This window comes from Corynebacterium lemuris, from assembly GCF_024919295.1.
GTDB lineage: Bacteria > Actinomycetota > Actinomycetes > Mycobacteriales > Mycobacteriaceae > Corynebacterium > Corynebacterium lemuris.
In genome coordinates, this window is record NZ_JANWTC010000003.1 from 55,347 (window position 1) to 112,786 (window position 57,440).

51 protein-coding genes (2 of these 51 cut by a window edge) are annotated in these 57,440 nt (G+C 66.2%); 28 read left to right on the forward strand and 23 right to left on the reverse strand.

The features are described from left to right. Positions 1–695, forward strand: the end of a protein-coding gene (locus NYP18_RS05550; RefSeq protein ID WP_259427182.1) for an MMPL family transporter. Its footprint begins 1,645 nt before the window's first position; the window shows 695 of its 2,340 coding nt (coding positions 1,646–2,340); its start codon lies beyond the left edge, outside the window; it ends in the stop codon at positions 693–695. 12 nt (positions 696–707) lie between these two features. Further along, the gene (locus tag NYP18_RS05555) at positions 708–1,325 is read left to right on the forward strand and encodes a TetR/AcrR family transcriptional regulator (RefSeq protein WP_259427183.1); all 618 of its coding nucleotides are present in this window, start codon (positions 708–710) and stop codon (positions 1,323–1,325) included. Here NYP18_RS05555 and NYP18_RS05560 read toward each other — a convergent pair. The 5 genes from NYP18_RS05560 to NYP18_RS05580 all read right to left on the reverse strand — a co-directional run bounded on the left by NYP18_RS05560 (position 1,301) and on the right by NYP18_RS05580 (position 4,815). Then, the gene (locus tag NYP18_RS05560) at positions 1,301–1,480 is read right to left on the reverse strand and encodes a hypothetical protein (protein ID WP_259427184.1); all 180 of its coding nucleotides are present in this window, start codon (positions 1,478–1,480) and stop codon (positions 1,301–1,303) included. The genes NYP18_RS05555 and NYP18_RS05560 overlap by 25 nt on opposite strands. A gap of 141 nt (positions 1,481–1,621) precedes the next feature. Next, positions 1,622–2,194, reverse strand: a complete 573-nt coding sequence (locus tag NYP18_RS05565; protein WP_259427185.1) for a DUF418 domain-containing protein — start codon at positions 2,192–2,194, stop codon at positions 1,622–1,624. A 6-nt stretch (positions 2,195–2,200) separates the two neighbouring features. Then, a complete protein-coding gene (locus NYP18_RS05570) occupies positions 2,201–2,713 on the reverse strand; it encodes a DUF4190 domain-containing protein (protein WP_259427186.1) in 513 nt (170 codons plus the stop codon). Positions 2,714–2,848: 135 nt separating this feature from the next. Then, the gene (locus NYP18_RS05575) at positions 2,849–4,579 is read right to left on the reverse strand and encodes a DEAD/DEAH box helicase (protein ID WP_259427187.1); all 1,731 of its coding nucleotides are present in this window, start codon (positions 4,577–4,579) and stop codon (positions 2,849–2,851) included. Beyond that, positions 4,576–4,815, reverse strand: coding sequence for a DUF3039 domain-containing protein (locus NYP18_RS05580; RefSeq protein ID WP_206436413.1), 240 nt, complete (start codon positions 4,813–4,815; stop codon positions 4,576–4,578). The genes NYP18_RS05575 and NYP18_RS05580 overlap by 4 nt, the downstream gene beginning before the upstream one ends. Before the next feature lie 57 nt (positions 4,816–4,872). Between NYP18_RS05580 and NYP18_RS05585 the strand changes: the two genes are divergently transcribed. The 7 genes from NYP18_RS05585 (at position 4,873) to galE (ending at position 10,921) form a co-directional block, all read left to right on the forward strand. Continuing rightward, complete coding sequence (locus tag NYP18_RS05585) at positions 4,873–5,403, forward strand: DUF3099 domain-containing protein (RefSeq protein WP_259427188.1); 531 nt, start codon at positions 4,873–4,875, stop codon at positions 5,401–5,403. Beyond that, a complete protein-coding gene (locus NYP18_RS05590) occupies positions 5,400–6,923 on the forward strand; it encodes a DUF7782 domain-containing protein (RefSeq protein ID WP_259427189.1) in 1,524 nt (507 codons plus the stop codon). Before NYP18_RS05585 ends, NYP18_RS05590 begins: the two co-directional genes overlap by 4 nt. Next, the gene (gene dtd / locus NYP18_RS05595; RefSeq protein WP_259427190.1) at positions 6,920–7,354 is read left to right on the forward strand and encodes a D-aminoacyl-tRNA deacylase; all 435 of its coding nucleotides are present in this window, start codon (positions 6,920–6,922) and stop codon (positions 7,352–7,354) included. Before NYP18_RS05590 ends, dtd begins: the two co-directional genes overlap by 4 nt. A 95-nt stretch (positions 7,355–7,449) precedes the next feature. After that, positions 7,450–8,019 (forward strand): NADPH-dependent FMN reductase, encoded by a 570-nt coding sequence (locus NYP18_RS05600; protein WP_259427191.1) that lies wholly within the window; start codon positions 7,450–7,452, stop codon positions 8,017–8,019. Between the two features lie 105 nt (positions 8,020–8,124). Next, entirely contained in the window at positions 8,125–9,114 is a 990-nt protein-coding gene (locus NYP18_RS05605; protein WP_259427192.1) for a sigma-70 family RNA polymerase sigma factor, read from the forward strand. Between the two features lie 133 nt (positions 9,115–9,247). Next, entirely contained in the window at positions 9,248–9,925 is a 678-nt protein-coding gene (locus NYP18_RS05610) for a metal-dependent transcriptional regulator (RefSeq protein WP_259427193.1), read from the forward strand. A gap of 9 nt (positions 9,926–9,934) precedes the next feature. After that, a complete protein-coding gene (galE, locus tag NYP18_RS05615) occupies positions 9,935–10,921 on the forward strand; it encodes a UDP-glucose 4-epimerase GalE (RefSeq protein WP_259427194.1) in 987 nt (328 codons plus the stop codon). Positions 10,922–10,939: 18 nt separating this feature from the next. Here galE and NYP18_RS05620 read toward each other — a convergent pair whose 3' ends face one another. Beyond that, a complete protein-coding gene (locus NYP18_RS05620; protein WP_259427195.1) occupies positions 10,940–12,034 on the reverse strand; it encodes a DUF4192 domain-containing protein in 1,095 nt (364 codons plus the stop codon). 254 nt (positions 12,035–12,288) lie between these two features. On the opposite strand from NYP18_RS05620, the gene NYP18_RS05625 reads away from it, so the two are divergent. Next, positions 12,289–13,398 (forward strand): PAC2 family protein, encoded by a 1,110-nt coding sequence (locus NYP18_RS05625; protein ID WP_259427196.1) that lies wholly within the window; start codon positions 12,289–12,291, stop codon positions 13,396–13,398. A 38-nt stretch (positions 13,399–13,436) separates the two neighbouring features. Beyond that, a complete protein-coding gene (locus NYP18_RS05630) occupies positions 13,437–15,968 on the forward strand; it encodes a DEAD/DEAH box helicase (RefSeq protein WP_259427436.1) in 2,532 nt (843 codons plus the stop codon). On the opposite strand, the gene NYP18_RS05635 is transcribed toward NYP18_RS05630, so the two are convergent. Beyond that, positions 15,965–16,816: a MerR family transcriptional regulator gene (locus NYP18_RS05635; RefSeq protein WP_259427197.1), complete on the reverse strand. Its 852-nt coding sequence runs from the start codon at positions 16,814–16,816 to the stop codon at positions 15,965–15,967. The two genes, NYP18_RS05630 and NYP18_RS05635, sit on opposite strands and share 4 nt — an antisense overlap. Continuing rightward, positions 16,816–17,481: a HEAT repeat domain-containing protein gene (locus tag NYP18_RS05640; RefSeq protein WP_259427198.1), complete on the reverse strand. Its 666-nt coding sequence runs from the start codon at positions 17,479–17,481 to the stop codon at positions 16,816–16,818. The genes NYP18_RS05635 and NYP18_RS05640 overlap by 1 nt, the downstream gene beginning before the upstream one ends. A gap of 232 nt (positions 17,482–17,713) precedes the next feature. Here NYP18_RS05640 and NYP18_RS05645 point away from each other — a divergent pair, with 232 nt between their 5' ends. Next, a complete protein-coding gene (locus tag NYP18_RS05645; protein WP_439648055.1) occupies positions 17,714–18,862 on the forward strand; it encodes an RNA-guided endonuclease InsQ/TnpB family protein in 1,149 nt (382 codons plus the stop codon). A 172-nt stretch (positions 18,863–19,034) separates the two neighbouring features. Here NYP18_RS05645 and NYP18_RS05650 read toward each other — a convergent pair whose 3' ends face one another. Continuing rightward, positions 19,035–22,277: an AAA family ATPase gene (locus NYP18_RS05650; RefSeq protein ID WP_259427199.1), complete on the reverse strand. Its 3,243-nt coding sequence runs from the start codon at positions 22,275–22,277 to the stop codon at positions 19,035–19,037. Between the two features lie 124 nt (positions 22,278–22,401). Here NYP18_RS05650 and NYP18_RS05655 point away from each other — a divergent pair, with 124 nt between their 5' ends. After that, complete coding sequence (locus NYP18_RS05655) at positions 22,402–27,354, forward strand: DEAD/DEAH box helicase (protein WP_259427200.1); 4,953 nt, start codon at positions 22,402–22,404, stop codon at positions 27,352–27,354. 115 nt (positions 27,355–27,469) lie between these two features. Then, positions 27,470–28,036, forward strand: coding sequence for a PepSY domain-containing protein (locus tag NYP18_RS05660; RefSeq protein ID WP_259427201.1), 567 nt, complete (start codon positions 27,470–27,472; stop codon positions 28,034–28,036). Between the two features lie 98 nt (positions 28,037–28,134). On the opposite strand, the gene NYP18_RS05665 is transcribed toward NYP18_RS05660, so the two are convergent. Together NYP18_RS05665 and NYP18_RS05670 are read right to left on the reverse strand one after the other, a co-directional pair. Further along, positions 28,135–28,680, reverse strand: a complete 546-nt coding sequence (locus NYP18_RS05665; RefSeq protein WP_259427202.1) for a hypothetical protein — start codon at positions 28,678–28,680, stop codon at positions 28,135–28,137. Between the two features lie 40 nt (positions 28,681–28,720). Further along, positions 28,721–29,308 (reverse strand): PadR family transcriptional regulator, encoded by a 588-nt coding sequence (locus NYP18_RS05670; protein ID WP_259427203.1) that lies wholly within the window; start codon positions 29,306–29,308, stop codon positions 28,721–28,723. A gap of 197 nt (positions 29,309–29,505) precedes the next feature. On the opposite strand from NYP18_RS05670, the gene NYP18_RS05675 reads away from it, so the two are divergent. The 5 genes from NYP18_RS05675 (at position 29,506) to NYP18_RS05695 (ending at position 34,170) form a co-directional block, all read left to right on the forward strand. Then, positions 29,506–30,639, forward strand: coding sequence for an aromatic ring-hydroxylating dioxygenase subunit alpha (locus NYP18_RS05675; protein ID WP_259427204.1), 1,134 nt, complete (start codon positions 29,506–29,508; stop codon positions 30,637–30,639). Positions 30,640–30,641: 2 nt separating this feature from the next. Next, positions 30,642–31,643, forward strand: a complete 1,002-nt coding sequence (locus tag NYP18_RS05680) for a PDR/VanB family oxidoreductase (RefSeq protein WP_439648056.1) — start codon at positions 30,642–30,644, stop codon at positions 31,641–31,643. Between the two features lie 11 nt (positions 31,644–31,654). Beyond that, positions 31,655–33,013 (forward strand): MFS transporter, encoded by a 1,359-nt coding sequence (locus NYP18_RS05685; RefSeq protein ID WP_259427205.1) that lies wholly within the window; start codon positions 31,655–31,657, stop codon positions 33,011–33,013. A gap of 138 nt (positions 33,014–33,151) precedes the next feature. Next, the gene (locus NYP18_RS05690) at positions 33,152–33,706 is read left to right on the forward strand and encodes a PepSY domain-containing protein (RefSeq protein WP_259427206.1); all 555 of its coding nucleotides are present in this window, start codon (positions 33,152–33,154) and stop codon (positions 33,704–33,706) included. An 80-nt stretch (positions 33,707–33,786) separates the two neighbouring features. Beyond that, a complete protein-coding gene (locus NYP18_RS05695) occupies positions 33,787–34,170 on the forward strand; it encodes a DUF5655 domain-containing protein (RefSeq protein ID WP_259427207.1) in 384 nt (127 codons plus the stop codon). Between the two features lie 170 nt (positions 34,171–34,340). Here NYP18_RS05695 and NYP18_RS05700 read toward each other — a convergent pair whose 3' ends face one another. Next, on the reverse strand, positions 34,341–35,276 hold the full coding sequence (locus NYP18_RS05700; protein ID WP_259427208.1) for an aldo/keto reductase: 936 nt from the start codon (positions 35,274–35,276) through the stop codon (positions 34,341–34,343). A 123-nt stretch (positions 35,277–35,399) separates the two neighbouring features. On the opposite strand from NYP18_RS05700, the gene NYP18_RS05705 reads away from it, so the two are divergent. After that, positions 35,400–35,873: a MarR family winged helix-turn-helix transcriptional regulator gene (locus tag NYP18_RS05705; RefSeq protein WP_259427209.1), complete on the forward strand. Its 474-nt coding sequence runs from the start codon at positions 35,400–35,402 to the stop codon at positions 35,871–35,873. Here NYP18_RS05705 and sucD read toward each other — a convergent pair. The 4 genes from sucD to NYP18_RS05725 all read right to left on the reverse strand — a co-directional run bounded on the left by sucD (position 35,870) and on the right by NYP18_RS05725 (position 39,311). Continuing rightward, positions 35,870–36,769 (reverse strand): succinate--CoA ligase subunit alpha, encoded by a 900-nt coding sequence (sucD, locus tag NYP18_RS05710; RefSeq protein WP_259427210.1) that lies wholly within the window; start codon positions 36,767–36,769, stop codon positions 35,870–35,872. The genes NYP18_RS05705 and sucD overlap by 4 nt on opposite strands. A 3-nt stretch (positions 36,770–36,772) precedes the next feature. Then, complete coding sequence (gene sucC / locus NYP18_RS05715) at positions 36,773–37,969, reverse strand: ADP-forming succinate--CoA ligase subunit beta (protein WP_259427211.1); 1,197 nt, start codon at positions 37,967–37,969, stop codon at positions 36,773–36,775. A 218-nt stretch (positions 37,970–38,187) separates the two neighbouring features. Next, positions 38,188–38,712 carry an alkylhydroperoxidase, AhpD family gene (gene ahpD, locus NYP18_RS05720; RefSeq protein WP_126121484.1) on the reverse strand — a complete coding sequence of 175 codons (525 nt, stop codon included), beginning with the start codon at positions 38,710–38,712 and terminating at the stop codon, positions 38,188–38,190. Positions 38,713–38,714: 2 nt separating this feature from the next. After that, positions 38,715–39,311, reverse strand: coding sequence for a peroxiredoxin (locus tag NYP18_RS05725; protein WP_126121485.1), 597 nt, complete (start codon positions 39,309–39,311; stop codon positions 38,715–38,717). 143 nt (positions 39,312–39,454) lie between these two features. On the opposite strand from NYP18_RS05725, the gene NYP18_RS05730 reads away from it, so the two are divergent. Continuing rightward, positions 39,455–40,402, forward strand: a complete 948-nt coding sequence (locus NYP18_RS05730) for a hydrogen peroxide-inducible genes activator (protein ID WP_259427212.1) — start codon at positions 39,455–39,457, stop codon at positions 40,400–40,402. Here NYP18_RS05730 and NYP18_RS05735 read toward each other — a convergent pair. After that, positions 40,392–41,342, reverse strand: coding sequence for a hypothetical protein (locus NYP18_RS05735; RefSeq protein WP_259427213.1), 951 nt, complete (start codon positions 41,340–41,342; stop codon positions 40,392–40,394). The two genes, NYP18_RS05730 and NYP18_RS05735, sit on opposite strands and share 11 nt — an antisense overlap. Positions 41,343–41,427: 85 nt before the next feature. On the opposite strand from NYP18_RS05735, the gene hrpA reads away from it, so the two are divergent. Next, the gene (gene hrpA, locus NYP18_RS05740; RefSeq protein WP_259427214.1) at positions 41,428–45,336 is read left to right on the forward strand and encodes an ATP-dependent RNA helicase HrpA; all 3,909 of its coding nucleotides are present in this window, start codon (positions 41,428–41,430) and stop codon (positions 45,334–45,336) included. Positions 45,337–45,339: 3 nt separating this feature from the next. On the opposite strand, the gene nrdR is transcribed toward hrpA, so the two are convergent. Further along, positions 45,340–45,822, reverse strand: a complete 483-nt coding sequence (gene nrdR / locus NYP18_RS05745) for a transcriptional regulator NrdR (protein ID WP_259427215.1) — start codon at positions 45,820–45,822, stop codon at positions 45,340–45,342. 78 nt (positions 45,823–45,900) lie between these two features. Continuing rightward, positions 45,901–46,266, reverse strand: coding sequence for a hypothetical protein (locus tag NYP18_RS05750; RefSeq protein WP_259427216.1), 366 nt, complete (start codon positions 46,264–46,266; stop codon positions 45,901–45,903). Positions 46,267–46,531: 265 nt separating this feature from the next. Here NYP18_RS05750 and lexA point away from each other — a divergent pair, with 265 nt between their 5' ends. Both lexA and sugR read left to right on the forward strand, forming a co-directional pair. Further along, entirely contained in the window at positions 46,532–47,245 is a 714-nt protein-coding gene (gene lexA, locus NYP18_RS05755) for a transcriptional repressor LexA (RefSeq protein ID WP_259427217.1), read from the forward strand. 238 nt (positions 47,246–47,483) lie between these two features. Then, complete coding sequence (sugR, locus tag NYP18_RS05760; protein ID WP_259427218.1) at positions 47,484–48,266, forward strand: transcriptional regulator SugR; 783 nt, start codon at positions 47,484–47,486, stop codon at positions 48,264–48,266. Positions 48,267–48,289: 23 nt separating this feature from the next. Here sugR and ptsP read toward each other — a convergent pair whose 3' ends face one another. Beyond that, entirely contained in the window at positions 48,290–49,984 is a 1,695-nt protein-coding gene (gene ptsP, locus NYP18_RS05765) for a phosphoenolpyruvate--protein phosphotransferase (RefSeq protein ID WP_259427219.1), read from the reverse strand. A 339-nt stretch (positions 49,985–50,323) separates the two neighbouring features. On the opposite strand from ptsP, the gene NYP18_RS05770 reads away from it, so the two are divergent. From NYP18_RS05770 to NYP18_RS05780, 3 genes are read left to right on the forward strand one after another with little or no spacing between them, the layout of a single operon-like run. Beyond that, complete coding sequence (locus NYP18_RS05770) at positions 50,324–51,286, forward strand: 1-phosphofructokinase family hexose kinase (RefSeq protein ID WP_259427220.1); 963 nt, start codon at positions 50,324–50,326, stop codon at positions 51,284–51,286. Between the two features lie 16 nt (positions 51,287–51,302). Next, the gene (locus tag NYP18_RS05775; protein ID WP_259427221.1) at positions 51,303–53,339 is read left to right on the forward strand and encodes a PTS fructose transporter subunit IIABC; all 2,037 of its coding nucleotides are present in this window, start codon (positions 51,303–51,305) and stop codon (positions 53,337–53,339) included. 43 nt (positions 53,340–53,382) lie between these two features. Continuing rightward, positions 53,383–53,652 carry an HPr family phosphocarrier protein gene (locus tag NYP18_RS05780; protein WP_126121496.1) on the forward strand — a complete coding sequence of 90 codons (270 nt, stop codon included), beginning with the start codon at positions 53,383–53,385 and terminating at the stop codon, positions 53,650–53,652. An 82-nt stretch (positions 53,653–53,734) separates the two neighbouring features. Here the strand turns inward: NYP18_RS05780 and NYP18_RS05785 are convergent, their stop codons facing one another. From NYP18_RS05785 to hflX, 3 genes are read right to left on the reverse strand one after another with little or no spacing between them, the layout of a single operon-like run. After that, a complete protein-coding gene (locus NYP18_RS05785; protein ID WP_259427222.1) occupies positions 53,735–54,205 on the reverse strand; it encodes a GyrI-like domain-containing protein in 471 nt (156 codons plus the stop codon). A 23-nt stretch (positions 54,206–54,228) separates the two neighbouring features. After that, complete coding sequence (locus NYP18_RS05790) at positions 54,229–55,536, reverse strand: uracil-xanthine permease family protein (protein WP_259427223.1); 1,308 nt, start codon at positions 55,534–55,536, stop codon at positions 54,229–54,231. Between the two features lie 43 nt (positions 55,537–55,579). After that, the gene (gene hflX / locus NYP18_RS05795; protein WP_259427224.1) at positions 55,580–57,124 is read right to left on the reverse strand and encodes a GTPase HflX; all 1,545 of its coding nucleotides are present in this window, start codon (positions 57,122–57,124) and stop codon (positions 55,580–55,582) included. A gap of 96 nt (positions 57,125–57,220) precedes the next feature. Between hflX and NYP18_RS05800 the strand changes: the two genes are divergently transcribed. Then, positions 57,221–57,440 carry the beginning of a hypothetical protein gene (locus tag NYP18_RS05800; RefSeq protein WP_259427225.1) on the forward strand. It continues 527 nt past the right edge of the window, so 220 of the gene's 747 nt are visible here — the first part of the coding sequence; its start codon is at positions 57,221–57,223; its stop codon lies beyond the right edge, outside the window.

Genomic DNA, 57,440 nt, shown 5'->3' on the forward strand with positions numbered 1-57,440 from the left:
AGGCGGCCGTCGACTTCGAGGCGGAGACCGGCGCCACCTACGGCATCACCGGTGCCACCCCGATCTTCGACGACATCTCCGACCGCCTCGGCGATGTGCTCATCCCCTATATCGGCATCGTCCTGCTGCTGGCCTTCCTCGTCCTGCTGCTGGTCTTCCGTTCGATCTGGGTGCCGCTGATCGCCGCCCTCGGTTTCGGCCTGTCCGTCGCCGCGACCTTCGGCGTCACCGTGGCCATCTTCCAGGAGGGCTGGCTCGGCCTGATCTCTGATCCGCAGCCGCTGCTGAGCTTCCTGCCGATCATCCTCATCGGGCTCGTCTTCGGCCTGGCCATGGACTACCAGGTTTTCCTGGTCACCCGCATGCGCGAGGGCTGGACACACGGCAAGACCGCCGGCAACGCCACCGCCAACGGCTTCAAGCACGGCGCCCGCGTGGTCACCGCCGCCGCCCTGATCATGATCTCCGTGTTCGCGGCCTTCATGATGCAGGACATGGCCTTCATCAAGACCATGGGCTTCGCCCTGGCCGCGGCCGTGTTCTTCGATGCCTTCATCGTCCGCATGCTCATCATCCCGGCGACGATGTTCCTTCTCGACGAGCGCGCCTGGTGGCTGCCGCGCTGGCTGGACCGGATCCTGCCGAAGGTCGACGTCGAGGGCGAGGGCATCCGGGACCTGGAACCCGCCCGATAGACTCAGGCCATCATGTCCGGACTCCGAGAAACCAAGAAGGCCGCCACCCGCGCCCAGATCGCGCGGGCGGCGGCCCGTCTCGCCCTCGATCAGGGGGCGGAGGGGTTGACCGTGGCGGCCGTCTCCGAGGCAGCCGGGGTCTCCGCCCGTACCTTCCACAACTACTTCGCCGCCATGGACGAGGCACTGCGGGAATTCCTGGTCACCCGCGTCGCCGACCTCATCGGCCGGCTCCGTCAGGCACCGGCGGAGGCCACCTTATTCGAGGCGGTGGAGTGGGTGCTGATCACCGGGCTGTGGGAGACCGGGGACGACGACAACGCACTCGACTCCTTCGCGACGCTGTTCCGGCTCTCCGATGTGCTGCACACCCTCCAGGGGGCGGCAGCCTGGGGACAGCTGGATGAACAGCTGCGCCCCCTCTTCGAGAAGCTGGCCAACCGCACCTCCCACCTCTCCCCCTTCGAATCCCGGGTGGCGGTGAAGGTGGCGGTCACCATCGCCCAGACCGCCCTCGAGAGCTACTACGCCCTGCCCGCACCCCGCGATCCCGGAGAGGCCGAGCAGCTGATCCGCCGGGCCTTCGATATGGTGCGCCTGTCAGATCAGGGCAGTGCCGAACGGCCGTAGGCCAGGCGCCGGTGGACCCGTTCGACGGGCCCCGGCCAGCCCCGCAGGTCCCACACCAGCGTGGGAAACCAGACGCCCACCCCCAGTGCCATCTGCCCCGGGATCCCCGGCCCGGTGAGCATGCCGAAACCGGTGTTGAGACTGTCCAGCGGCACCTCCAACCCCGATGGCCGCCAACCCCCAGGGCAGGCCGAGACGCAGCACCACCAGCCCCGCGACCACCACCCAGGTGCGTAGCAGCGCGCGGCGGGCCCACACCAGGCCGAAGATCATCAGCGGCAGGAGCACGAGCACCGTCACGGGTTCGGCGACCAGGTTCCCGCCGCGGATGGCGAGGTTGGTGGCGATGTAACCGAGGTAGGTCTCCGCTTGCCCGACTGGAGCACGGCAACTACGGCCGTGAAGCTGAAGAAGCTGATGCTCAGGCCGAGAAGCAGCCAGGCGATGACCATGAGAACACGGTCGTACAGCGGAATCAGGGCGATCAGGAGCAGCGCGGTGACCGCGTACTGCGCGATAATGTCGCCGGAGAAGAGCAGGACCAGGTGCAGCACACTGATCACCCCGAGCAGGAGATAACGCCGCCACAGCAGCCGTTGCACCCACCGCCGGGGCAGACCGCGGCGCAGCAGACTCTGCGCGAGCAGGCCGATCCCGAAGCCGAGGAGCATGGTGAACATGGCGTGCAGGACCACCGCCAGGTTATCCACCCGGCTGCCCGGATCCCGGACTTCTCCGAAATCAGCGGCATAACCGGCCCCGCCGGAGATGATCCAACCGGTGGTGATGTTGGCCAGGGCGATGCCCGGCAGGGCCACACCCCGGGCGATGTCCGGCGCAAGATACCGCGTGGATAGCGCGGTGCTCATCGACGGCTAGTTCGCCCCACCGGACCACTCGTTGAGGGCGTCCTCGATGCACTGCTGCTGCGCGCCCGGATCTGTCAGCGTCACACAGTCGCCGATGCCTGACTCAGTGACCAGCATGCTCATGAGCACCCAGAAGACCACAGAGAGAAGGATGCCGATGATGGACATGACCAGACCGGCGACCGACATGCCGGTCCGGCGGGCCGGCCCGCTGAGGCTCCGACCCCGGACGATGGCGATCACGCCGAGGATCAGGCCGATGATGCCGGGGATGAAGGCGAAGGCGGTCAGGACGATACTGACGCCCATGAGCAGGGCGAGGATACCCACGCCCAGAGCCCACGGGGCGACGCGGTTGGGTGTCTCCGCCATCGCCCAGGTGGAGCCGGAGACAGGGCCGGAACCGTATCCCGGGGTGGAACCGTAGGCGGGTGGCTGCCCCGACGCCTGTTCCGGGTTGCCGGAGGGGTACTGGTAGGCGCCGAAATTGGGCTGCTGCGGGTCGTTCGGGTTGGTCATGGAGATGTCCCTCTCAGTGCCGGTGGGTCAGAGATCTTGCTCCCCACCACACTAACCGTCCCTGGCTCCCGAAGCTGCCCGGTTCGCCCGGAATCCGGGCAGAATGCGGGTAATCCCCGAGGACTCCCTGACCGGCTACCAGCGACGCAGATAGGCGATGCGGTCGCGCAGCTGCTCGGCGGTGCACAGCGCGGTGGGCGGCCCGCCGCAGGCGTTGCGCGCCTCGGTGTGGATCGCACCGTGTGGCCGACCGGTGCGTCCGGCAGTGATGGAGACGATGGCGTTGAGTTCCTTGCGCAGCTGTGGGATCTCATCACTGGCCACCCGCTCCGCGGCGGCCACATTGCCGGCCGAGCGGCGGGCCTCCGCATCGGCACGGGCGATCTCCTCCCGGCGGCGTTCCTGCTCATCGCGGGCGTCGAGCTGCTCCTCCTGCCGCTTGCGCAGCAGGGCCTTCATCTGGTCGGCGTCGAGAAGCCCGGGCAGGCCGAGGTAGTCGGCCTCCTCGTCGGAGCCGGCGAAGGTGGCGGTGCCGTAGGTGGAACCGTCGTAGATCAACGAATCGAGTTCCGCTTCAGCGCCGAGGGATTCGTAGGCGGGTTCCTCGTCCTGCTCGTTCTCCTCCCGGTTGGCCTCCGCGAGGGCCTCGTCATCCCAGCCCTGCTCGGGGCGGTCGGGCTTGCCCAGGACGTGGTCGCGCGAGGTCTCCAGCTTCTCGGCCAGCTCCAGCAGGACCGGCACGGAGGGCAGGAAGACCGAGGCCGTCTCCCCCGGCATGCGGGAACGCACGAAACGGCCGATGGCCTGCGCGAAGAACAGTGGTGTGGCCGCGGAGGTGGCGTAGACGCCGACGGCCAGACGCGGGACGTCCACACCCTCAGAGACCATGCGCACCGCGACCATCCACTCGTCGGTGGAGTTGGAGAACTCCTCGATGCGTTCCGAGGAGCCGGGCTCATCGGAGAGGATGACCGCCACGGGGGTCGAGGACATCTCCGTCAGGATCTTCGCGTAGGCGCGCGCGGTCTTCGTGTCCGTGGCGATGACCAGTCCGCCGGCGTCGGGCATGTTCCTGCGCAGCTGCTGCAGGCGGGTGTGGGCGGCCTGCAGCACAGCCGGGATCCAGTCACCCCGCGGGTCCAGGGCCGTCTTCCAGGCCCGTGCCGTCTGCTCGGCGTTGAGCGGTTCACCCAGGCGGGCGGCGTACTCCTCGCCGGCGGAGGTGCGCCAGCGGGCCTCTCCGGAATAGGCGAGGAAGACGACCGGACGCACAACACCGTCGGCGAGCGCATCCGAGTAGCCGTAGGTGTGGTCCGCCCGGGAGACGAGGTGCCCCTCGCCGTCCTCCTCGTAGCGCACGAAGGGGATCTGGGAATCATCCGAACGGAAGGGGGTGCCCGTCAGGGACAGGCGGTGCTCCGCATCGGAGTAGGCCTCCCGGATGCCGTCGCCCCAGCTCTTGGCGTCACCGCCGTGGTGGATCTCGTCGAGGACCACCAGGGAACGTTTCGCCGAGGTCACGGCATGATGCTTATAGGGGTGCATCGACACCTGGGCGTAGGTCACCACCACACCGTCGTAGGCGGGGTTGACCGCCGAGGCATTGGTGAAATACGGGTCCAGCGCCAGGCCCACGCGGGCGGCCGCCTGGGACCACTGGATCTTCAGGTGCTCGGTGGGCACGACGACGATGATCCGCTCGACCAGCCGCGTGGACTTCAGTTCCATCGCCACACGCAGCGCAAACGTGGTCTTGCCAGCTCCCGGGGTCGCCACCGCCAGGAAATCCTTCGGTTTGTGGAGCAGGAACTTCGTCAGCGCCGTCCGCTGCCAGGCGCGGAGCTGCCCCTTGCCGCCACCACTCACTTCTTACGCAGGCCCTTGTAGATCCGTTCGCAGTCGGGGCAGACCGGCGACCCCGGCTTGGCCTGCTTGGTCACGGGGAAGGTCTCACCGCACAGGGCGACAACCATGTTGCCGCTCACCGCGGAATCGACGATCTGGTTCTTCTTGACATAGTGGAAGAACTTCGGGGTGCCGTCGTCGAGGTCGGTGTCTTCCCTGATGTCTGGACGTTCGATGGTCTTCGTACTCGTTCTCACCTGACCCATCATGCCCCACTCTGCCCGGAAAAGGCACACAGGGCTATCTTGATAGCCATGGATCAGGACCGTTTCGACACAGTCGACGACCCCGGCGCCGGAGAAGGTGGGAAGGCGGGGCGCAGATTCCGGCTGACCAGACGTCGCGCGGAGCTGATCACCGACGCCCGCCGTTCCCCCGCCGAGGATCTGCGCCGCCGGGAGCGCATGTACTCGTGGTTGCAGGGCGCCCGGCTGCCCGCCCTGCTGATCAGTGCCGGCAGTTACATCTGGCTGGGTGACTGGCTCCTCTCCGGCCTGCTGTTCATCATCTCCGTGCCGTTGCCCTGGATCGCCGTGGTCATCGCCAACGGCAAGGGCGAGCCCCGCGACAAGCGCACCCGCTCGGTGTACAAACCGCAGGCCACCCGCGAGTACAACGCCCACCTGGCTGCAGAAGCCGCCCGGCACGCCGAACTGGAGGCCGGGGAACGTCCCTCGCTGCCGCCCGGCGAAGACGGGGAGGAGCACGAGGTGATCGACAACATGCCCGACGCCGCGCCTGACACTGAATCAGACCCCGATGAGAATCCGAAGGACGACAAGTGACCCGTACCCCCCTGTCCGCTCTCGCGCCGGAGCTCACGGCGCTGTTCCGTGCCGCAGGCTTCACCTCCGGTGGCGTCGCCGGACATCTCGGCCCCAGCTACACCGAGGCGATGCACCGCGGGGAACCTGCCGCGGTGCGCTACGCCACCTCCGACGGCTCGACCCTCTCCCGGCTGATCCGGGTGTTCATCCTGCGTGACCCGGTCCCGGCCACCGAACTGGCCGATCTGGTGGGTGCCACGCTGGCGACGCGTCTGCTGGATGCCGGTGCCGCCGTGGCCGACCATAACGGCACGGTGCAGATGGTCCTGGATATCCGGCCGCACGTGATCGTCGGGGACAACCGGTGGGTCTTCTCCGATGCTGACGCCGCCATGACGGAGCATGTCCCGGGCCCGGAGCATGTGCTGGGTGTGGGGGCGGCAAGTCTGTCGCTGCTGCAGTCCACTCCGGTGACACCGGTGGGTTCAGTGCTGGACCTGGGCACCGGTTCGGGTGTCCAGGCCCTCGGGCAGGTCGGTGTCGCGGAGTCCGTGACCGCGACTGATGTCCACCCGCGGGCACTGGATCTGGCGGAGGCCACCTTCGCCGGGGCAGGTGCACAGGTGGAGCTGCTGGAGGGGCCGTGGTTCGAGCCCGTTGCGGGGCGCCGTTTCGACCGGATCGTGGCCAACCCGCCCTTCGTCGTCGGCCTGCCTGAGGTCGGCCACGTCTACCGGGATTCAGGGCTGAACCTCGACGGGGCCTCTGAGCTGGTGGTCTCGCAGGCCCCGGAGCATCTGGCGGAGGGCGGTACCGCGCATCTGCTGGCTGCCTGGGTGCACACCCACACACAGTCCTGGGCGGCGCGGGTTGCCTCATGGCTGCCGGACCGCGGGGTGGCCGCGTGGATCATTGAGCGCGATGTGGCGGATCCGGCCCATTATGTGGGCACCTGGCTGCGCGACGAATCCCTCGACCCCCGCTCCCCCGGGGCCGACGCCCGCACCGGGTCGTGGCTGGCGCATTTCGCCGAGCACGGGGTGACCGGCATCGGCTTCGGTTTCGTGGCCATCCGCGAGATCGGTGACCAGCCCTCCGACATCATGGCCGAGGCCATGCCGCAGGCCTTCACTGATCCGCTGGGTCCGGAGATCGAGGAGTACTTCCTGCGCACCGCCTGGCTGCGGGAGCGCGACGCACAGGAACTTGCCGACGCCACCTTCCTCACCCGTCCCGGCCTGGCCCGGGAGAACATCGCCGTCGCCGACCTGGACGCCGGTGTCGGTTTCAGCCCGGCCACCCTGCGTCTGACGCGTACCGACGGCCCGCGCTGGTCCCACGAGGTGGACGAGCACCTGGCCGCCATCGTTGCGGGTCTGCACCCCCAGGGTCTCTCCCTGGCGGAGACGGCCGGGCTCTACGCCATGGCGAACGGACTCGATGAGGAGGAGCTGGTCCGGGCGGCCATCCCTGCAGTCGTCGACCTGGTCCGCCACGGTCTGGTGTTGCCGGCGGATCTGGCAGAGGTGGTCGCTTGAAGGCCGTCCTGACCCGGGTGAGCTCCGCCTCCGTGACGGTGGACGGGGAGGTCGTCGGCGCCATCGACTGCCCGGAGACCGGTGGTCTGCTCGCGCTGGTGGGTGTGGGCCGGGAGGACACACCCGATGCCTGGGAGACGATGGTGCGCAAGATCGCGGAGCTGCGCATTCTCGACGGGGAACGCGGCGTGGAGGAGGCCGGCGCCCCGGTCCTGCTGGTCAGCCAGTTCACCCTGCACGGGCGCACCGTCAAGGGTCGGCGCCCTAGCTGGTCGGATGCCGCTCCGGGGGAACAGGCGGAACCGGTGATCGCGAAGATCGCGGCGGGGCTGCGCGGGCGCGGGATCCATGTGGAGGAGGGTGTATTCGGGGCGATGATGCAGGTCGCCTCGGTCAACGAGGGACCTTTCACGGTGCTGGTGGAGTGCTGACCGGCTTCCTCGCGCGCGCGTGGGCCCCTTGAAAATTTTGTGGTCATGTCATATAATTGAAATATAATAATATCTTTTCGAGTACGGAGGAACACATGCCCAAGATCGCCGTCGTCACCAGCAGCGCCCGCCGTGGTCGCCAGAGCCTCAATGTGGCCAGGTGGGTGAAGGAGGAGGCTGACAGGCGGGGCGACGCAGACTACGAGATCATCAACATCTCCGAGCTCGAGCTGCCGGTCTGGGATGAGGCCACCCCGCCGGCGATGAAACGGTACGGGGAGAAGATCACGAAACGTTGGTCCACCACCATCGGCCGCTACGACGGTTTCGTGTTCATCGCCTCGGAGCGCCACCCCTCCATCCCGGGTGCCCTGAAGAACGCCCTGAACCACCTCTCCCCCGAGTTCCACGACAAGGCCGCCGGCTTCGTCTCCTACGGATCGGCCGGCGGCGCCGAAGCTGTCGAGCACCTGCGCGCCACCCTCTCCGGGATGCAGATGGCGTATGTCCACGAGCCAGTGGCCATGTCCCTGTTCACGGACTTCCGCAACGACGGCGACTTCGCCCCCACCCGTTCCTCCGGCAACAGGCTCCACGGAATGCTGGATGAGCTCCTGCCCCGGACCCGGGCCCTGGAGAGTGCCCGCGAGAAGGTCAGCGCCTGAGCCGGCCGGTGACAGCGCCCCTGCAACCGGAATTCCGGGAACGGGAACAAAATTGGACGTTGGAGCGTTGAACCTTTAAGACCAGCGATAATAGGAGGCCTCCTTATGACAAACCCTTCCCTGCAGGAATCAGGCATAGAGACCACCGACCGCGGCAGCCGACGAGGTCAGACCAATGACAACCCGTCGGCCGACCTGGTGCGTGTCTATCTCAACGGCATCGGCCGCACGGCCCTGCTGAACGCTGAGGAGGAGGTGGACCTCGCCCAGCGGATCGAGGTGGGGCTCTATGCCACCCACCTGCTCCAGCAGTCCGAGAGGCCGCTGACGCGTGCCATGAAACGCGACCTGAAGGTGCTGGCCAAGGACGGCAACAAGGCCCGCGCCCACCTGTTGGAGGCCAACCTGCGCCTCGTGGTCTCCCTGGCCAAGCGCTACACCGGCCGCGGCATGCCGCTGCTGGATCTGATCCAGGAGGGCAACCTCGGACTCATCCGCGCAATGGAGAAGTTCGACTACGCCAAGGGCTTCAAGTTCTCCACCTACGCCACATGGTGGATCCGTCAGGCCATCACCCGCGGCATGGCGGACCAGTCGCGCACCATCCGGCTGCCCGTCCACCTCGTGGAGCAGGTGAACAAGCTCTCACGCATCAAGCGGGAGCTCTACCAGCACCTGGGCCGCGAGGCGACGAATGAGGAACTGGCCGAGGAGTCCGGCATCGAGGAATCACGCATCGAGATGCTCCTGCGCCAGTCGCGTGATCCCGTGAGCCTGGACATGCCCGTCGGTGCTGACGAGGAAGCACCCCTGGGTGACTTCATTGAGGACGCCGAGGCCACCGATGCGGAATCGGCGGTCGTGGCCACCATGCGCCACTCCGACATCCGTGCGGTCCTGGGCACCCTCGAGGACCGCGAGCAGGACGTCATCCGTCTGCGTTACGGCCTGGACGACGGTGTTCCGCGCACCCTCGACCAGATCGGCCGCCGCTTCGGTCTGTCGCGTGAGCGTGTGCGCCAGATCGAGCGAGAGGTGATGAGCAAGCTGCGGGACGGCCACCGCGCCGAACGTCTACGGGAGTACGCTCTCTAGGACCCTGCCCCGTCGGGCCCTTCCGACACATCAGCCACACGCCACACCGCCCTCCCGCTGACCCGGGAGGGCAAATTTTTTCGGGTAAGCTACTACCTATCACCGGGACATACTGCAGAAAGGTTCTCCTAACGTGAGAGACTTGGTCGATACCACAGAGATGTATCTGCGGACCATCTACGAGCTCGAGGAAGAGGGAATTGTACCGCTGCGCGCCCGTATCGCAGAGCGACTCGAGCAGTCAGGCCCGACAGTCAGCCAGACGGTCGCCCGCATGGAGCGGGACAACCTCGTCATCGTCCGACCTGACCGCAGCCTCGAGATGACCCCGGAGGGCCGCGAGCTGGCCACCGCCGTCATGCGCAAGCACCGGCTCGCCGAACGTCTGCTCACCGACATCCTCGGCCTGGACATCCACCAGGTCCACGACGAGGCCTGCCGCTGGGAGCACGTGATGAGCGAGGCCGTTGAACAGCGCGTTGTCGCCGTACTGGAGGACGCCACCCGCTCCCCCTTCGGCAACCCGATCCCGGGTCTGGACGAGCTCGGTGTCCCCGCCACCACCCTCGACCACGGCATCCGCGCCGTGGACCTGCCCGAGGGCCGGCCGGTGGAGGCCCGGATCGTGCAGATCAACGAGATCCTGCAGGTGGACCTGCCGCAGTTCTCCGCCCTCCATGACGCCGGCATCATCGTCGGCACCACCGTCACCGTCACCAACAACAACGGCACCGTCACCCTCAGCACCGGGGCCGCTGAGGTGGAGATCCACCCTGACCTGGCCCATGCGATCCGCGTCGAGATGGTCTAGGCACTCACGATGAAACTTCTGGTCACCGGCGGAGCCGGATATGTGGGCAGCGTGTGTGCACAGGTACTCACGGAGGCCGGCCACGAGGTCGTGATCGTGGACAACTTCTCCACCGGTAACCCGGAGGCCGTCCCCGCCCGGGCCCGCCTGGTCGAGGGCGATGTCGGGGACGTGGCGGCCCAGGTGCTCGCCGAAGGGGGCTTTGACGGGGTCATCCACTTCGCCGCCCGCTCCCTGGTCGGTGAGTCCATGGAGAAGCCGGAGGAGTACTGGCAGCACAACGTGGTGACCACGTTGACGCTGCTGGACGCCATGCGTGAGCACGGGGTGGCCAACCTGGTCTTCTCCTCCACCGCGGCCACCTACGGCGAGCCGGAGCAGGTCCCCATCACCGAGGACATGCCCACCGCACCAACCAACCCCTACGGCGCGACGAAGCTGGCGATCGACCACGCCATCACCTCCTACGCACAGGCCCACGGTCTGGGGGCGACGAGTCTGCGCTACTTCAACGTGGCCGGGGCCTACGGTGCCATCGGCGAGAACCGGGAGATCGAGACCCATCTCATCCCCCTGGTCCTGCAGGTCGCGCTTGGTCACCGCGAGAAGATCTTCATGTTCGGTGATGACTGGCCCACCCCGGACGGCACCGCCGTGCGCGACTACATCCATATCCGCGACCTGGCCGACGCCCATGTCCTGGCCCTGGAGTCCAATGAACCGGGCACGCACCGGATCTACAACCTGGGCTCCGGCGACGGCTATTCAGTGAAGCAGGTGGTGGAGATGTGCCGAAAGGTCACCGGGCATCCCATCTCCGCCGAGGTGGCCCCGCGCCGCGCCGGCGATCCGGCGGTGCTCATCGCCTCCTCCGCGAAGATCGGGGAGGAGCTCGGGTGGAACCCCACCCGCACCGACCTGGAGACCATCGTCACCGACGCCTGGGCCTTCACCAGCCAGCTCGGCGAGAAGGCCTGGTCAGCGAAGAAACGCTGAGCAGGACAGGTCAACACCTCAGGCGGCCTCCACCCCCAGCTGCGGGGTGATGCCGTGTGCGGTGCGCACGATGACGGAACCCTGCCGGACCGCCGCCAGGAGTTCGTCGAAGGCGCCGGCGCGGCAGGCGTCGAGAAGCAGCCGCGTCAGTGAGTGCCGCGGATCCTCGGCCAGGACCGCGGACAGGGCCGGAATTGCACGCATGGAGAGCTTCAGCTCCAGGGCGCACAGGGCGTGGAGCGCGAGCGCATTGAAACGCACCGGTCCGCCGAAGGTGCGGGCGACGGCCAGCAGGAGGTCTGCCGCCGGGGAAGGCCGGCGCAGGACGTCTTCGACGACGATGTCGCGCATGGTGGCGTTGCCGAGCACCGCCCCCATGGTCAACAGGGTCTCCTCGTCCGCCATGAGTTCGGCGACGGTGAGGTCCTGCTCCTCAATCTCCGTGAGCAGGAGCGCGATATCGCCGGAGAGCGCCGCGAAGCTGCCCCACGTGCGCTCCTCCCCCTGTTCCAGCGCGCGCAGCAGTTCCCGGGAATAACGGTGGGCGAATTCGGTGAGCTGCTCGCATTCGGCCGGGTTGAAGGAGGGGTTGAAGCGGGCGAACTGCTCGAAGGTCTCCTCCCGGTTCAGGTCAGGGAGCAGGCCGTTGTCCAGCAGCGCCCCCATCGACTGGGCCTGGGCGACCGGGGCGATGACATCGTCGAGCCACGCCTCTGACCATCCCTCCCCGCCCGGCTCCGGGACCGGCCCGAAGGCCAGCTGCACGGGTTCACCGGTGAGGATCTCCCCGGCGATCCAGCAGGCGTGGATGTCCATGATCCCGGTGCGTACCATCGTCAGTAGCGTGTCCACGACCTCCCCCACCTCTTCCTCGTCCCGGTCGGTGACCACGAAGGCGAAGACCAGTTCCCCGCCGGATTCGTCAATGGTGCGGGCGATGTCGGGCAGGTGGCGCATGTCGTCGATGTCCAGCCGGATGACGGGGCCGAGCCGGAAGCGGCCGGCGGTGCCGGTGGAGTCGAAGGCGGCGAAGATGACGGAGTCGTGGGGGTAGAAGCCGAGGATGCCCGGCAGGTTGGCGGCCAATTGTCCTGGTGAGGTGAGCGCTGTCATGACTCCGACCATCCCGCACACCCGGCGCAGTCGCGAGCGTGCACCGCGCGGCGCGCACTCGTGCCTGTGAGTGGCCGGGGGTTGTCCACAGCCGCGCACGGTCCCGGTGGCGGTTCCCTGGAGGAACCGGAAAGATGGTGCGGTTAGACTGGTGGGAATGATCCGCACCGGCGACCGGGATTAATGTCCGGGTCGGCGGTGTTGCACAATGTGTTACCCGAATCTGTGAAGATCAGCGAAGGAGGATGGTGGGTATGCCGGACAATGAGCGCCGCATGTACGACCTTGAATACCCGGCCCCGGAGGTGGCCTCGGGCTCAACCGACGGGCCGACTCTCATCGTCGCCCTGCAGGGTTACGCGGATGCCGGACACGCGGTGGAATCCAGCGCCGACCACCTGCTGGCGGCACTCGACTCCCGCCCGGTGGCGTCCTTCAACAACGACGAGTTGATCGACTACCGCTCGCGCCGCCCTGCAGTGACCATGGACAACCACCGCATCACCGGAATGGAGCACATCAACCTGGGTATCCGGGTGCTGCGGGATACGGAGGGGCGTTCCTTCCTGTTGCTCTCCGGCCCGGAGCCGGATCTGCGGTGGGAGGCCTTCACCGAGGCGGTGGCCGACCTGGCGGAGAAATTCGGTGTGGAAAACACCATCTGTCTCTACTCCGCCCCGATGGCAGTGCCGCACACCCGTCCGCTGATGATCTCCGCGCACAGCAACACCGCCGCGCTGATCAACTCGATGTTCACCTATGACTCGAAGGTGGTGCTGCCGGGTTCGGCCTCCATGATGGTCGAGCGGGTGCTGCACAAACGCGGCAGCAACGTCGCCGGCTTCACCGCGCACGTACCGCACTACCTGGCCTCCTCCCCCTACCCGGCCGCCACCCACGAGCTCCTTGATGCCGTGGCGCGCGCCACCGGCCTCGCCTTCCCGCTGCGCGCTCTCGAGCACGACATGACGCGGGTCGCGGGTCAGCTGGCTGAGCAGGTCAACGACTCCGCCGAGATCCAGCAGGTGGTCCACCACCTGGAGAACCAGTACGACGAGGAGCTGGAGCGCTACCGCGCCAACCATCCGAAGGCGATGCTGCCCGGGGAGCACGACATGCCCTCCGGCGAGGAGATCGGCGAGGAGTTCGAGCGTTTCCTCGCGGCCCTGGACTCCACCGAGCAGGACAACGCCACCGAGGAGGTCGGTGGACCGCAGGAACTGCCGACGGAGGATGAGCAGGACGACGTCTACCCGGAGGATCTCCCGGACTCCGACTCCGCCGGCCATGAGGACGACCCCGAGGACATCCACCCGGAGGATCTCCCGGATGCCGAGGGCAAGGATCTCGACGACGACCAGTAAGCAGCAGGCTAGGGTGGGTAAGTGTGAATCTCGCCCAGATGCTGCCCGACCTGTCCGACGTCCCCGAGTCGCTGCTCGATGAATCCATCTTCGACAGCTTCCTGGCCTGGACCCGATCGCGTGGGATCGAGCTCTACCCCGCGCAGGAGGAGGCCGCCCTGGGGATCCTGGCCGGGGACAACGTCATCCTGGCCACCCCGACAGGTTCAGGCAAGTCGATGGTGGCCAATGCTGCGCACTTCATCGCCATGGCCCGTGGGCAGCGTTCCTTCTACACCGCCCCCATCAAGGCGCTGGTGAGCGAGAAATTCTTCGCCCTGTGCGAGATCTTCGGCCCCGAGAACGTCGGGATGATGACCGGTGACGCCACCGTCAACGGCAAGGCCCCCATCATCGCCGCCACCGCGGAGATCGTGGCCAACATCGCGTTGCGCGACGGGGCGGCCGCCGCCATCGACCAGGTGGTCATGGACGAGTTCCACTACTACTCCGATCCGGAGCGCGGTTGGGCCTGGCAGGTGCCGCTGCTGGAGCTGCCGAAGGCGCAGTTCCTGCTCATGTCCGCCACCCTCGGTGACACCGCCTCCCTGGAGCAGGACCTCACGGAGCGCACGGGACGCACCACCAACCTGGTCGCCGGTACCACCCGTCCGGTGCCGCTGGACTTCTCCTACGTCTACACCCCGGTCCACGAGACGATCGAGGAGCTGCTCGAGGGCGGTAAGGCCCCGATCTACGTGGTGCACTTCTCCCAGCGGGAGGCCACCGAACGTGCCCAGGCGCTGACCAGCCTGAAGATCATCGACGACGAAACCAAGGAGAAGATCGTCGCCGAGATCGGTGCCTTCCGCTTCACCACCGCCTACGGTAAACAGCTCTCCCGGCTGCTGCGCCGGGGCATCGGTGTGCACCACGCGGGCATGCTGCCCAAATACCGCCGTCTGGTCGAGCGTCTCTCCCAGACCGGCCTGCTCAAGGTCATCTGCGGCACCGACACACTCGGTGTGGGTATCAACGTGCCCATCCGCACGGTGCTCCTGACCGGTCTGGCGAAATTCGACGGCACCCGTCAGCGCATCCTGAAGTCCCGCGAGTTCCACCAGATCGCCGGCCGCGCGGGCCGTGCGGGTTATGACACGGAGGGCACCGTCGTGGTGGAGGCCCCCGAGCACGAGATCGAGAACTGGCGGCTGCGCGAGCGTGCCGGCACCGACCCGAAGAAGCTGAAGAAGCTGCGCCTGAAGTCCGTGCGTGAGGGCGAGGTCACCTGGTCGGAGAGGACCTACGAACGGTTGACCGTGGCGGAGCCGGAGCCGATGAGCTCCCAGTTCCGCATGACCAACTCCATGCTGCTCAACGTCATCGCCCGACCGGGCAACGGTTATGAGCACCTGAAGCACCTGCTGCGCACCAACCATGACACCCGGGCCAAGCAGAACCGTGACATCCTCCACACCCTGGAGCTGTTCAAGGGACTGCTCAACGCCGAGATCGTGGTCAAGGCCGCGGACGGCACCGACCAGGAGGGTCGCCCCTACCACCTCACGCAGGAGCTGCAGCGCGACTTCGCGCTCAACCAGCCGCTGTCGCCTTTTGCGCTGGCCGCCCTGACGCTCCTGGACAAGGAATCCGACTCCTACACCCTCGACGTGATCTCCACCTTCGAGGCGATCCTGGATGATCCCCGGCCGCTGCTGCAGGCCCAGCAGAAGCAGGCCCGCGGCGAGGAGATCGCGGCACTCAAGGCCGAGGGGGTGGACTACACCGAGCGCATGGCCATCGTGGAGGACATCACCTGGCCCAAACCGCTGGAGGAGGAGCTCGAGGATGCCTACGACACCTTCGCCGAGGGGCATCCCTGGGCCAAGGAGTTCGAGCTCTCCCCGAAGTCGGTGGTGCGCGACATGATCGAGCACGCCATGACCTTCTCGGATCTGATCGCCACCTACGGGCTGGCGCGTTCCGAGGGGGTGGTGCTGCGCTACCTCACCGATGCCTGGCGTACGTTGCGCCAGTCCGTGCCTCTGGAGGCCCTCACCGATGAGCTGGAGGACGTCATCGAGTGGCTCGGTGAGCTCATCCGTCAGGTGGACAGCTCACTGATCGACGAATGGGCCCAGATGGGTGATGAGGACACCCCCATCTCCAAGGAGGATCTGGAGCGCGAGCTCGCCTTCGGCCTGGAGGACCCCACCGCGCTCACCGCGAACAAGCGGGCCTTCACCATCATGGTGCGCAACCTCATGTTCCGTATCGTGGAGCTCTTCGCCTGGGAGAAGGAGGACCGTCTCGCCGAGCTGCTCGACTACCTCGAGCGCGACGAGAAGCCGGACTGGGGCGCCGAGCTCGACTCCTATTTTGACGAGTACGCCGACCTGGACACGGGTGCCGATGCCCGCAGCAACGAGTACTTCTCCCTCAAGCAGGAGGGCCGGGAGTGGACCGCCCGTCAGCTGATCAAGGACCCGGAGGGCGACAACTCCTTCCAGCTGCTGGCGGTCGTGGACCTCAATGCCTCCGATGAAGCCGGCGAGGTGCGACTGAAATCGCTGGAGATAGTGCGGAACTAACCGTTGCCGCGCTGCCTGAGGATGTAGCGCGCGGTCCCCGCGACCACACGGTCTTCGTCGTCGATGAGCGCGGCCAGGAGCTGTTCCGCCCCCGGGCCGGGGATCTCCGCGAGCGCCTGAACCAGGCGCAGGCGCGCCGCCGGGGTGGTGCCCGCTGCTGCGAGCAGCTCCTCCAGCTCGTCGACGACCTTCTCGTCCGCGGGGGCCAGCTCACCCAGCAGCTCTGCGGCCTCCACGTCCTTCAGCCCCTCGACGATCATCCCCAGCAGCCGGGGCACCATCCCTGCCCTCCCCCGCCGGCTGAGAGCCAGAATGGCACGGCTGCGGATGAGGTCATCGGCGTCGTCGGCAAGCGTCTCCAGGAGCTTGTCGACGCCCGCTCCCGCCATCCCCGTCAGCAGGCTCACCGCGGGCTGGCGCACCCGGGGGTTCTTCGCCGCCAGCGCCGCCCGTTGCCGGACCGCGGGGTCACCGGAACGCAGCTGCCGGAGTACGTCGATGACCTCCAGCAGTTCCGCTGTTTCCTCCGGTTGTTCATGCCGGACCAGCTGCAGGCGGCGCAGCAACTCCCGGTCCCGGTTGATCCGCTGCCTGGTCTCCGCGATGAGCCGGTCGATCATGGTGGGCAGGCCCCCGACCCCCTCGGCCAGGAGTTGCGCGATATGGGCCAGTGGCAACCCGAGGGAGCGCAGAGCCTCCACCTGCAGGAGCTGGCGGAGGTCCTCCTCCGAGTAGTCGCGGTAGCCGCCGGAGGTGCGCGCATGAGGGCTGACCAGCCCCAGCTCCTCGTAGTGGCGGAGCATGCGCGCGCTGATCCCGGTGCGACGGGAGACCTCCCCGATGAGCATCAGGCCTCCGCCGGCAGGTAGTAACCGCCGTTGTGGATGCGGCGGGCCTGTTTCATGGAACCGGTGAAGTCGGCGTCGGGGTCATCCAGCAGCGCGCGGGTGGCCCGGGCGTGGACCGCTGTCTCTTCGTCGGCGAAGCTGCGCTCCAGGAGGGGGCGGCTCACCTCCCCGAGTGTCACCAGCACGCGGCTGAGGCTGCGGCGGGATTCGTGGTCGCGCCGACCGAGTTCGGTGGCCAGCTCCTCGGCGAGCCCCGAGGCCTGATCCGCGTCCACCAGTCCGGCGGCGGTGCGCCAGGCGGTGCGGGCGACCTCATCGTCGGCGTCGTGCAGCAGCTCTCGCGTGATGGCCGCTGCGGTCGAGGGCTCACCGATCTTGGAGAGGGTGTGCAGTACCTGGCTGCGCATCCGGGGATTCTCCGAGTGCAGCTGCGGCAACAGCACCGGCAGGCTCTCCTCTTTCGGGCGCCGGATGAGCGCCCAGGTGAGCATGTCCCGGACGAAGAAGTCCGGCTCTGCACCGAAGCGCTCCACGAGTATCTCGGTGGAGACGAGATCCGGGGAGGTACCTGCCTGCATGGCGGCGCGCAGTCGGACCGAGGGGTCGGCGGCGGACAGGGCCTGGTGGAGTCGTCCGGTGTCCGGGGTCGGGTTGTCAGTGGTCATCTAAGATCACCCCTGGAAACCCCTGCCTTCAGGCATGGGGAGGAAAGGGGTGCGCTGGACGTTGCGTTGATTTTCGACATTCTGCTTAACAACTTCCCAGGAGTGAGCCGCCGACTATGGCGACGACATACGCGTTGGCCCAGAACGCGAGAACCCCAGGTACACGACGTTGTTGCCCGACCTGATGTGGCACCTCTGGACAGCCCATCAGTGGTGGGGTATAGCTGGCGGTGTGGACGAGATCGTGCGCTACACCTACCGCCTGCGCCCCGGTGCCCAAGCGCAGCGATCGTTGTCCCAGGAATGGGGTCGGTGCCGGTTCCTGTGGAATGAAGCCGTCCACCAACACACGACCGGTAACAGGCCGACTCTTGCGAAGCTGGGGAAGCTGCTCACCGAGCTGCGGGGGAAGAACGCGTGGATGCGGGAGGGATCCCAGGTCGCCCAACAGGCCACGCTCCGCGCTTATGCGCAGGCACTCCAGCAGTCCTACACCGTCAAGGGCCGGGGTCGACCCAGGTACAAGGCGAAGAAACGCACGTGGGCGTCGCTGGAGTACTCCACCCGGGGTTTCTCCCTCCGGGACGGCCGACTGAAACTTCCCAAGGGGGTGTCGATTCCGGTGGTGTGGTCCCGGGAACTGCCCTCCGTCCCGACGAGTGTGCGCGTCTATCAGGACAGTCTCGGTGACTGGTATGCCTCGTTCGTAGTCCGCCGCGAGGCGAAGCCAGCACCCGAGGCTGAGGGACGTATCGGTATCGACTGGGGTGTGTCCACTACCGCGACGACCACCGACGAACACTATGACCTGCCGTATCTGGGGCACCGCAGGCGCTGCGCTGCCGAGCTTGCGAAAGCCCAGCGCACAATGGCGCGGCGTCACCGCAAGGGCGGCAAGCAGTCGAACGGGTATCAACGGGCCCGCCGTCAGACCGCCAGGCTGCACAAGAAAGCAGCCCGGCAGACTGAGCATGACTCCCGGGTGTGGGCCAAAAGGGTCACCGACCATCATGATCTGATCGCGGTGGAAGACTTCCACCCGATGTTTCTCACCAGGTCCACGATGGCGCGGAAGGCCGCGGATGCCGCCATCGGTGCGGCCAAGCGGGAACTTGTCACCAGTGCCGCGCGGGCTGGCCGGAAGGTGGTGCTGGTCACGCCCGCCTACACGACCATGACGTGTTCGGGGTGTTTCGCGAGAGCCAAGCAACCACCCGGACTCGGAGAACGCACCTTCCGGTGCCAGGCGTGCGGATACACCGCGGGTCGGGACCGGAACGCTGCCAGGGTGATCCTGGCTGTGGCAGAACGGGGCCACACCAGTGTTGAGGACATAAGACATGTGCAGCCGCCCTCCGGGGAGGTTGTGGATGCGGTCTGAGCTGGAAATCCCCCGGCTTTAGCCGTGGGGAACCGTTAAGTCTGTCTCCTTTCCCCTCTCACCCAACACCCTGCCACTGTGTGAAGGTCAAGGAAACATACGCGGATGCGCTGGTGACGGATGGATGACCGCTCATCCATTCGCGGGTCTCCTGCCGCAGCCCGCACCGCAGTCAACGACGCAGATTCCGCCCGAGCGCCACCAACCCCTGGATGCTCACAACCAGGGCGCAGACCATCCACAGCAGGAGAATAATCCCGCTGACAGCCACAGGTGCCCCAGCAAAAGCAGTGACCACGAAAGCAAGCGAGAGCGCCCCGAAGACCGCGAGGGACCTCCGGAAACGACTCCCAGCACGCTCGGCCTCCATCTGCCGCTTCTCCCTGAGTCCGAGTACCTCATGCGGCACGGCAAAAGGCTGCGGAGCGAAAGGCGGTGGGAGGTGGGGCGGCGGAGACGCCGCCATCGCGGGTTCCACGTAGGGGGTCTGCGGCGCACTGAACTCGCGGTCCCACGGTGCTTCAGGTTCGGTGTCAAAGACGGGAACCGCCGGTGGCGGCGTGTTCGGGATCTCCTCAGGCACCGGATTAAGCGGAGCCACCTCCGGCACTACATCGTCGACGGTGGTTGACGCGACTCCGGCATCCACCGGAATCTCATCCGCAGCCTCCTCCACTTCCCCGGATTCCACTTCTGTGACGTCCTGGTCCAGTTCGGCCAGCCGTTGCTCCGCCCAGGCGGCGAAGTCCGTGGTGGCGATCATGGGTGTGCCGAACCGGCGGGCGAGGGCAGATTTCCCGTCCCGGGCGCCGGGATCATCGGTGACCAGCACATCACACCGGGTCTTGGTCACCGCCTGCTTGTATTCCAGCCCCAGGTTGTCGCAGAGGGAGGCCATCGGCTCACCGTGGGCGTACCGTTCGTTGTTGAGGAAGAGGGACCCTCGGAAAGCCACACGTGTGCCCTCCTGCAGCAGCTCATGGGTATCCGTCCCCAGAAGAGCAACAGCAGTCTCAACAGGTGCCGGAGATGGTGCCATCGGTTCAACCTGAAGTTCCACTGATGCAGGCACAACCGGTGCTGCCGGAGACCCAGAAACCACCGGGGCCGGCGCTGCCTCGTACCAGGTCTCAAAATCCTCCTGGGAGATGATCGGTTTACCGTACTCCCGGGCATTCTGGGCCTTGCGCGACATGGAACCGACATCACCGGCGACCAGTACGTCGCACCGGCTCTTGGAGACACCCGTCTTGTACTCAAGATCCCGGTCTGCGCACAGCTGTGTCAGGCGTTCATCATCCGCCGGGCCTCCGAGAAGGTAGTTACGGCCGGTGAAGGCCACCCGGGTTCCGGGTGCCAACAGCCGGGTGAGGTCACGCGCCATGTCGAGGGGTGCGGGCAGATCACCGGGTATCACCCCCAGGGCGACTACCTGGTCCAGAAGCTCCTGGTGCATCACCGCAGTCCAGAAACCGCGGGAGATCGCCCACGAAGACATGAGTTCAGCACACTCCCGTACCTCATCAGCATCGAGATCCTCCCTGGCGCCACCGGACATCGCTGCCCACGCTGCATCAGAGTCCGTGGCCTGCCGCGGGTCGAGGACCATCGGTGATTCCGGGGCCCAGGAAGGGAGGAGGACCGCGCCCTCCCGGTCCCGGTCCGGAACCGGGACCACCTGGCCGCGCCGGGGCCGGAATCCGCCGGACCGGAACTGCTCCACCATGTTCCCGCAACGGGTGGCCACATCGTCGCCGGTGGGAGTGAGGTCGAACTCCATGATGTCGTAGCCGACACCGAGGCCGATGTTCATGCCTTTCTCCTGGTGGCGGACAGCTCGTTCCAGCATCGCCAGGCGGTCGCCGATGACCACTCCCCCGGCCGCCTGGCGCAGCAGCAGCGGCCAGAAATCACCCAGGGTCGGGGCCATGGCCAGTCCACCGGCAGGCACCCGGTGGGTCTGTCCGAAGGCGCCCAGGTCGGCCATGGGGTTGATCCAGGAGCCGAAGTCGGCCACCTTGCGGTCTCCCTCGAAAATGATGACGTGGATGCGGGCGATGTGTTCGCTGACGCCGAAGTTCACCCCGTCGAAGGAGAGGAAGACCTGGCGGCTGGTGTCCAGTTCATTGGACACCTCGCGGCGCACCTTGCGGACGAGGGCATTATTGGCCCGGATGTGGCGCTGCTCGACCGGGGTGCTGAAACGCAGACGCTCGAGATCCACCGCACGCGAGAGGGCGACGTAGAACTGTCCGTCGGTGGCGGTTCCGCCCTTGAGGTCGATGAACAGCCGGGGAATGGTCTTGCCCTGGCTCTTGTGGATGGTCAGTGCCCAGGCGAGGATCACCGGGAGCTGCGTGATGGATCCGATGTCCTCGCTGGCCAGCCGGCCCGCAGTGACGGTGGGTCGTTGGATCTGCCAGACGTGGGGCCGCAGGGTGACCACCTCACCGCTGTGGTCGAGCCGGACGCTGATGGTCTCCGCGGAGGCGTCGATGATGGTGGCGAAGCTGCCGTTGACGAATCGATCCACCGGGTCGTTGATCACCGTCATCACCCGAGCACCGACGGCGTAGTGCAGTTCCTCGGTACCGCTGAAAGTAAATCCGGAGGTCTCCCCCTCTTTCACCGCGTGGGAGACAAACTTCTCTGTCGGCAGTTCCGCCAGTTTCCGCGCGTTGATCCGCTCAACATTGCGACGGAACGCGGTGAGTGTCACCCAGCCATCAGGGGCATTGAACTCCGGGTCGACGTTCTCGTTGAGCCGGTCCAGGGTCTCCTTGGTCACCGAGCCCTCGCGGACGTCATTGAGGATGTCGACGAACTCCGGGTCCGTCTGGCGCCACACCGTGGTCAGGTGCACCTCGGTGAGACGGACGTCAGGGAAACAGTGGGCGGAGAAGAAGTACGGGGTCTCCCAGCGTTCGTTGAACAGCTCCCGCTCATTGTCGGGCAGGACCGGCGGCAGCTGCAGCAGATCACCCACCAGGATGAGCTGCACCCCGCCGAAGGGTTCCTCGCTGCGGCGGATCAGACGCAGCGCCTTGTCCATCATGTCGAACAGGTCCGCCCGCACCATCGAGATCTCATCCACGACGAGGACCTCCACCTTGCGGAGCACCTCGGTGACCCGGTTCGAAGGCGACCACTTCCCACCCTCCCCCAGGTCATCGGGGTACATTCCCGGCCGGAAACCAAAGGTCCGGTGGATGGTGAAGCCGTCGATGTTCAGTGCCGCAACTCCGGTGGGGGCGGTGACCAGCGTGCTGGTCCCCACCTCATCGGCGGTTTCCAGGTAGGTGCGCAGCAGTGTCGACTTGCCGGTACCTGCCTTGCCGGTGATGAGGACGTTCATACCGGAGCGGATCTGTGACAGAGCCTCGGCGAACTCAGGGGTGATAGAAATCTCGGACATGACTGCCCATTGAAGCAGACGGTCAACACATCAACTGAAACTTGGCAATCGTTTGTTCGAACGCCTCCCCCAAAGCAGTGGGGTACCGTCCGCCGCCACGGTTGCTCAGGCAGAATGGATACCCATGTCCACCATTGTTGATGCTGTTGCTGCGCTGCGTGAGCTTCCCACCGTCGCCCATCAGGGCCTGACGTTTGAGAAGCTGATGGTCAACTTCATCCGCCTGGACCCCACCCTGTCGCAGCAGTACGACGAGGTGTGCCGCTGGGAGGACTGGGCCTATAACGGCGGCCAGGCTGATACCGGCATCGACCTGGTGGCCCGCCGCCGCGAGGACGGCCGGTGGACAGCTATCCAGTGCAAGTTCTATCTGCCGTCGACCAGCCTGCAGAAACGTCACCTCGACTCCTTCTTCGAGGCCTCCGGGCGCAGCTTCGTCACCGAGAACGGCACGGAGTCGTTCGCCAACCGGTTGATCATCTCGACGACTGATCAGTGGTCGGCCAACGCGGAGGCCATGCTGGAGAATCAGGTCATCCCCACCAACCGCATCGGCCTGGGGGCGATCGCTGATTCCCCCATCAACTGGGACATCGCCTACCCCGGCTCCGAGTTGACCATCAACCTGGAGCGCAAGGAGACTTTCGAGCCGCGCCCGCACCAGGAAACCGCGATCTCCAAGGCGATCGAGGGCTTTCACACCCACGACCGCGGCAAGCTCATCATGGCCTGTGGCACCGGTAAGACTTTCACCGCACTGCGCCTGGCTGAACGGTTCGCAGACAACAACGGCGGCCGGGCCCGGGTGCTCTTCCTTGTGCCCTCCATCGCTCTGCTGTCGCAGACCCTGAAGGAATGGACCGCCCAGACCCAGGTGGACCTGCGTTCCTACGCGGTGTGCTCGGACACCAAGGTCTCCCGCGGTGCGGAGGACATCGCCGCCTACGACCTGGAGGTCCCGGTCTCCACGGACGGCAAGGACATCGCCGCACGTCTGGCACGGAGCAAACGTGCTGCCGGGCTGACCGTGGTGTTCTCCACCTACCAGTCCCTGCCGGCCATCCACGACGCGCAGCAGCAGGGCCTGGAGGACTTCGACCTGGTCATCTGCGACGAGGCCCACCGCACCACCGGCGTGACACTCGCCAGGGAGGATTCCTCCCATTTCGTGCGCATCCACGACAACACCTACATCCAGGCCACCAAGCGGCTGTACATGACCGCCACCCCGCGCATGTTCGCCGACCAGATCAAGGGCAAAGCCGAGGAGCACTCGGCTGAGATCGCCTCCATGGACGATGAGGCCATCTACGGCCCTGAGTTCCACTACCTGGGTTTCGGCGAGGCCGTGGAGAAGGGCCTGCTCACCGACTACAAGGTCCTGGTGATGACCGTCGACGAGCAGCTCGCCTCGGACACCATGGCGCGTTTCACCCCGGCCCCGGGCCAGGAACTGACTCTCGATCTGGCATCGGCAATGATCGGCACCTGGAACGGGCTGACCAAACGCTCCGGCCGCGAGCAGGGCACCAAATCCGGCTTTGAGCACGGAGCAGAAGCCATGCAGCGCACGGTGGCCTTTGCACAGGACATCAAGACCTCGAAGCAGATCACCGATGCTTTCCCCGCGCTGATCGCCAGCTACACCGACTCCCTGCGGGAGAAGGCCGCACTCAACGACGTCTCCCTGCACAACGCCGATATCTCGGTGGCCGCCAACCACGTCGACGGCACCATGAACGCGATGCAGCGCGAGTCTCTGCTCACCTGGTTGGAGGCCCCCGTCCCGGACAACGAGACCCGCATGCTCACCAACGCCCGTTGTCTGTCGGAGGGGGTGGACGTGCCGGCCCTGGATGCCGTCGTCTTCTTCAACCCCCGTAACTCCCAGGTCGATGTCGTCCAGTCGGTGGGCCGGGTGATGCGCAAATCTGAAGGCAAAGACTACGGCTACATCATCCTGCCCATTGCCGTTCCTCCCGGGGTGGAACCCTCGACCGTGCTCAACGACAACAAGCGGTTTCGGGTCGTGTGGCAGATCCTCAACGCCCTGCGCTCCCACGACGACCGTTTCAACGCCAAGATCAACTCCATCGCTCTCAACGAGGGCAGCATCACGGATTTGCCCGTCGACATCGAACACCTCCCTGGCAAGTCCGTCGGTGGCCAGTCTGAGCAGCCCCTGGATGACAAGACCAACGAGGTCACCCAGATGGTGCTGTTCTCCCTGGAGCAGTGGCAGGAGGCGATGTACACCAAGCTCGTGGACAAGGTCGGCGACCGCACCTACTGGGAGGACTGGGCCGATGATGTCGCCGATATCGCCGCAGCCCACATCACCCGCATCACCTCGCTTCTCGACGTCGCCGACCCCACCGTCGCAGCCGAGTTCGACCGCTTCGTCGAGGGGCTGCGCGGCAATCTCAACGACTCGATCACCGAGGCCGAGGCGATCAGCATGCTTTCCCAGCATCTGATCACCGCCCCGGTTTTCGATGCCCTGTTCGCGGAGCATGATTTCGCCTCTCACAACCCCGTGTCCCGGGTCATGCAACGCATGGTCGAAGTCCTTGACGACTCCCAGCTGGATGCCGAGACGGAAAAACTGGAGTCCTTCTACCACTCCGTGCGTCGGCGGGCCTCGGACGTCACCTCAGCATCGGGTAAGCAGACGGTGATCAAGGACCTCTACGAACGCTTCTTCAAGAAGGCCTTCCGACGACAGTCCGAGGCCCTCGGCATCGTCTACACCCCCATCGAGATCGTCGACTTCATCCTCCGTGCCGCCGATGAGGTCTCCCGCGAGCACTTCGGCCGGGGGCTCACCGATGAGGGGGTCCATGTCCTCGACCCCTTCACCGGCACGGGCACGTTTGTCGTGCGCCTGCTGCAGTCCGGACTGATCGAGCCGCATGATCTGGCCCGTAAATACGCGGAGGAACTGCATGCCACCGAGATTATGCTCCTGGCCTACTACGTCGCAGCCGTCAACATCGAGACCACCTACCACGGTCTGCTCAATGAGAAGGCCCTACGCGAGGGGGCAGAGGCTCCCGGCTATGAGCCGTTTGGTGGAATCATTCTGGCCGACACTTTTCAGATCGATGAAGCGGACGACAAACTCGATCGTGAAATCTTCGAGCAGAACAACGCCCGGATCACGCGGCAGAAGACCACCCCGATCCATGTCATCGTCGGCAACCCGCCCTATTCCGTCGGACAGACTAGCGCGAATGACCTCAACGCGAACCTGAAGTACCCGACCTTGGACGGGCGGATCGAGCAGACGTATGCAGCGAAATCGACGGCCACGAACAAGAACTCCCTCTACGATTCCTACCTACGTGCCTTCCGCTGGGCCACCGACCGCGTCGAGGAGGGGGTGGTGGCGTTCGTGTCCAACGGCGGGTGGATCGACGCCAACACCGGCGACGGCGTGCGCCTGAGCCTGGCAAAGGACTACTCCGAGCTGTACGTATTCAACTTGCGGGGCAATCAACGCACCGCGGGTGAGCAGTCCCGCAAGGAGGGTGGCAAAGTCTTCGGTACCGGTAGCCGGGCAACGATTGCGATCATCATCGGGGTGAAGAAGACGGAGGCGACCGGGTGCCGGATCTTCTACCGGGACATCGGTAACTACCTCACCACACCGGAGAAGCTGGAGATCATCGACACCTCGACGATTGCATCAACTCCATGGGAGGAAATCACCCCGAACAGTCACGGCGACTGGGTGAATCAGCGCTCTGATGATTTCGGAACCTGGCCGGTGCTGGGCGACAAGAAGAATCCGGAAGTTCCCACCTTCTTCGTGAATTATTCTCGTGGGTTGTCGACTGCTCGTGATACGTGGTGTTACGGGCAGACCACGACTCAGGTCACCGACAACATCGAGACTTTGCTGCACACCTATGATGCAGCCCGGGAGCGTTTCCAGGACTGGGCCCGAGCCCAAGGGGTGCAGTCGCCCAAGGAAGCTGATGTCAACCGCTTCCTCCAGGGCAACCCGGATCTGGCGGATACGACCAGGATTTCCTGGAACCGCAGTCTGAAGAATCTCCTGGCCCGAGACCGGAACCTCGAATTCAAGGCCAGCTCTCTGACGAGATCTCTGTATCGGCCGTTTACTCCGATGAGGGCCTACTTCAATCGGGAACTCAACGACATGATTTACCAGTTGCCGTCGATGTTCCCGACCCCGAACCACGACAACATCGGCTTCGTGGTCATGGCGCCCAGAGACGCTGCTTCATTTGCTGTCCTGGCTACTGCACTGCTGCCAGATTTATCCTTTTTCACCTACACCGGCCAGTTCTTCCCGCGCTGGACCTGGCAGCCCATCGCGGCGCCTGAGGGTGAGCTGGACTTCGGCGGGGGCACGGCGGCGTCGATAAGCGCACCAGGTACCGAAGGCGAGGTCCTCGACGGTTACCGCCGGGTCGACAACATCACCGACGAGATTCTGGCTCTCTACCGGGAAGCGCTGGGCAGCGATGTCACGAAGGACGACATCTTCTATTTCGTCTACGGCCAACTCCACGATCCCAGTTACCGGGAGGCCTATGCGGCTGATCTGAAGAAAATGCTCCCGCATATTGAAACGCCCACAGACCGGGCACGGTTTGATCAGCTGACGGCTGCCGGCCGAGAGCTGATGGACCTGCACATCGGCTACGAGGATGTCGAACCATGGCCGGTGGACATCCAGGTCAAGAAGACCGCCGACCCGGATGAGCAGGAGACCTGGCGGGTGACGAAGCTGAAGTGGGCGAAGTTACGCGATCCGGAGACCAAGAAGTTGATCGACGATCGCACCACGCTGGTCTACAACACCAAGGTGACCATCGCCGGTATCCCTCTGGAAGCCGATGAGTACATGCTGGGGGCCCGTTCCGCCCTGGCGTGGATCATCGACCGCTACCAGGTGAAGAAGGACAAGGCCTCCGGCATTATCAATGACCCCAACGACTGGGCCGATGAGGTGGGAAACCCGCGCTACATCGTGGATCTCATCGCCAGAACCACCCGGATAGCTGTGGAAACCGTGCGGATCGTGGACACTCTGCGACGTTACTAATGGGACTCAAGTTACTGGAGTTACATAAAAAACGGGCTTCTCCCCTGTTTTTTCTGTAGTCTGGCAGCCATAACTTCATAACGATGTTTCCGATGATCACCAGGAGAGTGACACCATGAACACCCGCATTATGAAGACCATTGCTATCGCTGCCAGCGCCGGACTTTTCCTCGCTGCCTGCGCCGATACCGACGACACCGTCGCCGATGATCCCGGAACGGTGACCACGACCGCCACCACACCGGGCGCGTCCCCGGTCGAAACCACCATGACCACCGCTGACACCGATCCGCAGATCGAGGGCGAGGACCCGGTCTTCCGCGTCATCGACGCGGTGCTGGCCGAGTACTCGGACGGCATCATCGTGGACATCGACCGCGAGGATGACGCAGACAGCTTCGACATCGACGTGGTCCAGGGAGAGGACCTCATCGAGCTGCAGGTCGATTTCGACGGTGCTCTGCGTGAGGATGAACGCGAAGGCGACGGCGAGCAGGTCCTCCGCGCCCAGGACGCGACCGTCACGGCTGAGGATGCCATCCAGCAGGCTCTTGAACTGCACCCGGAGGGGCTGCTGGACGAGGCTGAGCTCGACGAGGAGGACGGCACCCTGCAGTGGAGGATTTCACTGGATGACGCCGACCGTAATGACCTGGCAGAAGTGGACATCGCCGCGAACTAACGCCTGCGTCCACCCCGTACCTCCAGAAGGTCTCCCACGCAGTGGGGCACCTCCTGGAGGTTTTTTGGTTCAGGCAGTGCCGGTCCCGGCGCCGAGGGTCACCTCTTCCGGCGGCGCACCAGCACAGTCAGGGCGAGAAGAATGAACACCGCTCCCACGACGACCGGGGCACGGAGAAGCCTCGTCTCCGGCGCCTCATTGCGTTGCTCGAGGCCGCCGGAACCGGGTAGAACCTCAGCTTGCTGCGCCACCGGCTCCGGTTGATCCTCCACGGATGCGTCTCCGGCATCCGCCAGACGTTCCTGCGCCCAGTCCGCGAAGTCCTCGCTGGTGATCACCGGCTTGTCGTATTTGCGGGCGAGTTCGGCCTTGGTGTCCTGTGCGTCCGGGTCATCGCTGACCAGCAGGTCGCAGGTGCTCTTCGTCACCGACTGCTTGTACTCCAGGTCGAGTTCCTCGCAGAGGTCGGCGAGTTTCTCTCCGTGCGGGTAGTGCTGGCCGTCGATGAAGACGGAACCGCGGAAGGCCACGCGGGTGCCGTCACGGAGAAGTTCGTTCAGGTCATCCCCGGACGTCGGCACGTCAGGCGCCGGCGGGATGTGTTCCGGGGAGACAGCGTCAGTGGAGTCAGATAGGGAGGACACGCCCGAAACATACCAGGATTCCCGACTTTTCTGGGGATCCTCAGATTTCCCCGAGCTCCTCCAACAGCTCCAGACCCCGTTTCGCCCAGGCGATCTCCGCCTCGGCGTGGAGCACGCGTCCCTCGTAGGAGAAGCGTTTGAAGGCGGTGACCTTCGCGCGGTCCTGCTCCGGGACGTTCTCCAGGCGCCGCACGAGGGTGGGGTTGCCGCCGCTTTCCACGCGGTGAATTTCGTCGAGCGCCAGACGGCGCTGGTTCTCGAAGTGGGAGATGTGTTCCCGCAGGAAGCTCGCCGCTGACTGCGGGGTTCCCCATTCCAGGTAGGCGGCCTTGAGTCGGGCGGGGTCCCGGTCGGCGACATAGGCCATGGGTTCCTGCTGCCATTCATGCAACGCGTCCCTGCCCTGCTCATTGACCGTGTACTCGGTCTTGGTCTCCCCTTTGCTGCCCCAGGGCACCTCCCGGGTGTCCACCAGACCTTCGCGCTCCATCTTCCGCAGCTCGGGGTAGATCTGCGAGTTGGCGGCATGCCAGACATGGCCGACGGAGGAGGCGAACTTCTTCGCGGCGTCATAGCCGGTCATCGGCCCGGAGGACAACAGGGCGAGCAGAGCGTTTCTGAGGGACACACCACATTCTTACCCCACCCCACCATCGGGAGACCAGCATCCCCCTTCGCCGTGGTCAGCCCCATTTTGTGGAGTCTGCAGAAAAATACCCCCGAACTTGTCTTGCGCTGTGCCACAACATGTCCTACTGTGTGATCCATCCCACCAACTATCTAACAGTTTAGATAGTTGGCTAGATATAAAACCAGGAGCCCATCATGACCAACGCAGCCAACGCATCCGCATCCGCCACGACGACCGCCAAGATCCTCCCCCACCCCCTCAACGCCTGGTACGTCGCCGCGTGGGACCACGAGGTCACCGCCAAGGAGATCATCTCCCGCAAGGTGGCCAACAAGTCGCTTGCGCTCTACCGCACCGAGGACGGCCGCGCCGTTGCACTGGCGGATGCCTGCTGGCACCGTCTGGCTCCCCTGTCGAAGGGCAAGCTGGTGGGCAAGGACGGCATCCAGTGCCCCTACCACGGCCTGACCTTTAACTCCGCCGGCCGCTGCACCGCCATGCCGGCCCAGGACACCCTCAACCCCTCCGCCGCGGTGGCCTCCTACCCGGTCGTCGAGCAGTACCGCTACATCTGGGTCTGGCTGGGTGACCCGACCCTGGCCGATCCCACCCTGGTCCCGGACATGCACCAGATGACCCACCCGGAGTGGACCGGCGACGGGAAGACCATCGCCGCTGACTGCAACTATCAGCTCATCCTGGACAACCTCATGGACCTGACCCACGAGGAGTTCGTCCACGCCTCCTCCATCGGCCAGGATGAACTCTCCGAGGCGGAGTTCGAGGTCACCCGCACAGAGGACTCCGTCACCGTCACCCGTTGGATGCGTGACCTCGACCCGCCGCCGTTCTGGAAGAAGAACATGAACGACAAGTTCCCCGGATACGAGGGCAAGGTCGACCGCTGGCAGATCATCCACTACTACTACCCGTCGACCATCTGCATCGACGTCGGCGTGGCCAAGGCCGGCACCGGCGCCCCGGAGGGTGACCGCAGCCAGGGCGTCAACGGCTACGTCATGAACACCATCACCCCGGAGACCGACCGCTCCTCCCACTACTTCTGGTCCTTCCAGCGCAACTACCGCCTGGACAGCCAGTTGATCACCACCCAGCTGCGCGACGGCGTGCACGGGGTCTTCGGTGAGGACGAGGCGATGCTCAAGGCCCAGCAGGAGGCCATCGACGCCAACCCGGACCACGAGTTCTACAGCCTCAACATCGACGCCGGCGGCATGTGGGTCCGCCGCATCCTCGAGAAGGCCCTGGCCGCCGAGAACCGCCTGGACATCCCCACCACCCACGCCCCGCTGCGGAAGAAGGCCTGATCATGAACCCCTCCATGAATGAGTGGCAGGATGCGACGGTCGTCGCCACGCAGGATGTCGCCGAGCGCATCCGCCGCATCACCCTGCGCCCCACCCGCCCCGTCCAGGGCCGGGCCATCCACCCCGGTGAGCACCTCAAGGTCCAGGTGGACATCAACGGTGAAACCGACCAGCGCTCCTACTCCATCTCCGATGCCGCACCAGACGGCGCCGAGGTCTCGCTGACCGTCTTCCACACCCCGAACTCGCGCGGCGGTTCCGCCTTCATGCACACCCTGAATGTCGGCGACACACTGCGCGTCACCTCTCCGCAGCAGGACTTCCCGCTGCGGGTCGGCGCCCCGCGCTACGTGCTCGTCGCCGGCGGCATCGGCATCACCGCCATCCGCGGCATGGCCGCTCTGCTGCGCCGCCTCGGCGCGGACTACGAGCTCCACTACGCCGCCCGCTCCCCTGAGGCCATGGCCTTCCGGGAGGAGCTGGCCGCCGAACACGGCGACCGCCTGCACCTCTACCTCGACTCCGAGGGTTCGCTTCTCGACGTCCCCGCGCTCGTCGCCGACCTCGATGACGGTACGGAGCTGTACATGTGCGGTCCGATCCGACTCATGGACGCCATCCGCCGCGCCTGGGAGGACGCCGGATTGGAGCGTACGAACCTGCGCTTCGAGACCTTCGGCAACAGCGGCTGGTACGAGGCTCAGACCTTCCGCGTCAACCTCCCCCGCCTGGGCGTGTCCACCGAGATCAGCACCAACGAGACGATCCTCGAGGCCCTGCAGAAAATCGGCGTGGAGATGATGTACGACTGCCGGCGCGGCGAATGCGGCCTCTGCCAGGTCAAGGTCGTCGACGTGGATGGTCACATCGACCACCGTGACGTATTCTTCTCCGATCGGCAGAAGGACTCCTCGGAGAAACTCTGCGCCTGCGTCTCCCGGGTCGTGCCCCGCGAATCCCTGTCCCCAGCCGCCAACGCTCAACTGAGCATCGACGTCCCCTGAAAGGTCCTGCCATGGACATCAGAAAAGCCATCGACACCACCCCGATGAGTGCCTACCAGTGGTACATCGTGGGTCTGGCCACCTTCCTCAACGCCCTGGACGGCTACGACGTCCTGGCCATGGCGTTCACCGCCAACTCCGTCACCGAGGAATTCGGCCTGAGCGGCAGCCAGCTCGGTTCCCTGCTCAGTGCGGGCCTGATCGGTATGGCCCTGGGCGCGCTGGTGCTCGGCCCGCTGGCTGACCGCTTCGGCCGCCGCAACATCCTTATCGCTGCCCTGGTCATCAACACCGTCGGGCTGGCACTGTCCGCGACCGCCGGTTCCGCCACCGAGCTCGGCCTGTGGCGCGTGGTCACCGGCCTGGGCATCGGCGGCATCCTGGCCACCGTCACCGTGATCACCAGCGAATACTCCAACAACCGCAACCGCGGCATGGCCGTGAGCATCTACACGGCCGGCTACGGCCTGGGTGCCACCCTCGGTGGCCTGCTCGCAGCGCAGATCATCCCGATCTTCGGCTGGCGTTCCGTCTTCGCCACCGGTGCTGCACTCACGCTGGTCGCCATCGTCTTCGTCATCGTCAGCCTGCCGGAATCCGTCGACTACCTGCAGGCCAAGCGTCCCGCAGGCGCAGAGGCCCAGGTGCTCAAGATCGCCCGACGCATCGGCAAGCCCGGTGTCACCGGCTTTGTCACCCCCGCCCCGGGCACGGAGACCCGCCAGGCACGCCTCTCCGACCTGGTCAACGGCACCTTCCGCGCCACCACACTCAAGCTGTGGGCCGCGTTCTTCTTCATCATGTTCGGCTTCTACTTCGCCAACTCCTGGACCCCGAAGCTGCTCGTCGAATCGGGCATGACGGAGAACCAGGGCATCATCGGCGGTCTCGCACTGACCCTGGGCGGCACCTTCGGTTCCCTGCTCTACGGCCTGATCACTGTGAAGTACAACGCACGGCACACCCTCATGGTCTTCTCCGTGCTCTCTGCGATCACCCTCGTCGTGTTCATCACCACCACCTCCATCCCGGCGCTGGCCTTCCTCAGCGGCGTGCTGGTCGGCATGCTCATCAACGGCTGCGTCGCCGGCCTGTACACGGTCACCCCGCAGAGTTACCCCTCCGGGCTGCGCTCCAGTGGCGTGGGCTGGGGCATCGGTATCGGCCGCTTCGGCGCGATCCTCGCGCCGATCACCGTCGGAGCGCTTCTCGACGGCGGCTGGTCCCCCACCGCCCTCTACTCCGGCGTCGCCGTGGTCGTCGTCCTGGCGGCCGTCGCACTCATCGGCATCCGGCCCCAGCTCGGCACCGCCGACTCCGCTGAGCCGGCGCCTGCCGGGGCGGACAAAGAGCCCGCTGCCGTGAACTGATCCTTACCCGCCGCTGCGCCGCCCTCCTTCCCGGAGGGCGGCGCTTCTGCTTTCATCTTCATTTCATTTTGGTGTCTTAGGCTGGACATTGAAGCCGAAAACGGCAGTAACCCCGATACCCGAACAGGAGTGAAGACCATGAAAACCCGCAGTTTCATCGCGGCCGGTGTCGCACTGGCCATGTCCCTCAGCCTGGGCGCATGCGCCGAGTCCGCACCGCAGCCCACCCCCGACACCATCTCCCTGTCCACCCCAGCCACCACCAGCCCTGAACGCCAGCCGGAGACGCGTGTTCCCGAGGCAGAGCAGACCGGGGAGGATCCCGTCTTCGCCGCCATCGATGCCGCCCTGGCCGCCTACCCCGGCGGCATCGTCGTGGACGTCGACCGTGAGGACGGCCGCCACACCTACGACATCGATATCGTCCTGGACAACCAGGTCATCGAGTTGGAGGTGGGCGTGGACGGCACCGTCCGTGAGGATGAGCGCGAAAGCGACGACGATGACGCCCGCGAGGCACATGCCGCAACCGTCACCGCCGCCGAGGCCATCCGTGATGCCCTGGACCGCCACCCCGAGGGCTACCTCGATGAGGCACAGCTCGACGAGGATGACGGCCGCCTGTACTGGGAGATCGAACTCGACGACGCCAACTTCAATGCCCTGGCGGAGCTCGACCTCCCCGCCAACTGACCTGCCCGTTGAGCCGGGCTCTCTCAAGGCACGCGCGGCGCGCCCTTCCCGATGCGGGAAGAGCGCGTTAGCATTTCAGTATGCACCCCACCGAGGAAGATCTCTCCGGATTCTTCGGCACCCATGACACCGAACGCCACCTGTACGACGTGTTCGCCGGCAGAATACTCGAGGAATTCCCGGACACGCGGGTGAAAGTCCACCGCACTCAGATCAGCTTCTACCACCGTCGACTTTTTGCGGCCACCTGGCTGCCCGTGCGGCTTGTGCGGGGCCGACCCGAGGCCTATCTGGTGGTGACCTTCGTCCTGGACAGACAGCTGGATTCGCCCCGCATCGTCGAGTCCGTGGAGCCCCGTCCCGGGCGCTGGACCCACCACGTGTTGCTCGCTGCTCCAGAAGAAATCGATGACGAGCTACTGGGCTGGGTGGGCCAGGCAAGACAGCTCGCCGCGAGTGGATAGCGTGACAGGATGGTGCCCATGACCCAAGGGTTGCCGCCGCCTCCGACGCTTCGCCCCCTGTTCGTGTACCTGCTCGCCGACTGAACCGCCTGCTGGACCGGGGCGTCGATAAGCGCAAAGAACCGGCGCCCCCGACAACCTGGTGGTTGCGGGGGCGCCGGCCGAGGAGTTTAGGCGAATACTGCGGATGCCTCGTCGAGACGGGCGACCTGCCCGGCGCTGAGCTCGAGCTTCGGTGCGGCCATGAGGGCCGGCAGCTGGTCGGCGGTGGAGGCGGAGGCGATCGGGGCGGTGACACCCTTGGCGATCAGCCAGGCCAGAGCGACGGTGGCGGGCTCGGAGTCGGCCTCCTTCGCGACCTCACGCAGGACCTCGATGGTCTTGAAGGCATCGTCGGTGGCCTGGCCCTCGGCGAAACCCTGGCGGGCCTTGCCCTCCAGGTCCTCCTTAGCGGCGTACTTACCGGTCAGCAGGCCGGAAGCCAGGGAGAAGTAGGTGAAGACGGCCGGGTCGAACTCGTCGATGATCGGCTTGATACCGGTCTCGTAGTCCTTGCGGGTGAGCAGGTTGTAGGCCGGCTGGACCGCGACGGGGCGGGCCGGGGAGTCGGCGGACTTCTCGAAGAACTCGCGCAGACGCTCCGGGCTGTAGTTGGACAGTGCGAGATGCTTGATCCTGCCGGACTCGATGAGCTCCTCAGCGATGGTGATCTGTTCCTCGATGGAGACGGTCTCGTCATCGTAGTGGTGGTAGAAGATGTCGATGGTCTCCAGGCCCAGGCGCTCCAGCGAAGCGTCGACTGCGGCGACGGTGGCCTCGCGGCTGCGGCCGGTGTGAGGCTCCAGGCCACCGGACTTGGTGGCGATGATCAGCTCACCCTTGCCGCGGGCCTTGATGTACTCGCCGAGAACAACCTCGGACTCCCCACCGCGGCCGTCCTCCTGCCAGACGGCGTAGAGGTCGGCGGTGTCGATGAAGTTGCCGCCAGCGGCGACGAAGGCGTCGAGCACCGCGAAGCTCTGCTCACGGTCGGAGGTCCAGCCGAAGGTGTTGCCACCCAGGTTGAGGGGGTAGATGTCGAAGTCGGTTCCCTTGATGCGGGTCATGTTCTCGTCAGCTCCTGTGCTGTGGTGTTTTCCGGGTACGTAGACTACTGTAGAGGGAAATACTTTAATTTTCAAGTTATGCCGATGAAACGGCTCCTACCTGCTGTATTATGATGGATACCCATGAACGACACCCGCTGGCTGCAACCCGAGGAAAGCGCCACCTGGCTCTCGCTGTGGTCGGTGACCAACTGGCTGCCCGCGCGTCTCGACGAACAACTCAAGGCCACCTCCGGCGTCGGACTGACCGACTACTTCGTCCTCGCGCAGGTCTCCATGGCTCCCGAACAGAAGATCAGCATGACCGAACTGGCCGCCCTCTCCGACATGACGGCCTCCCGGCTCTCCCACACTGTCTCCCGCCTGGAGAAACGCGGCTGGGTCCACCGCTCCCCCGCCCCCACGGACAAACGCACCAATATCGCCCACCTCACCGGGGAGGGCCGGACCTTCATCACTGGCGCCGCCCCCGGGCATGTGGAGGCCGTGCGCGACCTCGTCTTCGACGCCCTCGAACCCGATGAGGCCCGCGAATTCGGCCGACTGCTGGGCAAGGTCCTCACCCGGCTCGACCCGCCGCGCCTGCCGCGGGCCTAAACCTGCTTTCCGGCGCCCGCCGCCATGATGTCCTTCATGATCTGCGCGGTCTCCGTCGGCGTGGTGCCCACGCGTACGCCGGCGGCCTCCAGGGCCTTCTTCTTCGCCGCGGCCGTGCCCACCGAACCGGTGACGATGGCACCGGCATGCCCCATGGTCTTGCCCTCCGGGGCGGTGAATCCCGCCACGTAGCCGACCACCGGTTTGGTCACGTTCGCCCGGATGAACTCCGCCGCACGCTCCTCCGCATCCCCACCGATCTCCCCGATCATGATGATCGCCTCAGTGTCCGGATCCGCCTCGAAGGCGGTCAACGCATCAATGAAGGTGGTGCCGATGACCGGGTCACCGCCGATACCGATGGCCGTGGAGATTCCGATATCCGCGAGCTCGTACATCATCTGGTAGGTCAGGGTGCCCGATTTGGAGACCAGCCCCACCGGCCCGGATTCAGTGATGTTCGCCGGGATGATGCCCGCCAGCGAGGCCCCCGGGGTGATGATGCCGGGGCAGTTCGGGCCGATGATGCGCGTGCCGCCCACCTGCTTCGCGTGCGCCCACGCCTCCGAGACGTCCCGGACGGGGATACCCTCCGTGATGACCACCGCAAGCGGTATCCTCGCATCGACGGCCTCGAACATCGCCTCCCGTGCGAAGGCGGCGGGCACGAAGATCACCGAGACATTCGCCCCGGTCTCATCCATCGCCTCAGCCACCGTCCCGAAAACCGGCAGCTCCGTGCCATGCAGTGTGATCGTCTGCCCCGCCTTGCGGGGGTTTGTCCCACCCACCACGTTGGCGCCGGCGGCCAACATGCGGGTGGTGTGCTCCCGCCCCTCGTTGCCCGTGATGCCCTGGACGATGATCCGGGAGTTTCCGTCGAGGAAGACCGACATGGTTCAGCCCTGCACTTTCTGCTGCTCAGCGGAGGTTGAGGCTGCGAACTCAGCGGCTCGGTCAGCCGCCTCGTCCATGTTCCACACGCCAGTGACCAGCGGGTGGTCATAATCGGCGAGGATCCGACGGCCCTCCTCAACATTGTTGCCGTCGAGACGCACCACCAGAGGCTTGGCGGCGCCCTCCCCCAACGCCTCCAGCGCGGCGACGATGCCGCGCGCCACATCATCACAGGCGGTGATGCCCCCGAAGACGTTGACGAAGACGCTTTTGACCTGCTCATCCGCCAGGACAACTTCCAGGGCGGCGGTCATGGTCTCCGCAGAGGCGCCGCCGCCGATGTCCAGGAAGTTGGCTGGTTTCTGCCCGCCGTGCTTCTCACCGGCCGCAGCGACGACATCAAGGGTGGACATGACCAGACCAGCGCCATTGCCGATGATCCCCACCGAACCGTCGAGCGTGACGTATTTGAGCCCCTTGTCCCGGGCCTGCTGCTCCAGCGGGTCGAGATGCCCTGCGGCCTCCGCCAGTGTCGCCCGGTTCTCGTGCCGGAAGGCCGCGTTGTCATCGAGGGTGATCTTCGCGTCGATGGCGATGATCTCCCCCTGTCCGGTGAGCACCAGTGGGTTGACCTCCACGAGGGTGGCATCCTCCGCACGGTAGACCTCATAGAGTTTCTGCAGCACGGGGACGACCAGCTCCCCGACGCCTTCATCGAAGCCGGCCGACGCCACGATCTCGCGGGCCTTGGTCTCGTCGAGGCCGGTCAAGGGGTCAACCTCGATCCGCGCGAGGGCCTCGGGTTTCTCCTCCGCGAGAGTCTCGATGTCCATCCCGCCCGCGGTGGAGCACATCGCCAGGTAGGAGCGGTTCGCACGGTCCAGCAGCACCGAGAAGTAGTACTCCGCCCTAATGTCCACCGCCTGCGCAACCATCACCTGTTCGACGGTATGTCCCTTGATGTCCATTCCCAGGATGCCGCCCGCGGCGGTGGCTGCCTCCTCCGGGGTGCGGGCGAGCCGGATACCCCCGGCCTTGCCGCGCCCACCGATCTTGACCTGCGCCTTGACCACCGTGGCCCCGCCGATCCGGGTGGCCGCGTTGCGGGCCTCCTCCGGGGTGGCAGCAACGTCCCCCTGCAGGACGGGAACACCGTAGGCTTCGAACAGGTCGCGGGCCTGATACTCGAACAGATCCACGGTGCATCCCATCCGCAGCCTTATGAGCTGCTGTTTTGCGCTGCTTTATCTATACAGTGAACTCTATCACCCTGAACACGGGCGGACCGGGAAAATCCTCGCCGAAAGGGCCGTGACGAGGCTGGCCCTCCGTGATGAAGCACCAAAAAGCGCCGTCATCCAATACGGATGACGGCGCTGCGATGCTGTCAGATCAGCGGCTCACGCGAAGCGGATGCTTAGCGTGCGGCCTCGATCTGGACAGTCTGGGCGATTGCCTCGATGACACCGGCGACCTTGACGGCCTCCCAGACCTGCTCCTTGGTCAGACCCTCCTCGCGGACGGTGTTGGCGTGGGCGACGACGCAGTTCTCGCAACCGTTGATGGTGGAGACGGCGAGCGACCACAGCTCAAAGTCGACCTTGTCAACGCCGGGCTTGGCGATGATGTTCATGCGCAGGCCCATCTTGACCTGGGAGTAGTCATCACCCAAGAAGTGGCGGGCACGGTAGGCCACGTTGTTCATGGCCATCACGGTGGCGGCACCGAGAGCTGCCTCGAAGGCCTCCTCGGAGAGGTGCTCCTTGGCCTCCTCGGCGATCTCGGAGAACACCGTGTCGTTGCGGGTGGCGGCAGCGGAGGCGACCAGTGCGCCCCACAGCTGCTGCTCGTTCAGCTCGGTGGACCGGGTCAGGGAACCCAGGTTGAGCTTCTGGTCCTTGGCGTATTCCGGCAGTGCGCCGCGCAGGTTCTCGATCGACATGTTTACTTCAGGGACTCCTGGACGACATCCATCTTGTCGATGTTCTTGGTCGGGTCGTTGGCCTGCCAGTTGCATGCGCAGACCTCTTCAGACTGCAGGGCGTCGAGGACACGCAGGACCTCGTCGACGTTGCGGCCGACAGCGTCCGGGGTGACGGACACGAACTGGATGATGCCGTCCGGGTCGATGATGAAGGTCGCGCGGTCAGCGACGCCGTCCTTGTTCTCGACGCCGAGCTCGCGGATGAGCTCGTGCTTGATGTCGGAGAACATCGGGAACGGGACGTCCTTCAGCTCCGGGTGGGTTGCACGCCAGTTGAAGTGGGCGAACTCGTTGTCGATGGAGCCGCCGAGGACCTGGGTGTCGCGGTCCTGGAACTCCTCGTCGAGCTTGCCGAAGGCAGCGATCTCGGTCGGGCAGACGAAGGTGAAGTCCTTCGGGTAGAAGAAAACGACCTTCCACTTACCCGGGTAGGAATCCAGGGAAACGGTCTCGAAGTAGTCCTCCGGCTGCTGGGCGTTGACGCCCTGCAGGTCGCCACCCTTGAGGGCGGTGAGCTCAAACTCAGGGAACTTCTCTCCAACGGTCATGATTGCCATGCAAATGTCTCCTCGAAAAATGTGGTGAAGGCCCGTAGGAAAAGGTGATATCAGTTACCTTTTCGTTAGCCAGTTACCATTATGCACTGCCGATACGGTTTCGTCAATTAAAAAAACTTGTAAGTTAGTATAAAGTAATAGGCATGAGCAATAAAGAGTATCGTCCCACCCTTTCCCAGCTGCGGACCTTCGTGACCATCGCCGAGAACAAACACTTCGGCACCGCCGCCACCAAGCTGGGCATCTCCCAGCCCTCGCTCTCCCAGGCGCTGGTCGCCCTCGAGCACGGCCTGGGCATCCAACTCATCGAACGCTCCACCCGCCGCGTCATCGTCACACCAGCCGGCGAGCAGCTGCTCCCCTACGCCAAGTCGACCCTGGATGCTGCGGAGGCCTTCATCGCCCACTCACGTGGTACCCACGGTACCCTCATCGGCCCCCTGACGATAGGCATCATTCCGACGGTCGCCCCTTATATTCTGCCCACCCTGCTGACCTCGATCAACGAGAAGTACCCGGACCTCGTCCCCCACATCGTCGAGGACCAGACCCGCCACCTGCTGCAGATGCTCCGTGACGGTCACCTGGACCTGGCCATCATGGCCCTGCCCTCGGAGACCTCCGGCGTGGCCGAGGTGCCGCTCTACAACGAGGACTTCGCGGTGGTCGTCCCCGACAACCACCCCCTGGCCGGCCGCACCGACCTCGGCCTGGCCGAGCTCGACCAGCTCGACCTGCTGCTTCTCGACGACGGCCACTGTCTCCACGACCAGATCGTCGATCTGTGCCGCAAGGCTGACCTCAACCCCACCGAGGCGACCAACTCCGTCACCCGGGCCTCCTCCCTGACCACCATCATGCAGCTGGTCGTCGGGGGCCTGGGTTCGACGCTGGTGCCGGTCTCGGCGCTGAACACCGAGTGTCAGCGTCCCGGTCTGGCCGTCGCGCGCTTCCGCGACGATGTCACTGCCCAGCGCCAGATCGGCCTGGTGCACCGTTCCTCCAGCTCACGCGCGGAGGAGTTCCAGATGCTGGGTCAGCTGGTCACCGAGGCCTTCCACGCTGCCGTGACGGAACCGGTCAGCGCGTGACCGGTGCCGGCAGCGGTCCGGCCGCGGCCTGACGGAACATCATCGCCTGCATGAGCAGCAGCGCCGGGGCGAGCACGATGAGTGCCAGACCGAAGGTGACGATCGCCGACACGCCGACCACCAGGCCCGCGACAATGTTGAAGGCGAGCAGACGGCCGTAGTTGCGCAACCCGGCGCGGAAACCCTGGGAGATGCCGCCGCCGAGACCGGCGCGCCGGTCAATCACGAACCACACCATGAACATGGTCAGCGGGGCGATGAGCACCGCGATCAGCATGATCAGGGCGATCCCGGCGAAGAGACCGCCCAGGAAGGCCAGCGACTCATCCGTCGAGGACATCTGGCTCTCGCCGATGGGATTGGCCGCCAGGAACAGGGGCACCGCGAGAGCCGCAAAGAGGACGCTCGTGGCGATCTGGAGCAGGATGCTCAGGCCGAAGGCGGGGCCGAAGTTGACGTTGTCGGTGAAGTCCCCCAGCCCGATCTTCGCCTTGTCCACCTGCCGGAGGGCACCGTGGTAGACGAAGATCATGAGGGCGGCCAGCGCCAGCCCGAAGATCAGCTGGGCACCCTGGTAACCGAGGCTGGTCTGCGTCGCCGCACCGGCATCGAAACCACCGAAGGCGAGTTCGATGAGGATCGAACCGGCCATGATCACGATTCCCAGGACGAGACCGCCGACGATCCACACCAGCCAGTTGCGGAAGACAGCCCCGAAGGCCCAGCTCACGGCCTCCAACGGCTGGACCTTGCCGGTACCCTGCGGCTGGCTGTAGGCGGGCTGCCCGTACATCGGCTGGCCGGCGCCGTAACCGGCGTAGCCCGCACCGTAGCCGGGGGTGTCCTCGGGGTGCGGTGTGGAGGGGTAGGACGGGTACTGCGGCCGTTCGTTGGACGGCTCACCCGCCCGGTCATCAGAGGGGTCGTTCGGGGTGGACATGAGTCCGCCTTCCTGGTTTCTCGCGGTCTGGTACGCGACCAACGATAGGCGAAGGGGCGGTAAGCGGTAGGATCTGGCGTCAATCATGACTAATCCCTCTGCAGCCCCGGTCACCCGCGAATCCCTCCTCCAGCGACTCGCCGATGTCTCGCTTGCCGACGAGCGCTCCTTCCGCCGTCGCCTGCACAAGGCCCGCGCCCCGAAGGCGCTGGCGGCGATCGCGGCGGATGTGGAACGCGCCGTCGAGAAGCGCGCCCTCATCGAGGCCGGTATCCCCGAGATCGAGTACCCCGAATCCCTGCCTGTCTCCGCCCGGCGCGAGGACATCGCCGAGGCGATCGAGAACAACCAGGTCGTCATCATCGCCGGTGAGACCGGCTCCGGTAAGACGACGCAGATCCCGAAGATCTGCCTGGAGCTGGGCCGTGGCCGGCGTGGCCTGATCGGGCACACCCAGCCGCGCCGCCTGGCGGCCCGCACCGTCGCTGAGCGTATCGCGGAGGAGCTCGGCCAGGAGATCGGTGGGACCGTCGGTTACGCGATCCGTTTCGACGACCGTGTCTCCGCCACCTCCGCCGTCAAGCTCATGACCGACGGCATCCTGCTCGCCGAGATGCAGCGGGACCGTTTCCTCAACGCCTACGACACACTCATCATCGACGAGGCCCACGAACGTTCCCTCAACATCGACTTCCTGCTGGGCTACCTGCGCCGGCTGCTGCCGAAGCGGCCGGACCTGAAGGTCATCATCACCTCCGCGACGATCGACCCCGAACGGTTCGCGGAGCACTTCGCCGATGTCGAGGGTGAGCCCGCCCCCATCATTGAGGTCTCCGGCCGCACCTTCCCCGTGGAGATCCGCTACCGGCCCATGGAGTTCGAACGCGACGGCAAGCTCATCGACCAGGACCCCATGGACGCGTTGTGCGAGGCCTGCGAGGAGCTCATGCTCGAGGGCCCCGGTGACATCCTCTGCTTCTTCCCCGGCGAGCGTGACATCCGCGACGCCATGGAGGCCATCGAAGGTCGGAAGTGGAAGGGCGTGGAGGTCACGCCGCTGTTCGGCCGCCTGTCCAACCAGGAACAGCACCGCGTGTTCCAGCCGCACTCCGGCCGGCGCATCGTGCTGTCGACCAACATCGCCGAGACGTCGCTGACCGTGCCCGGCATCCGTTATGTCGTGGACACCGGTACGGCGCGTATCTCGCGCTATTCCACCCGCAACAAGGTCCAGCGTCTGCCCATCGAGCCGGTTTCTCAGGCCAGCGCGAACCAGCGTTCGGGCCGCTGTGGCCGTGTGGCCGACGGCATCGCCATCCGACTCTATTCCGAGGAGGACTTCAACTCGCGTCCCGAGTTCACCGATCCGGAGATCCTGCGCACCAACCTCGCCAGCGTCATCCTCCAGATGGCACTCATGCGTCTGGGTGACATCGCCGAGTTCCCCTTCGTGCAGCCGCCGGAGAATCGGGCCATCCGCGACGGCCTCCTCCTGCTCCACGAGCTGGGCGCCCTGACCAGTGAAGAAAGCGACGGCCAGCCGGTACTCACCCCCGTGGGCCGCGACATCGCGCGTATCCCCGTCGACCCCCGCATGGCGCGCATGCTCGTGGAGGCCAACCGCCTCGGGGAGCTCGATCCCCTCATCGTCATCGTCGCCGCGATGACCATCCAGGACGTGCGCGAACGCCCCCTGGAGCAGCAGGCCCAGGCCGACCAGAAGCACGCCCGCTTCAAGGACACCACCAGTGACTTCCTCAGTTCCCTGAAACTGTGGGACTACATCAACCAGTCCCGCGACGACCTGACCGGCAACGCCTTCCGTCGCCGCATGAAAGCCGAGTTCCTCCACTACATGCGCATCCGCGAGTGGTACGACCTGGTCCGGCAGCTGCGTGAGGTCACCCGCCAGCTCGGCTGGTCGACGCGTCAGGACGTCGCCGGTGACCGCAACCCCGATGCCATCCACCAGTCACTGCTCGCCGGCCTGCTCTCCCACATCGGTTCCCGGGACGGCAACACCCGCGAGTTCAAGGGCGCGCGCGGCACCCGCTTCATGATCTTCCCCGGTTCCGCCCTGGCCAAAAAACCGCCGGAGTTCATCATGGCCGCCGAACTGGTGGAGACCTCCCGCCTGTGGGCCCGCGACGTGGCGAAGATTGAGCCCGCCTGGGTGGAGAAACTCGCCGGCCCGCTGCTCAAGCACCAGTATTCCGAACCGGCCTGGTCCCGGAAGCGCGCCTCCGGCATCGCCCACCAGAAGTCCACCCTCTACGGTGTGACCATCATCGCCGACCGGACGGTCCCCTATCACCGGGTGGATCCCGAGGCGGCCCGCGACATGTTCATCCGGCACGCCCTCATCGAGGGCGACTGGACCACCCACCACACGTTCTTCCACTCCAACGTGGAGAAGCTCGAGGCCGCCGCGGAGATCGAGGAGAAGGCCCGCCGCCGCGGCATCCTCGTCGACGAGGACACCCTCTTCGACTTCTACGACTCCCGCCTGCCCCAGACCGTGACCACCGGCCGCCACTTCGACAGCTGGTGGAAGAAGGAGAGGCAGGACAATCCGCAGCTGCTCGACTTCGACCCCGAGGCACTCCTGGGCGACGACGCCGGTTCCATCACCGAGGAGGCCTTCCCCGGCACCTGGCGCAAGGGCAGCATCGACTACGACCTCGAGTACCGCTTCGAACCCGGCCACCCGCAGGACGGTGTGACCATCCTCGTGCCCATCCCGCTGCTGGCCGGCATGGACCGCGAGGGCTTCGACTGGCTGGTGCCCGGCCTGCGCGAGGAGCTGATCACTGAGCTCATCCGCACCCTGCCGAAGGAACTGCGCCGGACCGTGGTGCCCGCCCCGGACTACGCCGCCCGTGCCCTGCCCCGCCTGATCCCCCACGAGGGCCCCCTGGTGGAGCAGCTGGCCGAGGTCCTGCGTTCCCTGGGCGGACGCATGATCTCCGCGGGGGATTTCCGGCCTTCCGCGCTGCCCGCGCACCTGAAGATGACCTTCGGAGCCGTGGACAAACGGGGCAGGGTCGTCGACGCCGACAAGGACCTGCGCGTCCTGATCGACCGCAACGCCGGCTCCATCCGGTCCTCGGTGTCGAAGGTCTCCCGCACCAGCGAATCCCGGGCCGTGGCGAAGTGGACCCCGGAGAATCTGGGTACCGTCGCTGAGGAGGTCACCACGGTGGTCGACGGCCACGAGGTCACCGCCTACCCCGCGCTGGTGGCCACCCCGGGTGGCGTGGAGATCCGCGTGCACCCCACGAAAGCCGCTGCCGAGGCATCCATGATCACCGCCACGCTGACGCTGCTGATCCGGGAGATCACCGTCAACGCGAGCCAGATGACCAAGGGGTTGCCGCTGCAGCAACGGGTCGCGGTGGACAACTATCCCCACGGTGGGGCCGCAGGCCTCGTCGAGGATGCCCGTGTCGCCGCCATCCGTGATCTGATGCTCGAGCACGGTGGTCCGGTGCGGTCCCCGGAGGAATTCGAGGAGCTGAAGAAGAAGGTCTCCCCCGATGTACCCGGGGCGGTCCGCCGCACAGTGGTGTCGCTGGCCCCGGCGCTGATCGAGTACCAGTCTGTGGCCGAAGAGCTTGCGAAGTGGAGTGGTGAGGCCATCGACGACATGAAGGCCCAGCTGGAGTTTCTCCTGCCGCGCAACGCCATCACCATCCACGGCGCGGCACAACTGCGTCACCTCCCCCGCTACCTGCAGGCGGTGCGTATCCGGATCGAGGAGATGGGGCAGGACCCGGACAAGGACGCTGACCGCCAGGACGAGGTCGAGGAGGCACAGACCTACCTCAACCTGCGCCTGGCGAAGCTGCCGAAGGGCAGGGAGAAGACACGCGAGGTCAAGGACATCCGTTGGATGATCGAGGAGCTGCGGGTCAGCCTCTTCGCCCAGCGGCTGGGAACCGCCCGCCCCATCTCCCTGCGCCGGATCCAGAAGGCCGTGGACAAACTGCGCTGAGGCTCAGCCCTCCAGGGCTGCGGCTGCGGCCTCCTCCTCACGGGCGCGGCGGCGCATGAGTCGGATCTCCGACTCGAAGTCCTCCGCGGACTCGAAGGACTTGTACACCGAGGCGAAACGCAGGTAGGCCACCTCATCCAGGGCCCGGAGGGGTTCGAGGATGGCCAGTCCGATGTCGTTGGCATCCACCTGCGAACTGCCCTGGGAACGGACGATCTCCTCCACCTGCTGGGCCAGGCGTTTGAGTGCGTCGTCGGAGACGTCGCGGCCCTGGCAGGCGCGGCGCACACCCAGAATGACCTTGTCACGGCTGAAGGGTTCGGTGACGCCGTTGCGCTTGACCACCAGCAGCACGGCTTTCTCGATCGTGGTGAAACGCCCGCCGCATTTGGTGCACTCCCGGCGACGACGGATGGCGGTTCCCGCGTCGATGATGCGCGAATCGATGACTCTGGAATGGTCATGGTGGCAGAACGGGCAGTACACGGCGTGTCTTCAGTACCTTTCGGGGACGGGACCGGCAGAAATCACTGGCACTGATCCTACCCGCCGGGAGCGGTGGCCCTAACCGTTCCGCGGGATAACGGGGCGTTCCGCGACGGTCGGGTAGGCGGGGGTATCCTCCTCACCCGCCCCCACCAGGCAGGCGCTGGCCACCGCCAGACCCAGCAGGGCTCCGAGCAGATAGGTCAGGCCGGTCTCCCGGGGGCCGGTCTGCTGCTCCGTATGGTCGTTCCCCCACACCTCCATGACGTCCGCAGCGTCCCGCCCCTGCGTTCGAGGGCACGGACGGAGCGTTCGAACGTGCCGCTCGGCGGCGCTGCCCTCATTAAAGCCCGAGGGCTCCCACACGGCAGCGGTGGAGACACGGCTGCCACCACTGCCCTGGTCACTGTCACCTGCACTGGAACGGTTGCGGAAGGTGGTCATCACGGGACCCTTTCGTTGACTACGGCGAGAATATCGGGGACACCCAACAGATTCGAACAGAAACACCGTTCAGATGTTCGAACTAGATGGTATGTTCGATTTATAGCACCAGCCGGAAACTTTGTCCACGGAACCGGCAGATCAGTCGAACATCCGTACCAGAACGTGGTACACATGTATCAGGTGAATGGCACGCTGAGCGCGGACCATTCGAACAGTCGCCACCCGCACCACCGACCTCGTACCCAAGGAGCGAGTAAGGACCATGACCCGTAAGAGCAAAACCAGTAGTCCCACCCCTTCGGGCAAGCCCGATCCCGCCACCCTCTCGGACCGGCAGCGACGGATCCTGGAGGTCATCCGGGATGCCGTAGTGCTGCGCGGCTACCCGCCGAGCATCCGGGAGATCGGTGATGCAGCCGGCCTGCAGTCCACCTCCTCCGTGGCCTACCAGCTCAACCAGCTGGAGAAGAAGGGATTCCTGCGCCGCGACCCGAATAAGCCGCGCGCCGTGGATGTCCGCACCCTCCCCTCCACCGATATGGGCAAGAAGCCGGGCCGCCGCGCCGGCGCGAAGGGCCCCCAGGCGCCCGCCGGGGCCACGGCCGCGAACTTCATCCCGGTGGTCGGCCGGATCGCGGCCGGCTCCCCGATCCTGGCTGAGCAGGAGGTCGAGGAGTATTACCCGCTGCCGGCCGACCTGGTCGGCGACGGCGAGCTGTTCATGCTCCAGGTCGTCGGCGAGTCCATGAAGAACGCCGGCATCCTCGACGGCGACTGGGTGGTCGTGCGTTCCCAGCCGGTTGCCGAGCAGGGTGAGTTCGTCGCCGCACTCATCGACGGGGAGGCCACCGCGAAGGAGTTCCACAAGGATTCCACCGGCATCTGGCTGCTGCCCCATAATGAGGACTTTGCCCCTATCCCGGGTGACAAGGCCGAGATCATGGGCAAGATCGTCTCGGTGTTCCGCAAGCTCTGATGTGCATCGCCGGATCCGGGCAACCGGCACGGCAAAATCCCACATCATCCCACCGGAACGGACGGAGAGCAGTGGCGGACGGGCCCGGGGGTGGGCCCGTCCCCGCCCCTGGTTCCTCCCCCATTCCTACTGCTTGATCGGCGTTCCCTCCCCCGCTGCCCGTTATTTTGGAACAATGGCAGAAACAGACATTCCCCCACTGTCCGATGTCTTCCTGCGAGGCATCCGAGGAGGATCCATGTATGCAGAGGAACGCCGTCGACAGATCGCCTCCCTCACCGCCGTTGAAGGCCGGGTCAACGTCACTGAACTGGCCCATCGTTTCGACGTGACCGCCGAGACGATCCGCCGCGATCTCGCTGTGCTCGACAGGGAGGGGGTGGTGCACCGGGTCCATGGCGGAGCCGTCGCCAGCCAGAGCTTCCAGACCACCGAGTTCTCCCTCGATGCCCGGTTCCGTTCCGCCCCCACCGCCAAATCGGCGATCGCGCGCGCGGCCCTGCGCTTCCTGCCGGAACCCCACCGCGGTCTCTTCCTCGACTCCGGTTCCACCATCGGCACCCTGGCGGACCTCATCGCTGAGCAGCCCAACTCCGGCCAGTGGTCGATCGTGACCAACAGCCTGCCCATCTCACTGAACCTGGCCAACAAGGGACTGCGGGAGGTGCAGTTGCTCGGGGGTTCGGTCCGGGCCATCACCCAGGCCGTGGTCGGTGACACCGCCCTGCGGACACTGGCGCTCATGCGGGCGGACGTCGCCTTCATCGGTACCAATGCCCTGACCCTGGACCACGGCCTGTCGACCGCGGATGCCCAGGAGGCGGCCATCAAGTCAGCGATGGTGACCAATGCGCACAAGGTGGTCGTCCTCTGCGACTCCACCAAGCTGGGCACCGACTACCTGGTCAGTTTCGCCAGCATCAATGACATCGACGTCCTCATCACCGACTCCTCCGCCCCGGAGTCCTACCTGGCGAACCTGCGGGAGCGCGAGGTCGAGGTCATCATCGCCGACGACTGACCTCCCGCGCCCGGCCGTACGGGTCAGCCCAACAGGACCCGGCGGGCCGCCGCGCGTGCCTCATCCGGCCCTGCGGTCCCGAGGACCTCCTCGGCCGCCCGCTGGCAGGAGGCCAGATCCACCTCGGCCAGCTGCGCCCCGACCCCGGCCACCGCCGTCGCGGCCGCGGACAGGGAGGACACGCCCAGCCCGGTGAGCACGCACGCCAGCAGCGGATCTGCTGCCGCTTCACCACAGACACCGACGGGGGTGCTGGTGAGGGCACCGACCCGGCAGGTCTCCTGCACCAGGCGCAGCACCGCCGGTTGCCACGGGTCCGTGAGATAGGCCAGCTGTGGGGAGAGCCGGTCGGCGGCCATCGTGTACTGGGTGAGATCGTTGGTGCCGATGGAGACGAAGTCCAGGTGCGGCATCAGCTGGTCGGACATCAGGGCCGCGGCAGGCACTTCGACCATCGCTCCGGGGGTGAGTCCGCGGTCACGGCACAGGCCCGCGAACCACTCGGCCTCCTGTTCGGTGGCCACCATGGGCGCCATCACCCAGGTGGGGGCATCCTTGCTGCGTCCTTCGGCAGCCAGGGCAATGGCGTCGAGCTGGCGGGTCATCAACCCCTCGTTCTCCCGCGCGAGACGCAGGCCGCGCACGCCCAGGGCCGGGTTCTCCTCTTCGCTCAAGGTGGCGTAGGCGATGGGTTTGTCCGATCCCGCATCCAGGGTCCGGATGACCACCTTGGAGTCAGGGAAGGCCTCGAGGACCTTCCGGTAGACCGCTGCCTGCTCCTCGACGGTGGGTTCCGTGGAGGTCGACAAGAAGCTCAACTCGGTGCGGTAGAGGCCCACCCCCTCCACCTGAGCGTCGGCGGCGAGGCGGGCGGCGTTGCCGTCGGCGACGTTGGCCAGCAGCTGGACACGGTGGCCGTCCCTGGTCTGAGCGGGGCCCCGCCACTGGGCGATGACCGCGGCCCGCTCACGGAATTCGGCGAGGGCTGCGCGGGAGGAGGCCTCATCCGCGTTGCGGGTGACGGTGCCACGGGCGCCGTCGACAAGCACGACTTCGCCGGCGATGATCTCGCGTATCTTCTTCCCGGCGGCGACGATGCACGGCAGGTTCAGCTGGCGGGCGATGATGGCGGTGTGGCTGGTGGGTCCGCCGAGCTCGGTGACCAGGCCGACAACGTGGGAGGTGTCCAGGGTGGCGGTGTCGGCGGGCGAGAGATCGTCTGCGAAGAGGACGGCCTCGCCCTCGATGTCGGGCAGGCCGGGTTCCTCCTCGCCACGCAGCTCGGCGATGACGCGGTCGCGGATGTCCCGCAGGTCCGTGGTGCGCTCGGCCATCACTCCCCCGGCGGCCTCGAACATGTCGATGAACTTCTGGGTGGCGACGACGGTGGCGTATTCGGCGGGATGTCCGGAGCCGATGTTCTTCTTCACCCCCCGGCGCCAGCCGCGGTCCTTGACCATGCCCACGGTGGCGGTGAGCACCTCGGCGGCGGCCCCCTCCACGGTCTCCGCGCGGGCCGACAGGCGCCCAGCGACAGTGTCCGCGGCGGCGGTGAAGCGATCGAACTCGCTGTCGTGGGCGTCCTCGGCGATGGTCTGGCCGGCTTCCGGCAGGTCGGGCCGGGGGCGCACCCATACGGCCGGGGCATAGGCGATGCCGGCGACGACGCCGGTGCCCTTGAGGGATGCTGCTTCGGAGGTGCTGCGGGCAGATTCCATGAATCCTGAACTCCCATCTCACAGAACAAGGGTGGTGTGACCTCCAGAACACCACAGAATCCACCGTTTCGCAATGATCCGGGCAACCGCAATCCTTGACAATCGGACACGATCGGACAATAATCAGGTCACACAACCACATTGAATGTGACTTAGTTCATCATTTTCATAACGGAGCGTTGCCACCCCCTGAGACGAGCATGTGCCCGCCGACAACGCCATACGCTTGAGCCAGATCACGGCATCGGCCGGTTCCCGGCCGGGGTGCCGGGTGGTCCGGGGCCTGCGCCCCACCTGCAACCGCCATCCAGATTTTCCCGACCGGACAGGGAGCCGACAGTGATACTCACCTTGACACCGAACCCCAGCATCGACGCCACCATGCAGCTGGACTCAGAGCTGCGCCGCGGCCACGTGCAACGGCCGACCTCGATCACCCAGGTCGCCGGAGGCAAGGGCGTCAACGTCTCGCACGCGATGCTGCTCGCAGGGAAGCACACCCTGGCGGTCTTCCCCGCCGGCGGCAACGACCCCTTCGTGGCCCTGACCCGCCAGACCGAGATCCCCTTCCACGCGATCCCTGTTGAGGAGGGCGTGCGCATCAACGCCACCATCGCCGAACCTGACGGCACGACCACAAAGATCAACGGCCCCGGCGCAACCATCGACAACCGCGTCCGCAAGGTGGTCGAGGAGACCGTCACCCAGCTCTCAGCCAGCTCCTCATGGCTGGTCATGGCCGGTTCCCTGCCACCCGGGGTCCCCGTCGGCTGGTACACCGACCTCATCGCCACCGTGCGGGCCACCCACCCGGACCTGCCCATCGCGGTGGACACCTCGGATGCCGCGATCCGGGCGCTGGGCCAGGGGCTGGAGCGGGCCGCACCGACCCTGATCAAGCCGAACGGCCTGGAGTTGGGCCAGCTGGTCGACCGCGACGGGGAGGCACTGGAGGAGGCGGCCGCGGCCGGTGATTTCGAGGAGGTCGTCGCCGCCGCCCGGATGGTCATCCACCGGGGCATCGACGAGGTCCTGGTCACCCTGGGTGCCTCCGGGGCGGCTCTGGTCACCCGGGAGGGGGCCTGGTTCGCCACACCTCCGCCCGTCGAGGTCAGGTCCACCGTCGGGGCGGGCGACAGCTCGTTGGCCGGCTATCTCATTGCCCGGGCGGAGGGCGGCGGACCTGCCGACTGCCTCACCCGGGCGGTAGCCTACGGCACAGCTGCCACCGGGCTGCCAGGCACCACCATCCCGTCCCCTGCTCAACTGAATCTCACCGACACGCACGTGCGTGCCCTTTAAGACGCAGAGGTATCCCATGTCGATCATCACCACCGATCTGGTCCGTCTGGACGCAGACCTCGGGTCCACCACCACCGCTGTCATCACGGCCCTGGCCGGTCTCGTCCACGAGTCCGGCCGTGCCACCTCCGCCGCCCTGCTTGCCGACGCCGCCCTGGCCCGCGAGGCCCAGAACCCCACCGGAGTGCCGGGCAGGGTGGCCATCCCCCACTGCCGCTCCGCGGCCGTCACCGAGCCCACTCTGGCCTTCGCACGCCTGTCGCGGGCAGTGGATTTCGGCGGCCCGGACGGGGATGCTGACCTGGTCTTCCTCATCGCCGCCCCGGAGGGCGGGGGCAAGGCGCACCTGAAGATCCTGTCCAAACTCGCCCGCGCGCTCGTGCGCGGCGACTTCGTCGACCGGCTCCGCGCCGCAGGAACCCCGGCGGACATCGTTGCCGCGGTCTCGGAGGTGGTGGGTGAAGGGGGTGTCGAGAAGCAGGCCGAACCGCAACCGGAACAGGTGCCGGCCACCCCGGCCGGCGCACAGGTCACCCGGATCGTCGCCGTGACCGCCTGCCCCACCGGTATCGCGCACACCTACATGGCCGCTGACGCCCTCACCCAGACAGCGCAGGAGCGTGACGACGTTGAACTCGTCGTGGAGACCCAGGGTTCCTCCTCCACGAAGGCGATCGACCCGGAGAGCATCCGCAACGCCGACGCCGTCATCTTCGCCACCGATGTCGGGGTGCGCGACAGGGAACGCTTCGCCGGTAAACCCGTCATCGAATCCCCCGTCAAACGCGCCATCAACGAACCCGCGAAGATGATCGACGAGGCACTCGCCGCGGCCGCCAACCCCGGCGCCCGGCGCGTGGCGGCGGGACCGGCCGCCACGGAGAGCACCGAGCAGGCGGCGCAGCCGGGTTGGGCCCGCCGCATCCAGCAGGCCGTGATGACCGGCGTGTCCTACATGATCCCCTTCGTCGCCGCCGGTGGCCTGCTGCTGGCCCTCGGTTTCCTCGTGGGCGGTTATGACGTGGCCAACGGCTGGCAGGCCATCGCACTGCAGCACTCGCTGACCAACCTGCCCGGCAACGACGTGCTCGTGGACGGGGCGACGGTGACCTTCGACCGTTCGGGGCTGGGCCTGTATCTGGGTGCGGTGCTCTTCGCCACCGGTCAGATGGCGATGGGATTCATCGTCGCCGCGCTGTCGGGTTACACGGCCTTCGCCCTGGCCGGCCGTCCCGGTATCGCCCCCGGCTTCGTCGGTGGCGCCATCTCCGTGCTCGTCGGCGCCGGTTTCATCGGTGGTCTGGTCACGGGCATCCTCGCCGGTCTGGTGGCCTTGTGGATCGGCAACTGGAAGGTCCCGCGCGTGTTGTCCTCGCTCATGCCCGTGGTGATCATCCCGCTGCTGACCTCACTGTTCGTGGGGCTGGTCATGTTCCTCCTGCTGGGCCGCCCACTCGAGGACCTCATGACCGGCCTGACCGAGTGGCTGTCCTCCATGTCCGGTTCCTCCGCGGTGGTACTGGGTGTCATCCTCGGCCTGATGATGTGCTTCGACCTCGGCGGGCCGGTGAACAAGGCCGCCTACCTCTTCGCCACCGCCGGGCTGTCCACCGGTGATGAGTCCTCCATGCAGATCATGGCGGCGGTCATGGCCGCCGGCATGGTCCCGCCGATCGCCCTGTCCGTGGCCACCATCGTGCGCCAGAAACTGTTCACCCCCGCGGAACAGGAGAACGGCAAGTCCGCCTGGCTGCTGGGCCTGTCCTTCATCTCCGAGGGGGCGATCCCTTTCGCCGCCGCGGATCCGCTGCGCGTCATCCCCTCGATGATGGTCGGCGGTGCCGTCACGGGTGCCGTGTCCATGGGCCTGGGTGTGGGTTCCCGCGCCCCGCACGGCGGTGTGTTCGTGCTCTTCGCCATCGACCCGTGGTGGGGCTTCCTCCTGGCGATCATCGCCGGCACGGTCGTCTCGGCGATCGCGGTCATCGCGCTCAAGCAGTTCTGGCCCAACAAGGCCTCCCAGGCCATGGCAGCGGCCCCGGTCAGTGCCTAAGCTGGTCTCCAGCACCTGATAATCAACGAAAGGACCCCCACCCATGGCCTCCAAGACCGTCACCGTCGGCTCCGCAGTCGGCCTCCACGCCCGCCCCGCGGCCATCGTCGCCGATGCCGCCGGCGAGTACGACGACGAGATCCTGCTGACCCTGGTCGGCGACGAGGACGGCGAGGAGGCGGATGCCGCGTCCTCCCTCATGATCATGGCCCTCGGCGCCGAGAAGGGCGACCAGGTCACCATCACCTCGGACAACGCCGCAGCCGTGGAGAAGATCGCCGCCCTGATCGAAACCGATCTGGACGCCTCCTAGTCTCCCGCTGGCACCCTGGAATCACTGACGCCGCCCACCGTCTCCCGGTGGGCGGCGTCAGCTGTGCGCGGGGTGTGCCTGTTCAGGCGAGGGTGGCGTAGAGGTCGGTGATCATCTCCGCCGGGTCCGCCTCCGGGGTGGGCATGGTGACATATTCCTCCCAGAACACCGGCCCGGTCGGTCGCCCGAGGGAGCGGACGTGGTCGCTCAGTTCCTGCCAGGCCGCAGTCAGCCCGTCATAGGGGCCGGTGTGGCGCCGGACGAGCGCCTCGTGCTCCGGGATCCGGTGGACCAGATCGGGGTGCGCCGCGGTCAGCGCCTCCGCGTGCTCCTCGGCGACGGGGAATCCCCCGGCAATGTCAACGCTGTCGGTCAACGGGGAGAAGTAGTAGGCGCGGGCGGGACCTGCGGGTTCGGCGCCGACGGAACGGACCGCCCGGAGTGCGCGTGTGAAGGCGCCGTCGAAGTAACCGGTCATGTTGTCGGTGGGGATGGTCTCGCGGCTGGCCACGAGAATATGGGCGGGGACGGTGACTGTGGTGTGGTCGCTCATTCCCCCAGCCTAGAAGCCACGGCCTAGAACTTCGCGGTTTTTCCCTCACCGATGGTGGTGTAGAGCTTCTTCAGCACCGGGTAGGCGATGAGGATGCCGGCCGAGCCCCAGGCGATGCCCTCGAGCTCCACACCGAAGACAGTCAGAGTCAGGTTGCCCACCCCCGCAATGAGGGCGACCGCGGCGGCCGTGAGATTGACCGGGTTGTTGAAGTTGACGTTGTTGTCCTGCCAGATGCGCACACCCAGCATGCCGATGAGTCCGTAGAGCACGATCGTCGCCCCGCCGAGTACGCCGGCGGGGATGGTGAAGATCAGCGCCCCGAATTTCGGCACGAAAGCCAGGGCCACCGCGGTGAGGGCGGCGACCCAGTATGCGGCGGTGGAGTACACGCGGGTGGCGGCCATGACACCGATGTTCTCCGCGTAGGTCGTGGTACCCGAACCGCCGAAGGAACCGGCCAGCGTTGTGGCCAGACCGTCGGCGACCAGGGCGTCACCGGCCAGGTCATCGAGGTTGCGGCCGGTCATCTCACTGACCGCCTTGACGTGGCCGACGTTCTCCGCGATGAGGACGATGACCACCGGCAGGGTCACCAGGATCGCCGAGAGCTGGAACTGCGGGGACTGGAATTCCGGTAACCCGAACCAGGCGGCCTGCGCGATGGCGTCCCCGGTGCCCTCCGCGAGGTTGCCGGTCACCGCGGCGAAGGCCCAGCCGATGACCACGCCGATGAGGATACCCAGGCGGGCGACCATACCCCGGCCGGCGACGGTGGCCAGCACGATCGCCACCAGCGTCACGGTGGCCACCAGCGGCTGGGACTGGAAGTTGGTGGTGGCCACCGGGGCCAGGTTCAGACCGATGAGGGCGACGATCGCGCCCGTGACGGCCGGCGGCATGACCGCATCCAGGACCCGCCGCCCCGCGGCCTTGACCACGAATCCCACCGCCACCAGCACCAGACCCGCGACGAGCACGCCGCCGAGCTGGGCACCCATACCGTGCTGCTGGCTGGCCATGAGCGGGGCGATGAAGGCGAAGGAAGAACCCAGGTAGCTGGGCAGCCGGTTCCGGGTGATCAGCAGGAAGAGCATCGTGCCCAGACCGGAGAACAGCAGTGTCGTGTTGACGGGAAAACCCGTCAGGGTGGGCACCAGCAGGGTGGCGCCGAACATGGCGACCACGTGCTGCATGCCGATGCCGATGGTGCGGGGCCAGCTCAGCCGCTCCTCGGGGGCGACGACCGCGCCGGGGAGGATCCTCCGGCCGTCGCCGTGCACGGTCCAGCCGAACCGGCTGCGGGGCTCACTGGGGGTGTTGGTAGTCACGGCTCAACAGTAGTCCCCGGTACCCTGCCCCAGCGCGCGGGTGTCAGGACGCCTCGGGGGTGGTCTCCGGCTCGGGGTCGACGGTGAATTCCGCGAGTTCCGCGGCGAGGGACTGTGGCAGGCGGACGTCAATGAGCGTGCCTTCGCCGGTGTATTCCTCGGAGCGGACGGTGCCGTACTCGTGGAGGCGGGAGATGATGTCACCGCGGGTGAAGGGTACGAGCAGGACGAGGTGGGCGTCCAGCGAGTTGAGGAAGAGCTCGATGCGCGCCTCCAGCTCGGGGATTCCCTCCCCCGTCATCGCGGAGACGTACACGGCCTTCTCGACGGTGTGCCGCAGTTCGGCCAGCACCAGGGGGTCCGCCTGGTCGATCTTGTTCACCACGATCAACTCCGGCGGGGCCTGCTCCCCGGTCTCCTTGACGATGTCGTAGATGACCTTGTTCACCGCCTCGATCTGTTTGAGGGGGAACGGGTCGGAGCCGTCGACCACATGCAGCACCAGATCCGCGGCGAGCACCTCCTCCAGGGTCGATTTGAATGCCTCGACCAGCTGGGTGGGCAGGTGGCGGACGAAGCCGACGGTGTCGGTGAAGACGACGGCGCGGCCGTCGGCCAGCTCGGCACGGCGGGTCGTGGGGTCCAGGGTGGCGAACAGGGCGTCCTCCACCAGCACACCCGCACCGGTCAGTGCGTTGATGAGGGAGGATTTTCCGGCGTTGGTGTAACCGGCGATGGCGATCTGCGGGATCGTCGAGGACTGGCGGCGCTGGCGTTTGATCTCCCGGGCAGTCTTCATACCGGAGAGTTCGCGGCGCAGTTTGGCCATCTCCTGGCGCAGCCGGCGGCGGTCGGCCTCGATCCGGGTCTCACCCGGACCACGCAGACCCACACCGCCGTTGGAACCTGCCCGGCCACCGGCCTGGCGCGAGAGGTTGCCGCCCCAGCCGCGCACGCGGGTGTAGAGGTACTCCATCTGGGCCAGCGAGACCTGGGCCTTGCCCTCCTTCGACTTCGCGTGCTGGGCGAAGATGTCGAGGATGAGCATGGTGCGGTCGATGACCTTGGTGTTCAGCGTGGTCTCCAGCGCGACGAGCTGACCGGGTGAGAGCTCACCGTCGCAGATGACGGTGTCGGCGTCGGTCGCTGCGATGATCTCCTTGAGCTCCTGGACCTTGCCGGAGCCGATGTAGGTGCCCGGGTCCGGCTTGTCGCGGCGCTGGTAGAGCATCTCGAGGACCTCTGCGCCGGCGGTCTCCGCCAGGGCAGAGAGTTCCGCCATGTTGGCCTCGACCTCGGAGACGGTCCCCTCGGTCCACACACCGACGAGGATCACCTGCTCCAGGCGGAGCCTGCGGTACTCGACCTCGGTGATGTCCTCGGTGTCGGTCGCCCGGATCTCGGTGTCCCGGGTGACGCGGCGGAAGCGGTTGCGTTCCGCCAGATCCAGCTCACCGGTGGTGGGGGTGAGCAGGCCGGACAGGTCCGTGCCGGGGTCCTCCGGCAGCTGCGGCTGCGGCGTGTTGTCGCGGAAGGCGCGGGCCAGCAGGTCGTCGTGGTCTCGGTCGTTCTCAGAAACATCAGTCATTGACAACCATTGTCCCACGTCATGTCAACCAACTCCACCACCGGCACTCACGCAGGAATTCGACCGTCACCGTCCGGAGGCTTAGACTGGGCAACCATGAGCACCGACCTGAAGAGCATCGGCCTGGGATTCGACCGTTGGCAGGACGCCGTCGAAGCCGCCATCGCCACCAACCAGCTGGTCGTCACCGGTGAGATCCGTGACGGGCAGCTGATCCAGTACACGGACGCCTCCGGCGCACAGATCAACATTCTCGCCGTCGAACCGTTCGCGACGTTCGCCGGCTTCGAGTCGGTCACCCAGACCTTCGCCCACA

What these genes read in the sequence shown, in the direction of transcription:
- NYP18_RS05630 (WP_259427436.1), top strand. Translation starts at nt 13,437, where the DNA reads ATGCTGCCCGACCTGTCCGACGTCCCCGAGTCGCTGCTCGATGAATCC.
- NYP18_RS05735 (WP_259427213.1), bottom strand. Translation starts at nt 41,342, where the DNA reads ATGTCCACCCCGAACGACCCCTCTGATGACCGGGCGGGTGAGCCGTCC.
- hrpA (WP_259427214.1), top strand. Translation starts at nt 41,428, where the DNA reads ATGACTAATCCCTCTGCAGCCCCGGTCACCCGCGAATCCCTCCTCCAG.
- NYP18_RS05685 (WP_259427205.1), top strand. Translation starts at nt 31,655, where the DNA reads ATGGACATCAGAAAAGCCATCGACACCACCCCGATGAGTGCCTACCAG.
- NYP18_RS05750 (WP_259427216.1), bottom strand. Translation starts at nt 46,266, where the DNA reads ATGACCACCTTCCGCAACCGTTCCAGTGCAGGTGACAGTGACCAGGGC.
- NYP18_RS05585 (WP_259427188.1), top strand. Translation starts at nt 4,873, where the DNA reads ATGGATCAGGACCGTTTCGACACAGTCGACGACCCCGGCGCCGGAGAA.
- NYP18_RS05570 (WP_259427186.1), bottom strand. Translation starts at nt 2,713, where the DNA reads ATGACCAACCCGAACGACCCGCAGCAGCCCAATTTCGGCGCCTACCAG.
- NYP18_RS05695 (WP_259427207.1), top strand. Translation starts at nt 33,787, where the DNA reads ATGCACCCCACCGAGGAAGATCTCTCCGGATTCTTCGGCACCCATGAC.
- NYP18_RS05730 (WP_259427212.1), top strand. Translation starts at nt 39,455, where the DNA reads ATGAGCAATAAAGAGTATCGTCCCACCCTTTCCCAGCTGCGGACCTTC.
- hflX (WP_259427224.1), bottom strand. Translation starts at nt 57,124, where the DNA reads ATGACTGATGTTTCTGAGAACGACCGAGACCACGACGACCTGCTGGCC.
- NYP18_RS05680 (WP_439648056.1), top strand. Translation starts at nt 30,642, where the DNA reads ATGAACCCCTCCATGAATGAGTGGCAGGATGCGACGGTCGTCGCCACG.
- NYP18_RS05775 (WP_259427221.1), top strand. Translation starts at nt 51,303, where the DNA reads ATGTCGATCATCACCACCGATCTGGTCCGTCTGGACGCAGACCTCGGG.
- NYP18_RS05625 (WP_259427196.1), top strand. Translation starts at nt 12,289, where the DNA reads ATGCCGGACAATGAGCGCCGCATGTACGACCTTGAATACCCGGCCCCG.
- NYP18_RS05605 (WP_259427192.1), top strand. Translation starts at nt 8,125, where the DNA reads ATGACAAACCCTTCCCTGCAGGAATCAGGCATAGAGACCACCGACCGC.
- galE (WP_259427194.1), top strand. Translation starts at nt 9,935, where the DNA reads ATGAAACTTCTGGTCACCGGCGGAGCCGGATATGTGGGCAGCGTGTGT.
- sugR (WP_259427218.1), top strand. Translation starts at nt 47,484, where the DNA reads ATGTATGCAGAGGAACGCCGTCGACAGATCGCCTCCCTCACCGCCGTT.
- NYP18_RS05675 (WP_259427204.1), top strand. Translation starts at nt 29,506, where the DNA reads ATGACCAACGCAGCCAACGCATCCGCATCCGCCACGACGACCGCCAAG.
- NYP18_RS05785 (WP_259427222.1), bottom strand. Translation starts at nt 54,205, where the DNA reads ATGAGCGACCACACCACAGTCACCGTCCCCGCCCATATTCTCGTGGCC.
- NYP18_RS05780 (WP_126121496.1), top strand. Translation starts at nt 53,383, where the DNA reads ATGGCCTCCAAGACCGTCACCGTCGGCTCCGCAGTCGGCCTCCACGCC.
- ahpD (WP_126121484.1), bottom strand. Translation starts at nt 38,712, where the DNA reads ATGTCGATCGAGAACCTGCGCGGCGCACTGCCGGAATACGCCAAGGAC.
- NYP18_RS05690 (WP_259427206.1), top strand. Translation starts at nt 33,152, where the DNA reads ATGAAAACCCGCAGTTTCATCGCGGCCGGTGTCGCACTGGCCATGTCC.
- NYP18_RS05620 (WP_259427195.1), bottom strand. Translation starts at nt 12,034, where the DNA reads ATGACAGCGCTCACCTCACCAGGACAATTGGCCGCCAACCTGCCGGGC.
- NYP18_RS05725 (WP_126121485.1), bottom strand. Translation starts at nt 39,311, where the DNA reads ATGGCAATCATGACCGTTGGAGAGAAGTTCCCTGAGTTTGAGCTCACC.
- NYP18_RS05600 (WP_259427191.1), top strand. Translation starts at nt 7,450, where the DNA reads ATGCCCAAGATCGCCGTCGTCACCAGCAGCGCCCGCCGTGGTCGCCAG.
- NYP18_RS05660 (WP_259427201.1), top strand. Translation starts at nt 27,470, where the DNA reads ATGAACACCCGCATTATGAAGACCATTGCTATCGCTGCCAGCGCCGGA.
- NYP18_RS05635 (WP_259427197.1), bottom strand. Translation starts at nt 16,816, where the DNA reads ATGCTCATCGGGGAGGTCTCCCGTCGCACCGGGATCAGCGCGCGCATG.
- NYP18_RS05565 (WP_259427185.1), bottom strand. Translation starts at nt 2,194, where the DNA reads ATGAGCACCGCGCTATCCACGCGGTATCTTGCGCCGGACATCGCCCGG.
- NYP18_RS05655 (WP_259427200.1), top strand. Translation starts at nt 22,402, where the DNA reads ATGTCCACCATTGTTGATGCTGTTGCTGCGCTGCGTGAGCTTCCCACC.
- NYP18_RS05640 (WP_259427198.1), bottom strand. Translation starts at nt 17,481, where the DNA reads ATGACCACTGACAACCCGACCCCGGACACCGGACGACTCCACCAGGCC.
- NYP18_RS05700 (WP_259427208.1), bottom strand. Translation starts at nt 35,276, where the DNA reads ATGACCCGCATCAAGGGAACCGACTTCGACATCTACCCCCTCAACCTG.
- NYP18_RS05650 (WP_259427199.1), bottom strand. Translation starts at nt 22,277, where the DNA reads ATGTCCGAGATTTCTATCACCCCTGAGTTCGCCGAGGCTCTGTCACAG.
- NYP18_RS05555 (WP_259427183.1), top strand. Translation starts at nt 708, where the DNA reads ATGTCCGGACTCCGAGAAACCAAGAAGGCCGCCACCCGCGCCCAGATC.
- ptsP (WP_259427219.1), bottom strand. Translation starts at nt 49,984, where the DNA reads ATGGAATCTGCCCGCAGCACCTCCGAAGCAGCATCCCTCAAGGGCACC.
- NYP18_RS05705 (WP_259427209.1), top strand. Translation starts at nt 35,400, where the DNA reads ATGAACGACACCCGCTGGCTGCAACCCGAGGAAAGCGCCACCTGGCTC.
- sucD (WP_259427210.1), bottom strand. Translation starts at nt 36,769, where the DNA reads ATGTCGGTCTTCCTCGACGGAAACTCCCGGATCATCGTCCAGGGCATC.
- lexA (WP_259427217.1), top strand. Translation starts at nt 46,532, where the DNA reads ATGACCCGTAAGAGCAAAACCAGTAGTCCCACCCCTTCGGGCAAGCCC.